Raw genomic sequence first — 56,390 nt, 5'->3', positions numbered from 1 at the left:
CGCCCCAAGGCCCTGCGTGATCTTCAGGCCCAGCTGGATGCGGTTTTCCGCAGCCGACAGCGCCAGCGCCTGCGCATCGGTGTTGGCCACCACGAAATCGACGCCCTGCAGGCCGTCGTTGATCATGTTGTGCACGGCGTTGCCGCCCGCGCCACCCACGCCGATAACGGAGATGCGCGGCTTCAGCTCCACAAGGCTGGGCTGGACGAAATCAAAGGACATGGAAGGCTCCCTCATCAGATCTGGCGTTTCAACTGGTCGAGCAGGCGGAAAAAGGCATTCTTCGGTTGCGGCCGCCCACCCCGGCCGCCGCGCGAAACCGGCATGCGGGCAAGATCGAGGCGCGGCTGGCTGCCGTGCAGGATCATCCCCGCCAAAGTGGCAAAGGCAGCGGTCGACTGCGCCTCGGGCAGGCCGGCCAGCCCACGCGGGCGGCCGATGCGCACGTTCCGCGACAGCGCCCCCTGCGCAAAATCGGCAATGCCGCGCAGCTCCGCGCCGCCGCCCGTCAGCACCACCTGCCGCCCGGCGGCCCCGGTAAAGCCGATTTCCTTCAGCGCGCTGTCCACTTCGCCAAACAGCAGGTCCAGCCGGGCGCGGATCACCGCGATCAGCTCCGAGCGCGGAATGCGCCGGCTTTCCTGCCCGTCGTCGGGGTCCAGCGGCGGCACTTCCACCATATCGTGATTATCGCGCGGCGAAGAGGTCGCTGCCCCCGACAGCGTCTTCAGCCGCTCGGCCGCAGCCCGTCGCGTGGCAAAGCTCGACGCGATATCGGCGGTGATGTCGCCTGCCCCCATCGGAATGGAAACCAGCCCCGCCAGCATGCCGCCGCCATGCACCGCAACGGTCGTAACCCCGGCGCCGATCTCGACCACGGCAACGCCCAGCTCCCGCTCTTCGCTGTTCAGCACGCTCGCCGATGACGCCACGCCAGAGGCAACGATCGCCTCCACATCCAGATGCGCGTTGCGCACAGCCAGATCGAGGTTGCGGCAAGGCGGCGTCGCCGCCGTCAGCACATGAATATCCACCGCCAGCCGGTCCGCATGAAAGCCGCGCGGATTGGTCACCCCGTCCAGCCCGTCGATCGTGTACAGCGTCGGCTCGGCGTGCAGCGTAGAGCGCCCGGCCCGCGAAATCGTCTCGTCGATACGCGCCCGCCCGGCCTTCAGCAGCGCATCCATGTCCACTTCGGAAATCTTGTGCCCGGCGATGTCGATCTCCACAGAGGTCACATCGCTGTCCAGCCCGCCGGCCGACAGGTTCACCAGCACGCTCTCGATCTCGACTCCGGCCGCCTTTTCCGCCTGCATCATCGCCGCCCGGATCGCCGCCTCGGTCTTCGCCATGTCGGCCACCAGCCCGCGCTTCAGCCCGTTCGAAGCACGCACCCCGGCCCCGATCACCCGCGGCATATTCTCGCCGTCGGCCATCGCCACCAGCGCCGCCACCTTCGAAGACCCCACGTCGATCGCCGCAATCACCCGCTCGGCGCGCGGCTTCAACAGCTGGGTGGGATTGAGAACCGCGACCGCCATCAGATCACCACCTCCGTCGACTCAGGATTGAACCGCGCCGTCTGCTGCGCCGCGGGCGCAGGCGCCGGCTGCACCGCTTCCGGGGTTGGCTGCACCTGCGGCTGCACAGGCTGCGGCCTGGTGCGCGGCTTCACCGGCTGCCCCGGCTCCCCGCCCACGCGCACCACCATCTTGTCCGGCAGGCGCAAGTCGAACCGCACGAATCCGCGCCCCAGCAAGGGCGTCTCCCGGTGGATCTCCGCAAAGCGCATCAGCGCGGCGTTCGCCGCCACCCCTTCGGGCAGGGCAATCGTCTCGCCCGATTTCATCCGCAGATCCCAGCGCCGCCCGCCGATCCACTGCGCCGCCTCGATATCGCCCGCCAGCTGCGGCTGCGTCGCCACCAGCTTCAGCAGCATCGCCGCCTCGTGCTGCGCGCCGGCACCCACCAGCAGCGGCAGGCCGGAAAACTGCCCCAGATCGCCCGCCGGCAGCACCACGCCCTCGTCATCGATCAGCCGCATGCGGCCATGCACCTGCCACAGCGCGGCGGGCTTGCGCTCCAGCACCCGCACTTCCAGCCGGTCCGGCCAGCGCCGCTGCACATCGGCATCCTTCACCCAGGGCAGTTCCTTCAGCCGCGCACGCACCGCGGGCAGGTCGGCCAGCAGCATCGAATCCGAGCCGCCCTCCAGCACCTCGCGATAGATCGACAGCCGCGGCTGGTTGCGCGCACCCTGGATATCCACCTGCCGCACCACGAAGCCCGCCTGCGAACTGGCAGTGGCAGCCGCCATCGACACGTCGCGCGGAACCCCCGCCGCAATCGCCCAAATCGCCGCCCCCGTAGCGCCAACGATGGCAAAACCGCCAACGATCAGCTTCCAAACCGTGCGCGGCGCCAACGGCAACGCCACAGGCGCAGCCTGCGGCGCAGCGCGCTTCCTGGGCTGGGGCTTCCGGCTCATGCCAAAGCCCTTTCGATCAAGCGCCCGACTAGCGCCTCATAGCTCATGCCGCGCGCCTTCGCCTGCTCGGGCACCAGGCTCAGCGGCGTCATCCCCGGCTGCGTATTCACTTCCAGCAGGAACAGCCCGTTCTTCCCCTGCGCCGGATCATAGCGGAAATCCGCCCGCGAAACCCCCCGGCAGCCCAGCACCTTGTGCGCCAGCGCCGCCTGGCTCAATGCCGCCTCGGCCACTTCGGCGGGGATCTCCGCCGGGCAGACATGCACCGTCTTCCCGTCGGTATATTTCGCCTCGTAATCATAGAAACCGGTCAAAGGCTTCAGCTCGGTCACTGCCAGCGGCTCGGCGGTCCCGGTCTCGCTCTCCAGCACGGCCACCGTCAGCTCCAGCCCGGCGATGAACGGCTCGGCCAGCAGCTCGGCGAAATCCTGCCACGGCCCCGGCACATTGCGCGCAATCGGCGATCCGTAATTGCTCTCGGCGGTCACGATGGCGACGCCCACCGAAGACCCCTCGTTCACCGGCTTCAGCACATAGGGCCGCTCCAGCGGGTCGCCGTCATACAGGCTCTCGCTCGAAACAATCCGCCCGCCCGGCATGCGCACACCAGCCGGCACCAGCATCTTCTTCGTCAGTTCCTTGTCGATGGCGACCGCCGAAGCCGTCACCCCCGAATGGGTATAGCGCAGCCCCAGCAGGTCCATCATCCCCTGCACGGTGCCGTCTTCACCCGGCGTGCCATGCAGCCCGTTGAACACCACATCCGGCTTCGTCGCCAACAACCGGGCCGCGAGCGTGGCGCCGTCTGCCGGCGTCGCGCCCATATCCAGCTCGGTAACGCTATGCCCCAAAGACCGCGCCGCCTGTGCAATCCCCGCACCGGACACCAGCGAAACCTCGCGCTCGGCAGACCAGCCGCCCATCAGGACAGTCACCCTCATGCGTCAACCTCGCGCCGATGGGCGGCTGGAGTTTTCCGCTGGTCGGCATCCGCCTCCGGGCCACCCATGAGGACAGTCACTCTCATGCCGCGTCACCTACCCGCTGAATTTCCCACTCCAGCGTCACCCCCGAATGCGCCTTCACCCGTCGGCGCACTTCCTCGCCCAGCGCCTCGATATCCGCCGAAGTGGCGTCGCCGGTATTGATCAGGAAGTTCGTGTGCTTTTCCGAAACCTGCGCCCCGCCCAGCTTCAGCCCGCGGCAGCCGGCGGCATCGATAAGCGCCCAGGCCTTGTGCCCATCCGGGTTCTTGAATGTCGAACCCCCCGTCTTCGTCCGCAACGGCTGCGATTCCTCGCGCGCAGCCGCAATCCGGTCCATCTCCGCCTGAATCGCCAGCTTCTCGCCCGGCACACCCCGGAAGGTCGCCCCCACCACAACGCAGCCCTCGGGCAATTCGCTATGCCGATAGGTATAGCCCAGCGCCTGCACCGGCAGCGTCACCAGCTCACCCGAGCGCAGCACCACGTCCGCCTCGACCAATATGTCAGCCACTTCCCGCCCATAGGCGCCGCCATTCATCCGCACGAAGCCGCCAACCGTCCCGGGAATCCCGCGCAGAAACTCAAGGCCCGAAATGCCCGCATCCCGCGCCGCAGACGAAACCGCAATCCCCGAAGCCCCGCCGCCGCAACGCACGGTCACCGCGTCCAGCTGCGCCACCTTGCCGAACGCCTTGCCCAGCCGCACCACCACGCCGGGCACCCCGCCATCGCGCACGATCAGGTTCGATCCCAGCCCCAGCGCCATCACCGGCATCGCCGGCGACAGCCCGCCAAGGAAGGCCGCCAGATCAGCGGCATCCTTCGGCTCGAACAGAAACTCCGCCGGCCCACCGGACTTGAACCACAGCAAAGGCGCCAGCGGCGCGTCGGCCGTCAGCTTGCCCACGGGCTCCGGCATCTGCACGGGGCGTTCCTGCAGCGCCATCATGCGACACCCGCATTCGCAAGGTCAGCCGCCAGATGCGAAGCCCATTTGGTGATGTCGCCCGCCCCAAGGCAGATCACCATGTCACCCGCACCCAGCAGCGGCGCGATGGTCGAGGCCAGCTCACCTTCGCCCGAAATCGTCAGCACCTGCCTGTGCCCACTGCGCTTCAGCGCCTCGGCCAAACTCTCATGGCTGATCCCGTCAATCGGCTGCTCGCCCGCCGCATAGACCGGCGCCACCACAACCGCATCGGCATCGTTGAACGCGCTCCGCCAATCCTCGAACAGATCGCGCAGCCGCGTATAGCGATGCGGCTGCACCACCGCGATCACCTTCGCCCGCGCACCCTCGCGCGCCGCCGCCAGCACCGCCTTCACTTCCACCGGGTGATGGCCGTAATCGTCGATCACCGTCACCGGCTCGCCGCCGGCAACCGCCACTTCGCCCACCTTGGTGAAGCGCCGCTTCACGCCGGAGAAGCGCGAGAAGCCCTCGCGGATCTGCGCTTCGCTCAGCCCCAGCTGGTCCGCCACGCCAATCGCCGCCAGCGCGTTCAGCACATTGTGCCGCCCCGGCATCGGCAGCACGAGGCCTTCATACTGGCGCTCCTCCGTGCCAAAGGTGCGCAAGGTCACGTCAAAGCGATTGCCACCCGGCACCGGCTCCACCCGGTCGCCGCGAATATCCGCCTGGCCCGCAAAGCCATAGGTGATGATCCGCCGGTCAGAAACGCTCGGCAGCATCGCCTGCACTTCCGGATGGTCCAGGCACAGCACGGCGGCGCCATAGAAAGGCACCTTCTGGATGAACGTCCGGAACGCCGCCTTCGCCACCTCGAAGTCGCCGTAATGATCCAGGTGCTCGGGATCGATATTCGTCACGATGGCATAGGTGGGCGGCAGGCGCAGGAAGCTGCCGTCGCTCTCGTCGGCCTCCACCACCATCCACTCGCCGTCGCCCAGCCGGGCGTTGGAACCATAGCTGTTGATGATGCCGCCGTTGATAACGGTCGGGTCCAGCCCGCCCGCATCCAGCAGCGCCGCCACCATCGAGGTCGTCGTCGTCTTGCCGTGCGTCCCCGCGACACACACGGTCGATTTCAGCCGCATCAGCTCGGCCAGCATCTCCGCCCGCCGCACCACCGGAATCCGCCGCTCCAGCGCCAGGTCGACTTCCGGGTTGCCACGCTTGATCGCGGTAGACACCACCACCACCGCCGCATCGCCCAGATTCTCGGCCTTGTGGCCGATCATCACCTGGATGCCCTTGTCGCGCAGCCCCTGCACCACATAGCCCTCGGCAATGTCGCTGCCCTGCACGGCAAAGCCCAGATTGGCCATCACCTCGGCAATGCCGGACATGCCGATGCCGCCGATGCCGATGAAGTGGATCGGCCCCACATCGGTGGTGAAACCAGCCCGGCTCATGCCGCCACCCTTGCCGCGCCATCGCGCGCCAGCGCCCGCACTTCATGCTCCACCAGATCCGCCAGCCGCGCCGCCGCATCCGGAATCCCCAGCGACCGCGCCGCAGCCGCCGCCCCCTGCAATGCCTCGGGCGAACCCATGAAACCCCGCAGATGCCCGGCCAGCTTCGCCGCATTCGCCTCGGCCTCCGGCAGCAGCATCCCCGCCCCTGCCGAAACGAACCCGGCCGCATTCACCGTCTGGTGATCGTCGGTGGCCGCCGCAAAGGGGATCAGTATGGCCGGCCGCCCGGCCGCCATCAGCTCCGCCATCGTCGAGGCGCCCGAACGGCTGATCACCAGATGCGACTTCGCCAGCCGCTCCGGCAGGTCCGCCCAATAGGTCTGGCAATCCGCCTCCACGCCCGCCGCTTCATAGGCCGCCAGCACCGGCGACAGATCCTCCGCCCGGCACTGCTGCTCCACCCGCAACCGCGCCCGCAATTCGGCCGGCAAGGTCGCCACAGCCTCCGGCACCAGCCGCCCCAGGATCCGCGCCCCCTGGCTGCCGCCCACCACCAGCAGCCGGAAGGGCTTGTCGGCCGTCGGCGCATCAAAGGCGACGTCGCGCGCCGCCAGGATCGCCGGCCGCACCGGATTGCCGGTATGCACCGCCTTGCCCTCGTTCGCCGTGTCCAGCCGCAGCGTCGTCGCATAGGAAAGCCCGATCGCCGAAACCCGCCCCTGCAGCTGGCGGTTCACCCGCCCCAGCACCGCATTCTGCTCATGGATCACAATCGGCAAACCCAGCGCCACGCCAGCCAGCAGCCCCGGCAGCGAAGGATAGCCGCCAAAGCCCACCACCGCATTCGCCCGCGCATCCACGGCAATCCGCCGCCCGGCCCGCCGGCCCCTCAGAATCGAAACCGCCGCCTTCGCCCAGGCCACAGGGTTCATCCCCGAAGCCGTGGCGCTCTCCAGCACATGCTTGTCCGCCGCCTCAAACAGGCCCGGGAACCGCAGCCCGCGCGCATCCGTCAGCAGCGTCACCTTGTGGCCACGCCGCATCAGCTCTTCGGAAAGCGCATGCGCCGGGATCATGTGACCACCGGTTCCGCCCGCCGCTATAAGGACGGAAAGGCTCATGCAGCCGCTCCCCCCTTCGAAAGCGAAGACGACTGCAGATAGGGCGAGGATTTCAGATGCCGGTTGCGCCGCGTGATCGACAACAGAAGGCCCATCGCGACCGCGGTGGCGAGAAAGCTCGATCCCCCGTGGCTCACGAATGGCAAGGTCATCCCCTTGGATGGCGCCAACGCCAAATTCACACTCATGTTGATGAGCGCCTGACCCCCGAATTGTGCCACAAGCCCGGTCGCCGCGATCAGCGTGAACGGGTCATCTTCATCCAGAAGTTGTAGCAGAACCCGAAGCACAATCGCAAGATATAGTAGGGCGAGCGCGAAACAAACAATCGCCCCGAATTCCTCTCCGATCACCGAAAAGATATAGTCGGTATGCGCCTCCGGCAGGCGGAATTTCGCCACCCCTTCGCCCGGCCCGGTGCCATACAGCCCCCCCGAACGAAAGCAATCCAGCGCCCGATCCACCTGATAGGTATCGCCCTCGCCGTGCAGATACCCGTCGATCCGGTTCCTGACGTGCGGCTCGAACTGATAGGCCAGCACCAGCCCGCCCACCGCCGCCAGCAGCGCCAGCCCCAGTATCAGCAGCGGCAACCCCGCCAGCACCGCCTGCACCAGCCAGATGGCGATCACCAGCGCCGCCTGCCCGAAATCGGGCTGCATCACCAGAAACGAGACGATAATCGCCAGCAGCATTCCCCCCGCCGGAATCACCGGCAGCGACCGGTCCTCGAAACGCATCGCAAACAGCCAGGCCGTCGTGACCACAAAGAAAGGCTTCAGAAACTCGATCGGCTGCATCTGGAAGCCGGGCAGCTGGATCCACCGCTGGGCGCCGTTGTTCTCCGCGCCGATCACCGGCACCAGCGCCAGCAGCAGCAGGAACATCGCAAAGCCACCCAGCGCAAAGCGCCGCGCGGCATCCTTCGTCAGCATCGAAATGCCCAGCATCAGCGGCAGGCCCATCAGCACCCACAGGATCTGCCGCTGCAGGAAGAACAGCGGCTCGAACCGCACCTGCCCGCCCGACAGACGCAGCGCCCCGGCCGGAGAAGCCGCCGCCACAGCGATCAGCCCCACCCCGATCAGCACCATCAGCATCACCAGCAGCGGCCGATCGATGGTCCAGAACCAGCGCGCCATCGGAGACTTGTCGGCCCGGCCGAACGAAAAGGTAACGGGGCCGATCTTCATGACCGCAAGCCTTCGACAAGAGAAACAAACGCCCGCCCGCGCGCCTCATAGTCGCGGAACTGGTCGAACGACGCGCAGGCCGGAGACAGCAGCACGGTATCGCCGGGCGCGGCATCCGCCGCCGCCCGCGCCACCGCCACCTCCAGCGTCCCCGCCTCCACCACCGGCACCAGCGGCTTCAGGATTTCGGCAAACACCGGCGCCGCCTCGCCGATCACATAGGCGGCCTTCACCTGCCCCAGATGCGGCAGGCAGGCATCCAGCTCGGCCGTCTTCGCCTGCCCGCCCAGAATCCAGTGCAGCCGCTCGAACGCCTGCAGTGCCGGCGCCACGCTGGTCGGGTTGGTCGCCTTGCTGTCGTTCACATAGCGAACGCCGCCCACCGTCCCCACAATCTCCATCCGGTGCGGCAGGCCGGGGAAGCTCGCCAGCCCCGCCTCCATCGCTGCGCCGCCGATGCCCAGGATACGGGCTGCCGTCGCGGCGCAGGCGATGTTCTGCGCGTTGTGCGGCCCCTGCAAGGCGGGCCAGCGCGCCTGATCGTGGACGGAGACATCCGCAGCCGAAACCCGCGTCACCCGAACCCCCGCCGGCACCGCATCGGCCGCCGCCCGCGTCCATTCATCGTCCACCGCGATCACCGCCTGCGCCCCCGGCTGCTGCAGCTGAAACAGCCGCAGCTTCGAAGCCGCATAGCCCGCCATCCCGTCATAGCGGTCCAGATGATCGGGCGTCAGGTTGGTATAGACGGCCACATCCACCGCCAGCGTCTGCACCAGATCGATCTGAAAGCTCGACAGCTCCAGCACATAGACCCCGCCCGCAGGCAGCGCCGGCTGGTCCAGTATGGGCAGGCCGATATTGCCCCCCAGCCGCGCCGGTATCCCGGCAGACGCCAGCAGATGGTGCAGCAAGGCCGTCGTCGTCGACTTGCCGTTGGTCCCGGTAACGGCCGCCACCTTATGCGCCGGCAAGGTCGGCCGCACCCGCTGGAACAGCTCGATGTCGGAGAGGATCGGCACCCCCGCCTGCCGCGCCCGGCCGGCAAGCGGATGCCGGTTCAGCGGCACACCGGGCGAAACGATCAGCCCGTTCAGCCCCGCCAGCTCCAGCTCAGCGAAATCCGTCATCGGCAGGTTCGGAAACTCGCCCCGCGCCTTCTCCCGCGCCGCCTCGGATTCGTCCCACGCCACCGCCGTCGCACCAGAGCGCGCCAGAAACCGCAGCACGGAAAGCCCGGTCCGCGCCAGGCCGTATACCGCGAATTGCTGTCCGGAAAGGGCGGGCGCTGCCAGCATCAGCGCAGCTTCAGCGTCGCAAGGCCAGACAGCGCCAGCACGAAGGAAATGATCCAGAAACGGATCACCACGGTCGATTCCGGCCAGCCCAGCTGCTCGAAATGGTGGTGGATCGGCGCCATCTTGAACACGCGCTTGCCGGTCATCTTGAAGCTGGCAACCTGCACGATCACCGACACCGCCTCCAGCACGAACAGGCCGCCCACCACCAGCAGCACCAGCTCATGGTTGGTGATGACGGCGATGGTGCCGATCGCCCCGCCCAGGGCAAGGCTGCCGGTATCGCCCATGAACACGGCTGCCGGCGGCGCATTGAACCACAGGAAGGCAAGGCCCGCCCCGATCAGCGCCCCCACAAAGACGATCAGCTCGCCCGCGCCCGCCACATAATGCACGCCCAGATAACCGGCGAAAACGGCGTTCCCCACCAGATAGGCGATGATCCCATAGGTCATGGCGGCGATGATCACCGGCATCGTCGCCAGCCCGTCCAGCCCGTCGGTCAGGTTCACGGCATTGCCCGCGCCAACGATCACCAGCGCGCCAAAGGCCATATAGAACCAGCCCAGATCCAGGCCGACGTCCTTCAGGAACGGCAGATACAGCGTCGTCCCCGAGAAGGTGGAGACATAATAGACCGCGCAGCCGGCGATCAGGAATTCCGCCAGCAGCCGCACCCGGCCGGAAACCCCCGCGGTCGAGCGCTTCATCACCTTGTTATAGTCGTCCAGGAACCCGATCAGGCCAAAGCCCAGCGTCACGAACAGCGCGGTCCACACGAACGGCTTGTTCCATTCCATCCACAGCAGGGTCGAAACCGTCAGGCAGATCAGGATCATCAGCCCGCCCATTGTCGGCGTGCCCTTTTTGGTGATCAGGTGGCTTGCCGGCCCGTCCTCGCGGATCGGCTGGCCCTTGCCCTGGTTCGCCCGCAGCCAGTGGATGAACCGCGGCCCGATGATCAGCCCCAGAAACAGCGCCGTCATCAGCGCCGCGCCAGAGCGGAAGGTCAGATAGCGAATGACGTTCAGGATCCCCGGAAAGCCCAGCCATTCCGCCAGATGGAAAATCATGCCGACCTCCTGAGCTCTGCAACCAGGCCACCAAGGCCGACCGAATTGGAACCCTTCACCAGCAGCACATCGCCTTCCTGCAGGATCGCCCGCGTCCAGGCGGTGGCCGCCGCCGCATCGGGCAGATGCACCGCGCCATCCAGTTTCAGCGCCAGCATTTCCGGCCCCACCAGCGCCAGTTCGGAAATCCCCGCCTCGGCGATCGGCGCCCCCAGCGCCTCGTGCATCGCCTGCGTTTCGCGGCCCAGCTCGCGCATCGCCCCCAGCACCGCGATCCGCCGTTTCGCCGGCACATCGCGCAGCACCGCCAGCGCCGCCGCCATCGAAACCGGATTGGCGTTGTAACTCTCGTCGATCAGCACCGCCTCGCCGCCGGCAACCGGCAGGCTGTGCCGCGCACCACGCCCCGGCAACCCGGTCAGCCCGGCCAGCGCAAGGCCGGCCTCCGCCAGATCGCCGCCAGCCGCCTTCACCGCCGCCAGCACCGCCAGCGCATTGCTCACCCAGTGCCGCCCGGCCATGCCGATCCGGCAATGCACTTCCTCGCCGGCCACGTCGGCAACCAGCTCGGTGCCGGCAGCGCCGATATCGGCGCGCAGCACATGCACGTCAGCGTCGGCGCTCCAGCCAAAGCTCAGCGATTGCAGACCGGCCTTCTCGATGGCGGCCTTCAGAATGGCGGCATGTGCATTGTCGTACGGCCAGACAGCCCAGCCGCCCGGCTCCACGCCCTCGAAAATCTCCGCCTTGGCCCGCGCAATTCCCACTTCGCCATCGGCAAAATGCTCGACATGCGAACCGCCAACCCAGGTCACCACCGCCACATGCGGCCGCACCATCCGCGTCAGCGCGGCGATCTCGCCGGCATGGTTCATGCCCATTTCAAACACGCCAAAGCGCGTCGCCGCAGGCATGCGCGACAGGCTCAGCGGCACGCCGGTATGGTTGTTATAGCTCTTCACCGAGGCATGGGTGGCGTCCGGCGCAATCCGCTCGAAGGCCAGCCGCAGCGCCTCCTTCGTGCCGGTCTTGCCGACGCTGCCGGTCACGCCGATCACCGTCGCATCCGTGCGCGCCCGGGCCGCAACGCCGAGCTTCTCCAGCGCCACGAAGCTGTCCCCCACCAGCACATGCGGCTGCGCAACAGCTTGTTCCACGATGAAACCAGCGGCCCCGCGTTCAGCCGCCGAAGCCACAAAACGATGCCCATCGGCCTCCGCCCCGCGCATCGCCACAAACAGCTCGCCGCCGACAATTTCGCGGCTGTCAAAGGCAACACCATCCACCTCGAACGGCGCAGACAAAGCACCGCCAGTCGCTGCGGCAACAGCCTCACCGGTCCACAGCGGCGTCACCGGGGCAGTCCCTGCTTCGCCGCGAATTCCGAGCGCGGCAACCCCTGCTTCGCCGCGAATTCCGAGCGCGGCAGCCCCGCCGCCGCCGCCTGCGCCACTTCCACATCGTCAAACGGCAGCACATCGGTGCCGACAATCTGCCCCTGCTCATGCCCTTTGCCGGCCAGCAGCACCACATCGCCCTGCTTCGCCATCGCCAGCGCCTCGCGAATGGCTTCCGCCCGCCCGCCAATCTCACGCGCACCCTTGGCCGCCGCCATGATCTCGGCGCGGATCTCAGCCGCCACCTCGGTGCGGGGATTGTCGTCGGTCACGATCACCGCATCGGCCTCGCGCACGGCAATCGCCCCCATCTGCGGCCGCTTGCCGCGATCCCGGTCGCCGCCGCAGCCGAACATCAGGATCAGCCGGTTGGCCGTATGCGGCCGAAGCGCCGCCACCGCCGCCTCCAGGGCATCCGGCGTATGCGCATAATCGACATAGACAGGCGCGCCAGAAGGCGTGATCACCGCCCGCTCCAGCCGCCCGCGCACGCCGGAAATCCGCCCCAGCGCCGCCAGCGTCTTCGCCACATCGCCGCCGGTCGCAATCACCAGCCCCGCCGCCACCAGCGCATTCGCCGCCTGATAGCCGCCGATCAGCGGCAGGTTCACGGTATGGGTCGTGCCGCCCGCCTCGATCGTCAGCGTCTGCCCCAGCAAGGTCGGCACCCGCTTCACCAGCTTCAGCGCCTCGCCGTCCGGCCCCACGGTCAGCAGCTTCACACCCCGCGTCCGGCAGGCATCGATCACCCGCGCATTATACGCAGCACCGGTCGCCCCGGTATCCAGCCACACCACGGCGGCCCCATCGGCATCCAGCACCTCGGTAAACAGCCGCAGCTTGGCCTCGAAATAGGCCTCCATCGTCTCGTGATAATCCAGATGGTCGCGCGTCAGATTCGTAAACGCAGCAGCCCGCACCGGCAGCCCCTCGGTACGATACTGCGCCAGCCCATGCGAACTGGCCTCAAACGCCAGATGCGAAATCCCCTCCAGCGCCAGCCCATGCACGTTGGAAAGGAACGTCACGATATCCGGCGTCGTCAGCCCGCCAGACCCCGCCCGATCCTGACTTACACCCCCCTGATTGCCGGCGGTAATCACCCCCAGCGTCCCGATGCTCGCCGACCGCTCGCCCGCCAGATGCCACAGCTGCCGCGTAATCTCGGCGCTGCTCGTCTTCCCATTGGTCCCGGTAATCGCCACCGTCACCTTCGGATAGGGCGCATACCAGCCAGCCGCCAACCGCGCGAAGGCCCGGCGCGGCTCCGCATCGGCAATATGCAGCGCGCCCTCAACCTTCGCCTCCGGCCGCGCCACCACGGCCACGGCGCCGGCCGCAACCGCCTGCGCAATCACACGCTCGCCATCGAAAGAGGCGCCCCGAAAGGCGCCAAACACACTCCCCTTCGCCACCTTGCGATGGTCGATGGCAAAGCCGGTGATCCGGTCGCGCACAGTTTCCAGCGGGTCAGTCATCTCGTCACCACCGGAGTTACGGGCTTCGGCTTGTTGCGCGGCGTATAAAGCCCCTCCATCGCGCTCACATCCGGCTCCGCCGTCATGTCCGGCGCCACGTTCAGCACCGGCGCAATCCGGTTCACCACCCGCTTGAACACCGGCCCCGCCACCGAACCGGCCATGCGCGAACCCACCGTCGGGTCGTCCACCATCGCAATCACGACATAGCGTGGATCATCCATCGGAAAGGCCCCGGCAAAGGTCGTGATGTTGCGCCGCTTGTCATAGCCGCGCCCGTTGCTCAGCACCTTCTCGGCAGTCCCGGTCTTGCCGCCCACGCGATAGCCTTCGGCATCGGCCTGCCGCCCGGTGCCGTCGATCACCGCCAGCCGCAGCATCCCGTTCAGCAGGTGCGAGGTGCGCTCGGCAAACACCCGCGTGCCCCCCGTCTCCGCCCCCTCGGGCCGCTTCAGGAAGGTCACCGGATGGCGGATTCCACCATTCACCAGCGTCGCATAGGCGCTCGCCAGATGCAGCGGCGTCACCGCGATCCCATGGCCGAAACCAACGGTCATCACGCTCGAAAGCCCCCAGTTGTTCGCCGGAGGCGCCAGCGGCCGCCCGGCCTCCAGAATCTCGCCCGGCGCCCGGTCCATCAGCCCCAGCTTGCGCAGGAACGCCTCCTGCGTCGGCCGCCCCATCCGCTCGGCCATCCGCGCCGTGCCGACGTTCGACGAATAGATCAGCACTTCCGGCACCGACAGCGGATAGCCCTTGGGGTGGCTGTCCGAAATCCGGAACCGCCCGACGGCAATCGGCGTCGTCGGAAACCGCTCGGCAAGGCTGGGCAGATTGCCCGAATCCATCGCCATCGCGATGGTAAAGGCCTTGAACGTGGACCCAAGCTCGTAAACGCCCAGCGTCGCCCGGTTCATGTGGCTCGGCATCCCCGTCAGCCCGCCCGGCCGGTTCGAATTGAACGCCGGCAGCGACGCCATCGCAATCACCTCGCCGGTGTGCACGTCCAGCACCACGCCGGCCGCACCGCTCGCCTGCTGCAGGTCCATCTGCGCCTGCAGCTCGCTCTCCAGCGCCTGCTGCACCCGCACGTCCATCGCCAGCACCAGCGGCTGGTCCCGCGTCGCCGGCGCCGTCAGCCGCTCTTCGAACGCCCGCTCGATGCCGCCCTCGCCGCGCCCGTCGATGCCGGTATAGCCCACCAGATGCGCACCCAGGCCCACATGCGGATACAGCCGCTCCGCCTCGCGCTCCAGCGTCAGCCCCGGATCGCCCAGCCGGCGGATCGCCTCCGCCTGCTCGGGCAGGATGCGCCGCGTCACATAGCGGAACTTGCCGTCATGATAGAGCGCCGCGCGAATCTGCGCCGGGTCCCGCTCGGGCAGGATTTCCGAAAGCCGCGCCACCAGCGCTTCCTTGTTGCCCACGATGTCGCGCGGCCGCGCCGCCAGCGCATAGGCCTCAAAGCTCGAGGCCAGCGTCACCCCGTTCCGGTCGACGATATCGGCCCGCAGATGCGGCGAAGCCGCCGCCACGCCAGTGTGCCGCGGCGCCCCGTCAAACAGCGACAGCTCCACCAGCCGCAGCCCCACCAGCCCGGTAATCGCAAGGAACAGCAGGATGCCGATCGCCAGGCGCTGCCTCGCCAGCCCCAATGCCATCTGGCGATGACCGGGGAGACGTATCTGGGAGCGGGCGAGGGCGGCGGGACTCATCGACTAGTGGTTGGCGCCATCGGCGGAACCGAAGGTCATTTCAACCTGTTTCATCAGGTCATCCGGCGCCGCTGCGACGGGCCGTGCAATCCCCGCCGGAGCCGCCTGCACCGGCGCTGCCGCCACCGGCATGCTAACCCTCTGAACGGCAACGGCCGCGCGCTCGGGCACGGGCGCCGGCGACAGCTCCGCCTTCACCAGCAGCGGCGCAACCGCGCGCGGCGCGGCCGGCGCCATATCGCGCACCGCCAGCTGCACGCTCGGCTGCTGCGCCATCTCCGGCGGCTTGCCATAGTCGGCCAGCTGCACCGAATTGCTCAGATACTGCGTGGCCGAAATCGGCACCATGCCCAGCACCGTATCGTTCCAGCGCTGCAGCTGCGGCATCCGCATCCGCACGCGCAGCTCGGCGTCCATCGCCTTCAGGTCAGAGGCCAGGCTCACATTCACCCGCGCCATCCGCTCGGCCTCGCGCCGCTCGTTCGCCACCTTCAGGGAAAGGCTATAGCTCGTCACCGCCACCACCAGCGTCCCCGCCAGCAGCCAGGCCGTCGCCGCCCAGGTCCGCCGCCCGGCATCGCGGCTGGATGCATTGCCCCAGCCATAATCCGCGCCCCCATCGGAAGCCCGCATCAGCCTTGCCATTGCCCGCTCTCCCCCTGTCTGCCGCTGCTGTCTGTCGACCCGTTGTTCCTGTTGCCCCACGCGGCAGCCCGGCTGCGCCGCGCCACCCGCAATGTCGCCGATCGCGCCCGCGGATTGGCCCGCACTTCCGCCTCGCCCGGCCGCTCCGCCTTCGCCGGCCGCTCAAAGCTCGGCTCGACGCCCGCCTCCACCTGCGGCAGATGCCGCGAGCCGGAGGGCAGGCTGCCCGAACGCTCCGCCAGGAAGCGCTTCACGATCCGGTCCTCCAGGCTGTGAAAGCTGACGACAGCCAGCCGGCCGCCCGGCTTCAGCACGGCTTCCGCCGCCACCAGCCCGCGCTCCAGCTCGCCCAGCTCGTCGTTCACGCGAATGCGGATCGCCTGAAAGCTGCGGGTCGCCGGATCGCGCTTCTGGTCCCCCCGGCCACTCTTGTCGCCCGCCTTCACCACCCGGCGGATCATCGCCGCCAGCTCGGTCGTCGTCGCAAACGGCCGGTCGGCCACGATGGCGCGCGCGATCCGGCGGGCCGCCGGCTCCTCGCCATAGTGAAACAGCACATCGGCAATCTCGCCTTCGGATGCCGTGTTCAGGAAATCCGCCGCCGTCTCGCCGCTGCCCGAAAGCCGCATGTCCAGCGGCCCCTCGGCCTGAAAGCTCAGCCCATAGGCCGGGTCGTCCATCTGCAGCGAGGAAAAGCCCAGATCCAGCGCCACCGCATCGGCAGACGCCTCGCCCAGTTCGGCCGCCATTTCGGAAAAGCGCCGGTTCACCAGCGTCAGCCGCCCGTCCGCCGCCTGCACCATCGGCCCGGCGCGGGCAATCGCGCGCGGATCCTGATCGAACCCCGTCACCCGCGCACCCGTCGCCAGCGCCGCCGCGGCATAGCCGCCGCCGCCAAAGGTGCCGTCGACATACTGCTCGCCCGGCTGCAGCGCGAGCGCGGCGATCACCTCGTCCAGCATCACCGGGATGTGCGACAGCGCGGTCATTGCGGCCGCGCCGCCAGCAGGGACTTCACCGTCCGCACCATGCGCGGATCGAGGCCGTCCTGCGTCAGGAACAGCTCCGGCTGCCAGATCTCGAAATAGTCGCCGGCGCCCATCAGCAGCGCCGTTCCGCCCAGCTCTCCCATGTCGCGCATCGTCGGCGACAGCACGATACGCCCGGTATCGTCATAGCGAAGCTGCTCGGTCATCGCATACAGCGCGCGCGACTTCTGCCCGCGCCCCGGCCCGAAGTCGCCGGAAAATTCCGTCTCGATGCGGGCGTCGATGCGGTCGAAATAGCTGACGTCATAGCCGACGAGGCAGGGGGAATGCTCGGCGGGACTCAGCACCAGCGCCTTCTGCTGGCTGCGCGTTTCGATGGTCTCGCGCAGGGGCGCAGGAACGGACAGCCGATTTTTGGCATCGACCCCGTTCACATAGATCCCTGAAAAATAAGCGCGAATTGTACCATCCCCTCATCAGGGACTGGTGTCTGCGGGGGCGGTTCCGGGGAGGCTGAGGGGGCTTCCAGAAGAACGGCTGGCCGCACACCAACCCTGTGGAAAAGGGATAGCATGGGCTTTCATGGGTATTCAATGGGATTTTATGGTCTGTTTCGGTTCGTTCGTCGCAAATTATTGAAAATGAAAGATTTTCTGAAACCCGAATTCTGACAGAAAAAATGCAAACAACTGTGGATAAGTTTGGGGGAAAAATGCGGGGCAACAGCTACAGCAACGGGCGGCCGGATGGAATCCTCCTTCCCTGCAATTGCCCGAGGAACCGGGGCAGCCCGCACGGTCCGGCCGCAGCTCGGCCTAAGGCAGCGGTTCCACCACCCGGAAGGCAAAGCGGCGCACGGCGCGCACATCGGCGCGATCCTCGGAGGCCAGGCGAAGATAATATCGCCCGTCCCCGTCCGGCACCTGCTGCAGATCCAGTGCAGAGCCGTCCACGAAGGTCACGCGGAGCAGTTTCGCCCCGCCCCAGTCGACGCCCGAGCCAGCGACAAAGCCGGTGGCGGACAGATCGTTGAGGATCTTCGCCACGACCACCGCCGCATCGGCGCCCAGCGGCTGCACCCCTTCCGCCGTCAGGCGCGCCACCGAAGCGACACCGGCTGGATCGATGCGCGGCGGCGCCAGATCCGACCAGGCCGACGGCCACAACGGCAGCGCCGGCGTCTGGGCCAGCGCCAGCCGCTCGCCATCGGGCAGCAGCCGCCCTTCGCCCGGCCAGAAGGCGGCCGCCTTCTCCCCGTCGCCCGTCTGCAGCCGGATTTCCAGCGGCATGCGGGCTTGCACCGGGGTGCCGCCGATCGGCTTTCCGCGCAGCGATTGAAGGCGATGCAGCGCGGCGGCGATCTTGCGCGCGTCGCCCGGCGCATCGGCGGCAGAGGCGACGACCCACGCGTCACCGCGCCGCACCAGAACCAGCTTCTCGTCCCCGCGCGACAGCTCGATACGGCGCACCGCATCGGCATCCAGGCCGGGCAGAACCGCCCGCGACTGCAATCGGTCGACCCCAAGCCAGACGCCGAACGCCAGCATCGGCGCCAGCAGCAGCGCCAGCACAAGGTGCCTGCTGTTCACGTTATGAGATCTCGCCGGGTCAGATGTCGCAGCGCCGGATGTCGCAGATTCAGATTTCGACCGGCTGGCTGCTTCCGGCGAACTGTCCCGATTGCGCACCGGTTCCATTCACAGGGCTTTCGGAGGCAGGCGGCTGCTCGGGTTGCACGGGCACGGCGGCTGGCGGAGCCGGCGCCTGCGCCGATTCCTTCTCGCTGTTGGGGGCTACGCCCAATTGTGAAAGCGGCTCACCGGGTTCCTTCACCTGCGCCACCGCCGCCTTGTCTGCAGGCGAGGGGGCAAACAGCAGCGAGGCTGCTGCCGTGATGAGGAACACGACGCCGAGACCTGTCAGGCCTGCTCGGATACGATCCATTGCGACAATTTAGGCACACTCAAACAAAATGTCGAGGGAAAAATTGGCAGTTCTTATGCCATTACCGTCGCTACCCCTGATTATTCCCGCCAGGCCGGAACCGGCAGCCCCTTCTGCTGCAGCCACTCCGGATTCCAGATCGTCGACAGATAGCGGCTGCCGCTGTCGCACAAAATGGTAACGATTCGCTTGCCCGGGCCCATTTCCGCTGCAAGCCGTTCTGCACCCGCCACATTGATCGCGCTCGAAAGCCCCAGGTGCAGCCCGTCGCGCTGCATCAGCTCGAACAGGATCGGCATCGCCTCGGCGTCGCTGATGCGAAAGGCGCGGTCAATTGGCGCACCCTCCAGATTCGCGGTCACCCGGCTCTGGCCAATGCCCTCGGCCACGCTGTTTCCCTCGGCCTTCAGCTCGCCATGGGTAAACCAGCTATAGAGCGAAGCCCCGTCCGGGTCGGCCAGCGCAATGGTGATATCCGGATTATATTCCTTCAGCCCCAGCCCCACTCCGGCCACGGTTCCGCCGGTGCCGGCTGCACAGATGAAGCCGTCCACCTTGCCTTCCAGCCCCTCCCAGATTTCCGGCGCGGTGGATTTGATATGCGCCAGCCGGTTGGCGATATTGTCGAACTGGTTCGCCCACACCGCCCCCAGCGTCTCCTCGGCAAGCCGCCGCGAGGTGTGCACATAATGGCCCGGATTCGCATAGGAAGTCGCCGGCACCAGCACCAGCTCGGCCCCCAGCGCCCGCAGCGCATCCTTCTTCTCCCGGCTCTGCGTCTCCGGCATCACGATGATGGTCCGATACCCCAGCGCCCCGCCGATCACCGCAAGCCCGATGCCGGTATTGCCCGCCGTCCCCTCCACGATCGTCCCGCCCGGCTTCAGCGCCCCCGATTCCTCCGCATCGCGGATGATCCACAGCGCCGCGCGATCCTTCACCGATCCGCCCGGGTTCATGAACTCGCATTTGCCGAAGATGTCACAGCCCGTCCGCTCGGAGGGCCCCTTCAACCGGACCAGCGGCGTACCGCCCACCAAACCGGAGATGTCGTTGGAAACTCGCGTCATGCCGCATCCATACCAGCCCCTTTGGAGCTTGCCAGCAAGCTTTGTTTGGGCAAACGAAACCCCATGCGCTTCGCCCGCCCCCTGCCATACGGCCTGCCCTACGGCGTACTTGTGGCAGCCGCCCTGCTGGCCGGCTGCAGGCCCGGCACCGCCGAAGAGCCGCCGCTCGCGGTCGATGCCGTGGGAGAAACCGCCGGCCGCGCCCTCGTCGCAGAGGCAGTCTCCGCCGGCCTCACCGCCCGCGACAGCGACGGCCAGCTCGTCCCCGGCCTCGCCCAGAGCTGGCGCGTCTCCGACGATGGCCTCTCCATCGTCTTCCGCCTCCGCCCCGCGCATTTCGTCGGCGGCCGCGACGTCACCGCCGCAGACGCCGTCTCCTCCATCCAGCGCGCCCGCAGCGGCCAGGCCGGCCCCGCCGCGCGCGACCTCCTCGCCGGCGTAACCGAGGTCAACGCCCCCCTCGAAAACGTCATCGAGATCCGCCTCTCCACCCCGCAGCCCGAAATCCTCGAGCTCCTCGCCCTGCCCCAGCTCTCCATCCGCCGCCGCGGCACCCGCGAAACCGCCGGCGCCTTCCTCGCCGGCCCCGAACCCGTGCCCCAAAGCGGCGAGCGCGCGCAGGTCCTCCCCGAAACCGACAAGGCCGCCATCCGCCTGCGCCGCAACCCGGAATATTTCGCCGCCGATCTCGTCGCCCTCAACGCCGCCACCGTCCGCCCCCTCTCCGCCGAAGCCGCCATCCAGCGCTTCAACCGCGGCGAAAGCGACCTCGTGCTCGGCGGCGGCATCGAAGGCCTCGGCACCGCCCGCGTCACCGCCCGCCGCGACGAGCTGCTCCTCGAACAACCCCGCGCCGCCCTCCTCCTCCTCGTCAACCACAAGCGCCCCCCGCTCGACAACAGGCAGGTCCGCCTCGCCCTGCAACTCGCGCTGAACCGCCAGGCCCTCGGCCAGAGCTTCTTCGGCACCCAGGCCGCCGCCCCCATCCGCGCCCTCTCCCCCGCCAACATCGCCGGCTACCAGCCACCCCAACCCGAATGGAGCGCGCTCCCCTTCGTCGCCCGCCAGGAACAGGCCCGCCGCCTGCTGATGGAGGCCGAGGCCGACACCCTCGCCCAGCGCCTCTCGCTCACCGTCGCCGTCACCGACAGCCCGGCCGACACCCGCCTTCTCGAACCCGTCGCCGCCGATTTCGCCGCCATCGGCATAGATCTGAAACTCGCCCGCCGCGATCCCGCCAGCCACCGCAAGGCCGTCGCCGCCGGCGATTTCGATCTCGCCCTCATCCGCCGCGACACCCCGATAGACAGCCCCCTCCCCTTCCTCCTCCCCAACCTCTGCAACCGCAACCGCCACGGCGTCTGCCTGCCAGAGGCCGACAAGCTCGTCGCCGACAGCTGGAAGGCCCCCACCCGCAGCGCCCGCCTCTCCGCCCTTGCAGCCGCCGAGAAACTCTGGGCAGAGGATGGCGCCGCCATCGGGCTCGTCCAGCCCATCGGCTGGTCACTGGTTTCCCGCCGCGTGGAGGGCTTCAAGCCCAACCCCACCGGCTCCCACGCCCTTCGCCACCTCTCTCTCAATCCAGCACGAAAGCTCCTGAAATGACCTCTCCTGCCGATATCGTCATCGTCTCCGCCCGCCGCACCGCCATGGGCGGCTTCCAGGGCGACCTGAAAGACGTCGCCGCCACCGATCTCGGCGCCGCCGCCCTCAAGGCCGCCGTAGCCGACGCCAACCTCGCCCCCACCGACGTCGAGCAGGTCGTCATGGGCTGCGTCCTCCCCGCCGGTCTCGGCCAGGCTCCCGCCCGTCAGGCAGCCCTCAAGGCCGGCCTCGATCTCGGCACCGCCGCCGTCACCCTCAACAAGATGTGCGGCTCCGGCATGAAGGCCGTGATGGACGCCCACGACGCCCTGAAGGCGGGCAGCGCCGACATCATCGCCGCCGGCGGCATGGAGAGCATGACCAACGCCCCCTACCTCCTGCCAAAGGCCCGCAGCGGCTACCGCATGGGCCACGGCCGCGTCATGGACCATATGTTCCTCGACGGCCTCGAAGACGCCTACGAACCCGGCCGCGCCATGGGCACCTTCGCCGACGAGACCGCCCGCGCCTACCAGTTCACCCGCGAGGCACAGGACGCCTACGCCCTCGAAAGCCTCTCCCGCGCCCAGTCCGCCATCGCCAACGGCAGCTTCGCCACCGAAATCACCCCCGTTGCCATCAAGGGTGCAAAAGGCGGCGTCGAAGTCACGATCGACGAACAACCCGGCAAGGCCCGCCCGGAAAAGATCCCCGGCCTGAAACCCGCCTTCTCGCCAGACGGCACCGTCACCGCCGCCAACGCCAGCTCCATCTCGGATGGCGCCGCAGCCCTGATCCTGATGCGCCGCGAAACCGCCGAAGCCCGCGGCCTAACCCCCATGGCAACAATCCTCGGCCACAGCGTCCACGCGCAAAAACCCGCCCTCTTCACCACCGCCCCCGTCCCCGCCATCCAGAAACTGCTCACCCGCCTCAACTGGACCACCGACAGCGTCGACCTCTTCGAGATCAACGAAGCCTTCGCCGTAGTCACGATGGTAGCCATGCAGGAACTCGGCATCGCCCACGCGAAAGTAAACGTAAACGGCGGCGCAACAGCGCTCGGCCACCCAATCGGAGCCTCCGGCGCCCGCATCCTCGTCACCCTGATCCACGCCCTCCAGAAACGCGGCGGCGGCAAAGGCATAGCCAGCCTCTGCATAGGCGGCGGCGAAGCCACAGCAGTGGCCCTACAGCTAGGCTAACCCACAAAAACCTCCCCTCCCCTCCCGGGCAGGGAGGGGCCGGGGCTGGGTCGAACCTCAACGCCAAACCGAACCCGCATCGATAACGCCAACCCAGCAGGGGGCGCCCCCCCTGCACCCCCGGCAGGGAAATGATTTCCCTGCACCCTCATGGATTGAGTGTGACCACCACCGCGTTGCCCGGTTCAAACTAAATGCATCGAGGTCTACAGTTTGTTGAAGCTCGGTCTGGGTAGATCGAAACTAGGCGATCATTTATTACCGGAGCCAAATTCTTAGACCTTTAATTTGTGCTCTCGCCAAGATCATTGAGGAGAGGTTCCATTTCACCTTCTGTAAGAGGCCAAGCGTCTAAGGCCCGGCGGGCGGAGCGGCTGGCCGCAAAGTATACCAAAAGCACCGAAGGCTGCGAGAAGATGGGGTTCTGCTCCGCGATGCGGGCCTTAATTCTCTCTGCGATGAACGTCTTTTCTTCGAGGAAGGCATCTAAATCAGCAACATAATTATCAGTAACGAAGTTCTCGTACGCACCGAGAAGCAATCCCTCCAGAATCGTAGGCTGCGGTTCAAGACCGATTTTATCTCGATATATGTCCGAAAGCGCGGAAGTCATACTTCGAACAGAAGTGAGTGCCGATTTGACCTCGGCTGAAACCTTCTCAAAGTAATCATTTGTAGCCTCCAACAGCGCCATCGCCTTAGCAGCGTTGCGATGCATGTGGTGCGTGGCTTCAATTTGCGGTTTGTAGATAGTGTCGTGAGTCAGTTCGCTATAGGCGTGCTGCAAAAGCGTCTTAATTTGGACTTCGCATGGCGTATTCGAGGGAATTTTGACACCATTCCACTCGACATCTTCTTTAGATCGAACCACAAAATGTACAGCAGCATAGTCAAATTTTAGAGGGTTCTGTTTTTGTTCCGCCTCATAATCACGATCCTTTGATAAAGTCCAGCCTTCGATTGAAGTGAGAGCCTGCTCCACCTTGCGGATGTCGCTGCCCAGCAGCACGACGAAACGAGTGCCAACCTTATCGGTGATGTCGCCGTATGGGTCTGCATAGCCCTTTCTGCGGTAGAAGGCTTTCTCAATAAGTTTTTGATTTTCCTTCACCCTAGGTGAAACAGCTGTCCGAAGAAAATAGCTTAACTCCATAGGCGCAATGATCGGTGCAAGGCGATGCTGTATCTCAGACGAGATGCAATTCCCCCACGCAAGGTGAAACGCCCTCTCGGCCGACCAGCGGTCAAGGAAGTCCGATTCCTTACTCATTCCTGACTCTGCAGCTCACCTCGGATAGTAATCTGAGTCCATTTTGCTCCCCTTTCACCATCAACGGTATCGACGGTGACCAGATCGCGGACGGCATCAGGGGGACCGACCAAAGTGATCGCTCTTGGAAACCGCAGCTTACGCCATTTGAGGACCCCGGTGAGTTCTCCTATATCCTTGGCAATAGCCTCCGTTGGAAACCGGAGCTGGCGCATGTGCTGCAAATAATCGTCGGACAGGTCACCCTGCATATATGTTTGTGCGAACACCGAAGTCTGAATCGTATTGCCACGATCTAGTTTCAGGTAGGAATACAATCCATTGTAGAGGTCGACCTTCTCATTTGGTGGAAGGTTAGCCCCCTTGATAAATGACTTCGTCTCTTCAAAAAACTTCTTTACTTGCTGAGCAGCGTTCCGCGGGATGTCGAGTCCCAAAAAGTTGCTGTAGAAGTATGTGGCCGCGTTGTCGCGCTGCGAAGCCGTCATAGCACTGTCGTAAACCACAGCGCGCCACCCGCCGGGCAGTGCTGGGCGAGGATTAACGCCGTCGCTTACAAAAAGTCCGATTTTATAAAGCTTGGTTTTTGGACTTAGAAACAAGTCATTGACAAATTGGGCCTGAAGATCATTCGTTTTGATGAAGCCCTCGTGAAGTTCTGCCTTCATTAAGCCGAAGAATGTCGTGGCCGGATTTCCAAGAGTGCCATCGAATACAACCATTAGGCCGCCCGGTATCTGCCGTGACGTCTGGGCATTTGCTAACGCATCGGCAAAGACCTGTGAGCGTTGCGCAAAGTCATGCCCGGGAACGCCGACGATGGCGGCGCCCAGTTCAATAGCGCTACCAGCACCATGCTCACGGATGGACATGTCCATGCATTGGGCATTGGTCTTGAAGGCGGCAACGACGCGACTCCTGAAGGCCGCCATTGCGTTGTCGTTGAGTTCTAGGAGGCCGCGACCATAGCTAGGCCTAATTTGCGGCCCCGCGTCGGGTCGACGGTGAACTTCGTGAAGGCACACTCGCCCAATAGTCACATTCTCCAAAGGCATACCATTTCCCCCCTGCTGCCTTTCATAGCGTTAACGGGTAATGATCTGTGATCAGTCGACTTGGCAAGAGAAATGGCAGGCAATCCGACTATATTCGGAGGCGGATCATCATATATGCACCCTCCAAGTCGAACACAGGCATGAATGTGTGCATTCGTTAATGCACATGCCTGTGTCTTGGACGGTTCCTCGGAATTCTCGAATTGTGGAAGGGCGAGTTCTTGATTGGGTTTTGACCCTAGGTCGGCGGAGTCAGATATCCCAAGCAACTGAGTACAACCCCTGTCCTACACGCCCACCCCATGCCAAAACCCGCAACATGCACCGCCAACCCCACGCCAAAAATTCCCTGTCCTACACACAGCTTCCCCACTACGCGCGCGCACCCGTACGCACGACACGGTGGGAAGTTTGGGAACTTTGCCCCGGCAACTCTCCAACCGGCCACCCTTCCCCGCCGAACGCAGCTTCCGCCCCGCGCCCGCAAAACCGCGCCACAGCTTCGAAAAGGGTGAAAACGCGCCCGGCAAATCCCCCGCGCGCTCCAATTCCAGCTCAGCCGAAGGAAATCTCCAACACGGATTTCGCCCAACTCGCTGAAACAAAACGAAATAGGATTGTTCCACGTGGAACAATCCGCGCATGTCCGCGAAAATCCCGCCTCCGCCTTCGCCCCAAGAATCCCCGCTTCCCGTCCCCCCGCGCTCCTGTATAGAGATACCGCAAACAACTCTCGTCCGAGGAATCTGGTACGCATGAAATTGGTCGTCGAACGCGCCACACTGCTGAAGGCGCTTGGCCATGTGCAATCCGTGGTAGAGCGGCGGAACACCATTCCGATCCTCTCCAACGTGCTGATTTCGGCAGACGGCCAGTCGATGAAGCTGATGGCGACCGATCTGGATCTCCAGATCGTGGAGGAGGCCCCCGCCACCGTCGAAATGGCCGGCGCCACCACGGTTTCCGCCCACACCCTGTTCGATATCGTCCGCAAGATCCCGGATGGCGCACAGGTCACCCTCGATGCCACCGGCGCCAAGATGGCCGTCACCGCCGGCCGCGCCCGCTTCCAGCTGCAGACCCTCCCGCGTGAGGATTTCCCGGTCATCGGCGAAAGCGACCTCCCCGTCCGCTTCAGCCTCCCCGCCGAAACGCTGGTGACCTTGATCGATAAAACCCGCTTCGCCATCTCCACCGAAGAAACCCGTTACTATCTGAACGGCATCTTCTTCCACGCCCCCGCCCAGGGCGCGCAAGGCGCCCCCGGCGGCACGCTCCGCGCCGTCGCGACAGACGGCCACCGCCTCGCCCGCGTCGAAATCCCGCTGCCCGAAGGCGCAGACGGCATGCCCGACATCATCGTCCCCCGGAAATGCGTGGCCGAAGTCCGCAAGCTCCTCGACGAGCGCGGCGGCGACGTCGAAATCCGCCTCAGCCAGTCGAAGATCCGCTTCGCCGTCGGCCAGGCCGTCCTCACCTCCAAGCTGATCGACGGCACCTTCCCCGATTACAGCCGCGTGATCCCCACCGCCAACGACAAGCTGCTGAAGATCGATCCGGCAACGCTCGCAGAGGGCGTCGACCGCGTGACGGCCATCGCCAGCGAAAAGACCCGCGCCGTCAAGCTCAGCCTCGATCGCGATCGGGTCACGCTCTCCGTCACCAGCCCGGAAAACGGCACCGCCAGCGAGGATGTCCCCGCTGACTATGCCGCCGCCGGCTTCGACGTCGGCTTCAACAGCCGCTACCTGCTCGATATCCTCGGCCAGGTTGAAGGCGACCTGGTCGAAGTCCATATGGCAGATGCAGCCGCCCCCACCCTCATCCGCGAGAGCGAGGATTCAGAAGCGCTCTACGTGCTGATGCCGATGCGGGTCTGACGCACCCGCCGGAGTCACGCATGCCCATCAAGAAGCCCAAGCAGGTCAACCTCCCCAGCCCCTTCGCCAAACAGGAGCTCAGCGAAGACGACGACGCCCGCCGCCGCGCCATCCTGATGAAGCGCGAGCTGGAAATGGCCGACGGCTTCAGCTGGAACGAACCGCAACCCAACCTCTACCGACGCTTCCGCGCCCAGCCGCTGTACAAGAAACTCTTCGCCCTGGGCTCCATCGGCATGGGCGCGGCCATCGTCAGCGCCTTCCTGATCGCCATGGACAGCGGCATCAGCATCCCCGAACGCATCATCTACATGGAAAGCTGGAAGGGCACCCGCACCTCCGCCGACGCGATCGCCGACCGCGAGGAACGAATGGACGAATTGCGCGCCCGGGTCGAGGCCAACAACCGCGCCTATGAAGCGCAACAGGCCCGCCAGCGCGCCCTGGAGGCCGAACGCAAAGCAGCCCAGCAGGCCTCAAGCTGACGGACGATGCCCGCTGGATGGCGGCAGCGCTTGCGCTAGCCCGCCGGGGCCGGGGCCGAACCGGCGCCAACCCCAATGTCGGCTGCCTGCTGGTAAAGGATGGCCGGGTAATCGGCCGGGGCTGGACCCAGGACGGCGGCCGCCCCCACGCCGAAGCCACGGCACTCGCAGCAATCGATGCGACCGGCGCCACAGCCTATGTAACGCTGGAACCCTGCGCCCACGAAAGCCCCCGCGGCCCGGCCTGCGCCGACACCCTGATAGCCGCAGGAATCGCCCGCTGCGTGGTGGCGATGGAAGACCCGGATCCCCGCACCACCGGTAAGGGAATCGCCCGCCTCAACGCCGCCGGCATCGAAGTCACCGAAAACGTCCTGACCGCTGAAGCAAAACGCGAACTCGCAGGCTTCACCGCCCGCCTCGCCAAAGGCCGCCCCGAACTCACCCTGAAACTGGCCCTGTCGCTCGACGGTCGCCTCGCCATGGCGGACGGCCGCAGCCAGTGGATCACCGGCGAACCCGCCCGCTTCTACGCCCACCAGCTCCGCGCCGAATCCGATCTTGTGATAGTCGGCGGCGGCACGCTGCGCGGCGACGCCCCGGCACTCACCAACCGCCTCCCCGGCAGCACCTCCCCGCAACCGCTCCGCGCCATCCTCACCAGCGGCCAAGTACCGGCGGGCTTCCATGCCATCCCAACCCTCGAAGCCCTCGACAGCTTCGCCACCGAACGAGGCGTAAACCGCATCCTCTGCGAAGGCGGCGGCGCCCTGGCCTCCAGCCTCCTCGCCGCCAACCGCGTCGACCGGCTCGTCATCCTCCGTGCGCCCATCCTGATCGGCCACGGGATAGGCCTGGAAGGTCTGAACCCGGCAACGCTCGCCGACACCCACGGATGGTGGGAAACCGAAGAGCGGCGCGCCCTCGGAATCGACCAGCTTGAGGTCTATCGGTTCACAGGCTAGGCCCTCCCCCATGTTCACCGGAATCATCACCGACATCGGCGAAATCGCGGAAATCCAGCAACGTCCCGGCGAAGATCTGCGGGCAGTCATCCGCACCGGCTATGATCTTTCCGGCGTGGCGCTGGGGGCTTCGATTGCCTGCTCGGGCGTTTGCCTGACGGTCACATCAAAATCCGCCGACAGCTTTTCGGTCGATATTTCCGGCGAAACTGTCAGCCGCACGGCCTCCGCCCATTGGGCTGCGGGCGCGCGCCTGAACCTGGAACGCTCGCTGAAGGTTGGCGACGAGCTTGGCGGGCATATCGTTACCGGCCACGTCGACGGCGTGGGGCGGATCGAGGCGATGGATGCTGTCGATGGTTCCACCCATATCGCCATCCGCGCACCGGCGGCGCTGGCGCCGATGATCGCGCCCAAGGGCTCGATTTCCGTCGACGGCATTTCGCTCACGGTGAACGGGGTGGAAGACCAGCCCGGCGGCGATGCCATTTTCCATCTGAACATCATCCCGCATACCGCCCAGAACACCACGCTGGGATCGTCGAAGGCAGGCGATGAGGTGAACCTCGAAATCGATGTGCTGGCGCGCTATCTGGATCGGATGCAGCAGGCGCGCACAGCCTGATGTGATTCACAGCTTGTTTCTCACATTGTGATGTGAGAAACCGCCGAAATGGCACAGCAACTCCTTGACCGCATCCGCGACCATCTGGCCGACACCGGGCTCTCCCGCTCGGGCCTTGCCAAGGCCGCCGGCCTTCATGCCAACACGCTTCGCGATCTGGACCAGCCCGGCTGGAACCCGACGGCGGATACGCTCTCCAAGCTGGAGTCGCTGCTCAACGGCTCCGGCCCCAGCCCGCTGGTGCCGATCGAGGAGATCATCGCCGAGGCGCGCAACGGCCGCATGTATATCCTCGTCGACGACGAGGACCGGGAGAATGAGGGCGACCTCATCATTCCCGGCCAGATGGCAACGCCAGACGCGATCAACTTCATGGCCACCCATGGCCGCGGCCTGATCTGCCTGTCGCTCACCCGCTCCCGCGTCGAGCAGCTGGGCCTGCCGCTGATGTCGCAATCCAACCGCACCCGGCATGAAACCGCCTTCACCGTCTCCATCGAGGCGAAGGAGGGCGTCACCACCGGCATTTCCGCGGCTGACCGCGCCCGCACCGTCGCCGTCGCCATCGACGCCTCGAAAGGGGCCGAGCAGATCGTTACACCCGGCCATGTCTTTCCGCTGGTTGCCCGCGATGGCGGAGTGCTGGTGCGCGCCGGCCACACCGAGGCCGCCGTCGATGTCTCGCGCCTTGCCGGGCTCAATCCCTCCGGCGTGATCTGCGAGATCATGAACGAGGATGGCACCATGGCCCGCCTCGAAGACCTGATCCCGTTTGCGAAGCAGCACGGAATGAAGATCGGCACCATCCGCGACCTCATCGCCTATCGGATGCGCCACGATCATCTGGTGCAGAAGATCGCCGAGGTGGAGGTGGAAAGCGAGATCGGCGGCCGCTGGACGGCGATGACCTATGCCAACACCGCCGACTATGCCGAGCATATCGTGCTGCAAAAGGGGCGCATCACCGCCGACAAGCCGGTGCTGGTGCGCGTGCATGTGCAATCGATGTTCACCGATCTCTTCGCCGAAGCGGGCGGTCGTTCCGGGCTGATCCAGCGGGCGATGGAGGCGATTTCCGGCGAAGGCGCCGGCATCCTGATCGTGATCCGCGACGCCCGGCCCGATGCCATTTCGCAGCAGATGAAGGCGAAGGGCCAGGGCGAGCCCTTCACCGTGCGCGACTATGGCGTGGGGGCGCAGATCCTTGTCGATCTCGGAGTCACCGAGATGGAGCTTCTCACCACCTCGCATCGTTCCTATGTCGGGCTGGAGGGCTATGGCCTGAAAGTCATCGGCGAGCGGCCGCTGCAGAGCTGAAATCCCAACTGAAAGCTGAACATGGCCAAAGTCCTGATCGTCGGCGCCGGTTTCTATCGCCATATCTATGACCTGCAGCTCGCCGGCGCCCGTGCCGCGATCGAGGCCGCCGGCCATCATCATGATCTGGTGGAGGTGCCCGGCGCGCTGGAAATCCCGGCTGCCGTCGCGCTGGCCGCCGAATCCGGGCGCTATGACGCCTATGTGGCGCTGGGCTGTGTGATCCGCGGCGAGACCTACCATTTCGAAGTTGTCTCCAACGAAAGCGCACGCGCCATCATGGCGTTGACCCTGGATGGATTGCCCATCGGCAACGGCATCCTCACGGTGGAGAATGAGGAGCAGGCGCTGGTTCGGGCCGATCCGGCGCGCAAGAACAAGGCAGGCGAAGCGGTTGCTGCGGCGCTGGCGATGCTGGACCTGAAGCAGAAGTTCGGCTGAGGCTTGCGCAAAGGTCAGCCCCGGTTCATTCCGGTTAGGGTTTTTGTGCGGCTATACCGATGGTGAGGAGTTGGGCGATGCAGTGGGCGGCAGCAGGGCTGATGGCGATGGCGCCGCTGGCCTTCATGGCGATGGAGGTTCCGGCCTTCGCGCAGGATAGCTATCGTTCGCGGACGGTGGTGGTGTTCGGCAACGACGCCTGTCCCGTCGCCTCCAACCCGGATGAAATCATCGTCTGCGCCCGGCGCCCCGAGGAAGAGCGCTATCGCATTCCGAAGGAACTGCGCGAGCAGGAGCGGGCGGCGACGATTGCCCGGCAGGATCAGGTTGGCGAGAACCGCACGGCTTTGGCGAGCGGCCGGGCGGTGGCGACCGGGACCGGCAGCTGCTCGGCGGTCGGTGCTGGTGGAGCCAGCGGATGTACGCGCGGGCTGGATATTGTGGGCGGGGCCAGGACTGTTGTGCAGGGGGTGCAGACAGCGACGGACCCGGTGGATGACTGACGCAGGCGGCTGAAATTAGCGCGCAGCGCTAACTTTCAGACTCGCCGAAGTCACGGCCCCCTGCCTTCGCAGGGGCAGGCGGCAGGGCTGGGGCCAACAGGCCCCAGAACCTGTCCGACGAGCGGGCTTTGCCCGCAACTTTCCCTCTCTTTCCTGAAATCTGCCGGACTCGGCGGCTTTGCCGCCGGCCGGCCGTATTTGCGGCGAGTCCGCGAGTTAGCGCTTCGCGCTAATCGCGGCCGCCTTCAATATTCCCTCTGATACCTCAAGTTCACACTTGAATCCCCAACCGAACTCACCTCGATCAGCACGCTCCAGATCCGGCTCAGCGTCAGCTGCATCGTCGTCAGTGTGTTGCCCTGGCTGTCGGTCAGCACCTCCACATAGACATTGCGCGTCAGCCGCTTGCCGATGGCGATGCCGGTGCCCATGCCGGTTTGGGCATTGTCGCCCTCCAGCCGCAGCCGGTCGACGCCGACCGAGCGCCTGACCTTGCCCATCGTGTCGACGCCGGATTGCAGGCCGGCAATCGCCGTCGCCAGCTGCACGGCTTCCGTTACCGACAGGTCGGCGACCGACGATCCGAACAGCAGCCGCGCCAGAATTTCGTCCTGCGGCAGGGTGGGGCTGGAGCTGAACTGGATGTCGGGTTTCGCTGCCGTGCCGCTGATGGTGACGAACGCCGTCACATCCTGTGCCTGGGTCTGCGCGACGATGTTGATCGAGCTGTCGAGCGGGCTGCCGTTGAAGCCTACCCGCCCGGAGGTCAGCGTGAAGTCGCTGCCGGCGAAGCTGAAGTCGCCACGCGCCATGGTGGCGGTGCCCAGGAAGACCGGAGCGCCGGCTGTGCCACGGATGCGGATGTCGCCGCGCCAGATGCTGTCCAGGCCCATGCCCTCGATCCGCACCCGATCGTCTGCGCGCACCCGCACGTCGAGCTTGACGTTGGAGGCAGACAGGCTTGGCTCGGCATCGGGCAGCCGCACTTCGCCGACGCGGCGCACCTGCAGCTGCGGCACTTCGCTGGTTTCCATCTGCACCAGCTGGACGCGGGCGGAATCGACCCGGAGGTCGCCGGTGAGCGCGGCCTCGGCGCCCGAGCCCTGCAGCCGGAGCGGACCGGACAGCGTGAATTCCATGGTGTCGCTGTTGGCGAGCCGGGCGTTGCTGAGCTCCAGCGACATGTCGAACGACTGCTCCAGCCCCAGCCTGACGACGCCGCTGCCCTTCAGCGTGCCGGCATGTGCACGCCCGGTGAGGCTGTTCACGCGCAGCTCGCCGCCGGAGAATTGGCCGTCGAAGGCGAGATCGGTGAGCTGGGTGCCGAAGGTGGCGTTCTGGTAGATCAGTCCCTTGCCGCGGGCGATCCCGTTCAGGTCCGGATTGGCGGGCGTGCCCAGGAAGTCGGCGCCGATCACCACCGCGCCCTTCAGTTCCTGCCCTTCGAGCCCGGCAAGTGCCCATAGCGGTTCGACCGGGCCGTTATAGCGGATGCCGCCGGACAGCTGCCCGTTCTGGAAGCGCTCGTAGGGCGTTTCGCCGGCGCCCGGTTCTACCCGCACAACCAGTCGGCCGAGCTGGTTCTTCCGCCAGCTCAGCTGCGCGCCCAGCAGCAGCCCGGCGCCGTCGGATCGGCCCGACACGCGCACATCGACCGGGATGGAAATGCCGGTCACGCCGGCGCGCTGCAACCCGACGATGGTGAGGTTGGCCTCGCCCGTGGGCAGCGGGGTTCCATGCGCCTGCTTGAACAGGATCTGGCCATTGGCCTTGCCGCCAAGTCCCCATTTGCTGGAAACCAGATCGAGCATGGAAAGATCGACGTCGGTCAGTTGCAGCTGAAGCTCGCGCGCATCGCCCAGCTTGCCGGCCATCACGACTTGCCCGCGCGGCAGGATCAGCCTTGCCGGGACCAGCTCCCAGCCGGATGCGGTACGGATGATCCGCGCCGGCCGCTCCAGCTTCAGCGGGAAATTGCCTACCTGCCCGTCGAGCCCGACTGCATACCCGTCGGCCACCGATTGCACGGTTGCCGTGCCGTTGAAGGCCTGCCCGTCTCCGGCGCGGCCGTTGGCGGTGACCTTGGCGATGCCGCTGGTGCCGGCGAGGTTGGCGCTGCCGGAGATGTCGGAGAGCAGGATCGTGCCGCGCCGCACGCCCGAGAAGCGGAAGCTGCCGTTCACATGCGGCTTGCCGGGCACCATCAGCACCATGAAGCGGGCATTGCCCTTGGCGATGCCGATCGGCGTCTCCAGCGGCAGCCGGGCGTTGAGTGCCCGGGCATTGACATCGACACGCTGCAGTTCGCCTTGCGAGGTGAAGGCGAGGTTCGCATCGAGCCCGCGGCCGTCGACCACCAGTGCGCCGACGAACGGGCCGGACGGCGCCTGCACCAGCCGGCCGGTGGCGCTGACGCCGGCCAGCGATGCCTCGTGGATATCGAGCGTGAGCGGCCGGTTGTCGCCAAAGCCGACGCCGATGCGGCCGGTGAGCGGACCTTGCGGGCTGTCGCCGCTGGCGACCAGCAGGATGCCGCCCGCTTGCGGGGTTATGTCGGCGACAAGGTTGGTGACGCCGAAGCCGAAGCCGGGCGACGGCATGCGGATGGTGGCGCGCGGCGCGGTGGAGGTGCCGCTGGCAACGACGGTGAACGGGCCGTAGGCGCGGCTGCGGCCGGCGGCATCCAGCGTGAAACGGCCGCTGGCGGGATCGTAGCTGGCCCTGGCGCCGGCAACGTTCAGGTTGGGGCTTTTCAGAGCGGCGTTGCTGACGGCGATGCTGCCGTTAGGCGCCAGCACGAAATTGGCGTTGAAAGTGGGAAGGCCGCCCAGGAAATCGCGCACGCCGCTGTTGGTGAGGCCCAGCGCACGCCCCTCGATCCGGCCGTTGACCGCGGGCGAACGGCCGGGGCGGCTGTCCATGTTGGCGACCGCGCGCACGGAAACGGGGCCAAGCCCGTTCACATCGAAGCGCGCCACCCGCGCATCCAGCTGCGCCGTCGCCCGGCCATCGGGGAACAGCATGGCGTTGCCGCTGGCGTTGAGGCGGGTGGTGGTGAGGGTGAGCCCGTTGCCGCGCAGGGTGCCATTGGCGAAGCTGAGCGTGCCCCCCAGCCGGGGCCGATCGAGCAGCGCTGCGGTTTCCGGCGGCAGACCCACCGTGCGGACGGCGGTGGCGGTGAACGGAACTGTCAGTGGCCGGGCGCCCTGCGCCAGTTTCACCTCGCCCGACGCTACCAGCCCGTCGGCGCCCATTGGGCCGCTGTCGCCCTTGAAGCGGACGGTCTGGGCATTGGCGGTCCAGCGGATGGTGGGGTCGGCAACCGGGCCGTCGGCGCCGACGGTGGCGCGGATGCCGCTGCCCGAAAGCGCCGGGTTCACCAGCTGCGGCTGCTTCAGCTCCAGCTCAGCGCGCACCGCCTCCAGCAGATTGTCGGTCGTGTCGATGCGGCCGGCGCCCGTCACCGAGATGGCAGGGGAGCTGGCCGACAGGTTGAGATCGAACCAGTCGCCGTCCCGGCTGACCGTTGCCTCTACGGCCAGTTCCGGCGACACCAGATTTGCCGCGGTTCCCTGCAGCAGCCCGGCGTGGCGCAGCACGCCGGAGATGCGGAAACGCCCGTCGTCGGCCTGGATGCGGAGGTCTGCGGCGCGATCCGCCGCTTCTCCCTCGCCCAGATCGGCGGTCAGCGCGCCGCGCCAGCGGCTCCAGCTGCCGGCGCCGTTTGCCGTCACCGTCAGGGCCCGGTCGATCTTGGCAGCGGTCGCCACCATCCCGCCCTTCGGCCCGCGGAAATCCGCATCCAGCTTGAAGCGGTCGCGATCCGGTTCGGCATCCAGCAACAGCAGCAGCCGATCGCCCGCCGTCGCGGAGGCCCGGGCATCCAACAGCACCCGCCCCGACCGGATATCGGCACGACCTACGGCGGCCAGCACTTCCTCCCGCCCCAGCAGCGGCTTTTCCAGCACCACGCGCGGAAACTCGAAACGGCCGATGCGGATGTCGATGTCGGGAAGCAGCGGCTCGTCCGGGTCCGACGGATTGATGTGCCACATGCGCAGCATCCGCACTTCGGGCACATCGAGCCGGTTGATGCTCACCAGCCGACCGAACAGCGTGATCGGTTCCCAGTCGACATGGGCGACGGGGATCACGGCCAACGTGCCGTCGAGATCCTTCACCACCACGTCGACCATATCGAACCGCGACAGCAGCGAGCCGTCGATGCGGCCCACCTGGAAGCGGACGCCCGATTTTGGCTGCAGACCAGAGATCTGCTCTGCCACGAAGGCCCGTCCGCGCGGCGTTTCCGCCAGCCACCACAGCCCCAGCGGAACCGCGGCGGCTGCCAGCACCGCCAGCGTCAGCAGGATGCCGATCAGCCAGCGCCACCAGCTGCGGCGCGAAGGCGGCGATGCCTCGGCTTCGTCCAGCTGGCCGGTTTCGTCGGCCATCAGAAGGACTGCCCGATGGAGATGTAGAGCGCCACCTTGGGGTCGCGCGAGGTGCGGTTGATCGCCCGCGCCACGTCAATCCGGATCGGACCGAACGAGGTGAAGTAGCGCCCGCCCACGCCCACGCCGAAGCGGGTGCCGTCGAGGCTGGGCATGGGGCCGGGGTTGACCGAGCCGGCATCGACAAAGCCGACGACGCCGAAGTCGCCAAAGCGATAGCGGCCCTCGATGCTGGATTCGAACAGGCTGAGGCCTCCGATCGGCCGGCCGTTGGCGCCGAGGTCGCCGACGCTTTGATATTCATAGCCGCGTACCGAGCCGCCGCCGCCGGCATAGAGCCTGCGCGTGGGGGCGATGTTCAGCAGGTCGGCGCCGACAATGGTGCCCAGCCGCAGCCGCCCGGCCAGCACGAAGCTGTCGCCGATGCCCTGATAGGCCGTGCCCTCGGCGAACATCCGGGCATAGGTCTCGATACTGCTGCCTTCGCGGGAGACTTCGGGGTTCAGGTCCACCCGCAGCCGATAGCCCCTGGTTGGATTCAGCAGGTCGTTCGAACGGTCGTAGCCCACCCAGAAGGGCGCCGACACGAACAGGAAGTTGCGGGTGTAGCGCGGCAGCAGATCGTTTTCATCGTCCTCCGGCAGGATCGACGCCCGCGACCTTTCGCGCGAGGCACCGACGCCGATGCCGCCCATCCAGGTCCAGCGCTTCTGCCAGATCGGCGTTGAGGCGACCCCCAGGGTAGTCGCGAATACCAGCGTCTGGGCGATGTAGGCAGGCGGCGTCAGGTTCGAAAGCTCGGCACCGAAGTCCAGCGTGCGGTCCCGCTGGCGCCAGTTGCTCATCGTCAGCTGAGTCGACAGCCGCTGCTCCTCGGTGCCGAGCACGGCCTTGGTGGTCAACATTCCCTCCGGCTGAACGAAGCTCCGGTGCCGCCAGGAACCCTCGGCGCGGAAGCCGTCCTGGCTGGAATAGCCGAGCTGCCCGGTGAGCAGCCGCTGCGGCCCGCGGTTGCCCTGCACCCGCATTTCCGTGACCGCGCGGCCATCCGGCTCGCGCATGCCGGTATCCACCGGGGTCACGGTGACGCCGCCGAAACTCTGGGTGGCGATCAGCGCACGGCGGAAATCGTCGACCAGCCGGGCGTCATAGGGCTGGCCCGGCTCGAAGCGGGCGATAACCTGCGCATGCCCCTCGTTGAAGGGCTGGAAGCCGGCCATGCGGATCGGGCCGAACACGCTGAGCGGGCCGGTGTCGCCCGTCAGCAGGTAGGTGCCGGTGGGGGCATCGTTATCCAGCACCACGTCGCGGGCGCCGATCTCGGCAAAGGCATAGCCCGATTCCATCAGCTTGCGCAGCAGGGCGCCCTCGGCCTCCTCCACCTTCAGCGCGATGATCGGGTCGCCGAGCTTCAGGCCGAAATCCGCACCCAGCCCGGCCTTGTCCTGGGGGATGAGATCCAGCGTGATCTGCCGCCAGCGATACTGATCGCCGGGGGTTGCGATCAGCCGGACTTCGGCGCGACTGTCGTCGACGACCTTGATGTCCGTATCGACGAGGCCGGAATACCAGCCCTCCGAGAACATCAGCCGCTGCATCAGCGTTTCGTCGGAGTTGGCACGCGAGGCGATCTGCGCCGGTGTGGCCGGGCGTTTTTCGCCGCGCTTCAGCGCGGAAAGCCGGCGGAAGCTGGACCCCAGCCCGGTCGGCTCCAGCCCTTCCACGGTGACGCTGTAGCGTATGCCTTCCTGCGCCACGTCGGCGAACTTGAAATCGGCGCTGGGGGTCGGGTCGAAGCCGGCAAGTGGCGGGAGTGGGGCAAGCAGGTCGGCGTCGGGCGGCTCCACCGGCGGCATGGCGATCGGATCGCCGAAGTCGACCGGCGGCAGCTCGGTCAGCTCGGGAATTGCAGGCAAAGGGGCGAAAAGATCGTCATCGGGCGCGATCACAGGCGGCGCTACCGCGGCTTCCTGGGCAAGGGCCGGCGCCGCGACGCACGCCGCGCAGGACAGGAACAGGGGCAACCAGGCTGTCTTGCGGGCGATCGGCACGGCAGAACAAAGCCCTGCCCTGCGCGCAAAGGCAAGGCCGAGGAACTTGAAATACGGGGGAAATGCGCCATTTCGCGCCATGACCTGCGATGTGCCGGGCGATTCTGCTGTTTTCACGACACACGAACTTGCTCTAGGCGCCCATGGTTCCAACGAAAGGAAGCCTGCATGCCCGATACCCTGAAGCTCACCCTCGAATCCGGTGATGTCACCATCAAGCTGCGCCCTGATCTGGCGCCGGGCCATGTGGCGCGCATCGTCGAGCTGGCCGACAGCGGCTTTTATGACGGCGTCGTCTTCCACCGCGTGATCCCCGGCTTCATGGCGCAGGGCGGCTGCCCCAACGGCACCGGCACCGGCGGCTCCAAGCTGCCCGACCTGAAGCAGGAATTTTCGGCCGAGCCGCATGTGCGCGGCGTCTGCTCGATGGCGCGCACCTCCAACCCGGACAGCGCCAACAGCCAGTTCTTCATCTGCTTCGACGACGCCCGTTTTCTGGACAAGCAATATACGGTGTGGGGCGAAGTGATCGAAGGCATGGACCTGATCGACGCGCTGCCCAAGGGCGAGCCGCCGCGGGCTCCGGGCAAGATTGTCAAAGCGCACAGCGCCTGAAACTCGGCAGACCAGCAGGAAAGTGGCGCAGGCAAAGCCCGCGCTGACGTCGGCGGGGCGGCGGGCTGATGCCCGCCGCCCCGCCGGCCGCGAGTCCGCGAGTTAGCGCTTCGCGCTGATCGCGGCCGCCTACCGCCTGGCTTTGACGGTCTGCCCGCCAGCCGTGGTCAAGGTCAGCACATTGCCCGCCACCGAATATCCGGTGACGTCGCCCAGCGTCTTCAGGAACGCGCCCTCCTGCTGCATCAGCGGGTCTGGGCAGGCCATCATCGTCGAGGCCATTTGCGACATCTGCAGCTTCACGCCATCGGGGGAAACCGTATAGCCGCCCATGAAGCGGTTGCAGCTGCCGGCGCCGAAGACCCGGCCATCCTTGAACTCGATGGTCGGCTTGGAATCGGCGACGATCGGCGCGCCGTTGATTTCGAACACCGCCCATTCACCACCGGCGAGTGCGGCGCCCGTCGGCGCCGGTTTGGTAGCCGGCGCTGCGGTATCGGAGGAACCGGCGCAGCCGCTCAAGGCTGCGAGTGCCACAGCCGAGGCGGCGATTGCAAATATGCGCATGAAACTCTCCTGGTCATGATTGAGGAATGGAACGCGCCTTCACTTGTGCCTGTACATCCAGCAGCGCGGCCTGCGGCGTGATGATAGAGCCGGATCTGGGCCGGTTGAGGTCTGCGATGAGCAGGAGCACCAGAGTCAGCAGCAGCACCAGCTCGGTGGAGGCGACCAGATGCATGCCAAGCGAATCGCCTCCGGCGTAGCCAATGAGAATCAGGCTGGCGATGGGGAAGAAGATCAGCAGCAGCACCAGCGTGGGCGGCAGTCGGTTTGCCAGCGCCGCATCGCGCACGGTGGCCATGTCGAACATGCCGTTCGCCGATTCCACCAGCAGGATCTTCACCGATTCCTCCGGCACATGCTGGCGCACCTGCATCACCTCGCGCCACATTTCCGCCTGCGCCTGCGTGGTGATCCTGCCGGCGTCGCGGACCTCGGAAATGCCCTCGCCCATCCGCCCGACCTTCACCCGCGCCGCCACATAGCGATCGAGCGCCGCCAGCGTCGGCGCCCGGACCGCCTCCGGCATCAGGTCTGTGCGCAGCATGAAGGTGCCGATGGCGTTCGCTTCCTGCACCACGGCGGCGCGGCGATTGTCATAGCGGCTGACCGCCATCGAAACGGTGAAGCCCAGAAGCAGCGCCAGAAGGCCCAGCGACGCCGAGACGATGAGCCCCGGCTCCTTGTCCTTGTCGGTCCGGTCCACCCGCTTGCCCAGCCAGCGCCCCAGATAGGCAGCGCCATAGAAGATGAGGAAGAAGAGCGGCCCCAGGACCAGCAAAGGCATGCTGTCGACCCATTGCGCGAGCGTCTCCACGGGCTATTTTTTCAGATTGTCGCGGATTTCCCGCAGCAGCAGCACTTCCTCTGTCGGCGGCGGAGGCGGCGGCGCCAGGGTTGCGAAGAAGCGGTTGGCGTATTTGACGATCAGGAAGACCGCGAAGGCAAGGATCAGGAAGTTCAGCAGCGCAGTCGCGAAGGCGCCATATCCCAGCATGGCGACGCCGGCCTCCTTCAGGGCGGCATAGTTTGTGGGATCGACGCCGGCGGGAACCGGCCCCAGCCGGATGAAGTTGGAGGTGAAATCCGGAGAGCCCGTCACTGCCGAAACGAGCGGCATGATGAGGTCTTCGGTGAGAGATTTCACGATGGTTCCGAACGCGCCGCCGATGATCACACCGACCGCCAGATCCAGCACATTCCCGCGTGAGATGAAGGCCTTGAATTCCTGCAACATCGACATGTACGATCCCCGATTGCCTGTCCATCGACCTTTCCCGCTCAGGTTGGATTTGGCAAGCCGAAATACGAACGCGCCCGCTTGTCCTCTTGACGCGAAGACAAATCGGAGGCTTCTTCCCGCTCGCACTCATTTCCCGGGGGTTCCAAGAATGCGCGCACTCCGTATCGTCCTTCCGCTGGCCGTCGCCCTTTCGTTGAGCGCCTGCGGCGTCAATTCCATCCCGACCAAGGAGGAGGGCGTGAATGCCGCCTGGGGCGAGGTGGAAAACCAGTACCAGCGCCGGGCGGACCTGATCCCCAACCTTGTCGCCACCGTGCAGGGCTATGCCGCACAGGAAAAGGACGTGCTGGTGGGCGTGACCGAGGCCCGCGCCAAGGCGACGCAGACGACGCTGAACCCCGGCGATCTTTCCGACCCGGCCAAGGTCGCCGCCTTTCAGCAGGCGCAGGATGGGCTTTCCTCTGCGCTGTCGCGGCTGATGGTGGTGGTGGAAAAATACCCGGACCTGAAGTCGAACCAGAATTTCCTGGCGCTGCAAACGCAGCTGGAGGGCACGGAAAACCGCATCTCCATCGCCCGGCGCGACTATAACAGCAGCGTTCAGGCCTATAATACCGAGATCCGCACCTTCCCGTCGATCATTGCCGCCAAGACCATTTATGGCGCCAAGCCGAAGGAGCCGTTCAAAGCGACGACGGCGAACGCCGAAGTTGCGCCGACGGTGAAATTCTAACCGGGAAGGGGCCTGCCGATGCGCCTGCTGGCGCTGCTGCTCCTGCTGCTTGCGTCGCCGCTGGCGGCGCAACAGTTTCCCGCCCTGACGGGCCGGGTGGTGGATGCCGCCAACATCCTGCCGCCCGACGTCGTGGCGCAGATCACCGCGCGTTCGGAAGCGATCGAGAAGCAGACCACGGCGCAGGTGGTCGTCGCCACCGTGCCCGATCTGCAGGGCTATGAAATCGAGGAATATGGCTATCGGCTGGGCCGGGCGTGGGGCATCGGCCAGAAACGCGAGGCCGGCGGCAAGGGCGACAATGGGGTGATCCTGCTGGTCGCGCCGAACGAAAGGCGCGTCCGAATCGAAGTTGGCTATGGGCTGGAACCGGTGCTGACCGACGCGCTTTCCTCTGTCATCATCAGCCAGGCGATCCTGCCCAAGTTCCGCGCCGGCGACATGGCGGGCGGGGTGCTGGACGGCTTTGACCAGATCGCGAAACAGGTGGAGCTGCCGCCGGAACAGGCAGCCGCCAATGTGAAGGCAGCCGAGGCCCGCGCGGCGCAGCAGGGTCCGCCGGGCGGCGGCATCAGCCTGGGAACGATCCTCTTCTTCCTGTTCCTGGCCTTCTGGATCTTCAGCGTGATCCGCCGTGCGAAAGGCGGGAAACGCGCCAGCCGGGGTGGCCCGATCGTGATCTGGGGCCCGGGCATGGGCGGCGGCTGGGGTGGCGGCGGAGGCGGCGGCTGGGGCGGCGGCGGCGGCTTCGGAGGAGGCGGCGGCGGTTTCGGCGGCGGAGGGGCGAGCGGCGGATGGTGATGCAGCTTCCTCCCGAAGACCTGGGCCGCGTGGAGACCGCCATCGTCGAGGCAGAGGCGATGACCTCCGGCGAAATCGTCTGCACGATGGCGACCGAAAAGCATCGCTATGTCGAATGGGTGCTGGCTCTGGCTGCCGCTGCCGCCTTCCTCATTCCGGTGTTGCTGACCGCCATTGGCTTTGGCCCCAGCTTCTGGGCGGCGGCCTTTGGCATGTGGCAGGAAGATCCGCTTTCGGACTGGCAGACGGTAGAGATTTTCGTGCTGATGCAGGTTGTCGTGCTGCTGCTGGCCACACTTGCGCTCTGGTGGTCGCCGCTGGCGCAGCGCTTTGCGCCGCTGTCGCTCAGGCAGGAACGGGTGCACGAAATTGCGCTGAAGCAGTTCCTGATTCGCGGCATCCACCTGACGGAGGCGCGGACCGGCGTCCTCATCCATGTTTCTGTCGAGGATCATGTGGTGGAGATCATCGCCGACGAAGGCATTTACCGGCAGGTACCGCCCGATCACTGGGCGGAAACTGCCGCCGCCCTGCTGAGCGGCGTGAAAGGCGGAGACATCGCCCAGGGCTTTGTGAACGCCATCGCGCTGGCGGGCGGCGTGCTGGCCACGCATTTCCCGCCCACTGCGGAAAACCCCGACGAGCTGCCGAACCGGCTGCTGATCGTGTGATCCGTCCCCGCTGGCACGCCGGAGCAGCTCATCGCCACGCAGAAACTGCTGATCCAGACCCGGCTGGCCGAGCTGGGGGCGAAGACTGCGACGCTCAGGGAGCAGGCCTCCGAGGCGAAGGTCGTTGAAGGTGGCGCCCAAGCAGAAGTGTCGCGGCTGTCGGATACCCTGCCATATCTCACCGAACGGGTGGAGAAGCGCCGTCAGCTGGCGGAGAAGGGGTTCTCGTCGAAGCTTGGTCAGCTGGAGCTGGAACAGCAGAAGATCGACCATGAGCGGCAGATCGCGATCCAGCAGCAGAACATGGCCCGCGCCCGCGCCAACATGGCCGGCGTGAACCAGCAGATCGCCATGGCGCGCGCGGAAGCAGTGCGCGAAGTGCTGGCGGATCTGGCGAAGGCGGAGGCGGACGCGCGGCTCGCGCGCGAAGAACTGACCAAGGCGACGCAGCGTCAGAGCCAGCAGGTTGTGCGCAGTCCAATCGACGGCGTGGTGCAGCAGCTGGCAATCTACAGCGAAGGCGCTGTGCTGAAGGCAGCAGACCCGATCCTTGTGGTGGTGCCTGACAGCGGTGAGCTGATTGTAGAAGCGCAGGTTCTGAACCGGGACGCCGGGTTCGTGGACGTTGGCCAGCCAGTGACGGTGAAGCTCGAGGCGTTCCCGTTCACGCGCTACGGCACGCTGGAGGGGAAGCTGGCGTGGATCAGCCGGGATGCGATCCAGGACGAGAAGCTGGGGCCGGTGTACGCCGCGCGGGTGACGGTGCAACCGCCGCCGAGAGGCAGCGCGATCGAGGTGACGCCGGGGCTGGCCGCCAGCGCGGAGATCCGGACAGATACACGGCGAGTTATCGATTATCTGCTTAGTCCGCTTGAGCGGGCGGTTACGGAAGCGGGGAGAGAACGGTGAGCCTTGTCGCGCAGAGAACGCGGCAGGCCGACGGCTGCGGTGGCTGGAATTCGGCTTCTGTCCAGCGTTCAGATTACGTCAAATCGACTGCCAGTGCGGGCATGAACAGCATAACAAGATGCGTACAAAGGAGTTTAGCGTGAGCAGCGATCATGTCTGGATGACGAATTTTCTGAGCGATGGTCGAACGACTGTCGGCTTCCAAGATGATCTCCGAGAGCGGGATATGACCCGCGGGATCGAGTTTGGAACCACAGCAGGGCGTGGACAGGCGTGGCCCGCGGACGATTTTCCAAAGACGATGTGGGCCCGGGTTGACGACGGTTGGAGCGATAAGAGGCTTGCAAAAGAGCGCGATGTTATCACTGGCCCGTCTGTGCCACTGGTGTCTGCGGCAGTTGCGGAGGCGCTGAGCGGGATCGACATCGGTCCATCCAAGTTCGTGCCGACGGACGTCTTCTTTTCGGATCGTAAACGCCGGACGGAGAAGCGTTACTTCCAGTTTCATATCACGCCCCAGCTGAGGACAGTCGCACCTGAAGCTTCTCGGAAGATCGTGCATGACAAGATGCACGATTCCTACCGCGTGAGTGATCAAAAAGCGGACGATCTCGCTGTCTCACGCGCTGCCGCAGGTGGCCTTAAAATGTGGACAGCCGGGGATATGGTGATGAATCATTTCTTCTGCGACGAGGTGGTTCGGGCGTTGAAGAAGGCGAAGCTGGATCGCCCATTTCAGCTCACCCGCTGTCGGCTGGTCTAACAAAATTTTTTGAGAGAAGGGGCGAACACATGGCCAACGGCAACATGTTCGGGTTTGAATTCCGGGGACAGTATACTAATTAGACAAAGCATCTCCCCTGCACCATACACGCCATATTGCCATACTCGCCCGTGTCGTCCTCCCCGGCGTTCCGCATCATATCACCCAGCGCGGCAACCGTCGGCTCCCCGTGTTCTTCTCGGATGCGGATCGCGCCCTCTACCTTGAACTGCTCACGCAATCCTGTGCAGAGGCTGAGGTTGCCTGCCTCGCCTGGTGCCTGATGGACAATCATGTCCATCTGATCCTGCTGCCCGAAACGCGCATGGGCTGCGCGCCGCACTTGCGGAACCGCACAGGCGCTACACGCGCCACATCAACTTCCCCGAAGGGTGGCGCGGGCACCTGTTCCAATCCCGCTTTGCCAGCTATCCGATAAGCGGCGCCTACCTGCAGGCCGCCATCCGCTATGTGGAGAATAATCCCGTCGCGGCCGGCATGGTGGAGCGCGCCGAGGACTGGCGCTGGTCCAGCGCCAGAAGCCATGTGCAAGGCGCGCGTGTGAAGGATGATCCGCTCACCGACATCGACGTCCTGCCTCTCCTGCTGCGCAACTGGCGTTCGATGCTGAAGCATGGCTGGGAGGCCACCGACCTGAAGGAGAGCGGCGAAGCGGTTGCAGATGCCATCGAATCCCGCCTCCGCACCGGCCGTCCGCTGGGCCCGGAACACTGGATATCCGAAATGGAGCAGCAGGCAGGCCGCCCGCTGGCTGCGCAGCGGCGCGGGCCAAAGCCCAGGGTTGCCATCCAGCCCGTTTGAACCCCGCCCACCGATGCGCTAAGGGCCTCGGCGACTTCCCCTGTCCAGCCCTTCCAACCCAATCTTGAGGACCACCGTGGCCCAGCAATTTTCCTATGTGATGAAGGGTCTCACCAAGACCTTCCCCGGCGCGTCGAAGCCGATCCTGAACAACATCAACCTGCAGTTCTACCCGGATGCCAAGATCGCCATCATCGGCATCAACGGCTCGGGCAAGTCCACGCTGATGAAGATCATGGGCGGCATGGACAAGGACTATGTCGGCGAGGCCTGGGCCGGCGAGGGCGTTTCCGTCGGCTATCTGCCGCAGGAGCCGCAGCTGGATCCCACCAAGACGGTGCTGGAGAATGTGAAGGACGGGGTGCGCCCCATCGCCGACATGATCGACCGCTTCAACGCCATCGCGGCGGAAATGGGCGACCCCAAGGACGACACCGATTTCGATGCGCTGATGGCGGAAATGGGCACGCTTCAGGAGAAGATCGACGCCGTCGACGGCTGGACGCTGGACAACCAGCTGGAAATCGCCATGGACGCGCTGCGCTGCCCGCCCGGCGACTGGTCGGTGGAAAATCTCTCGGGCGGGGAAAAGCGCCGCATCGCGCTGTGCCGGCTGCTGCTGGAAAAGCCCGGCATCCTGCTGTTGGATGAACCGACCAACCACCTGGATGCCGAGTCCGTCAGCTGGCTGGAAAACCATCTGAAGGAATATCAGGGCAATGTGATCCTCGTCACCCACGACCGTTACTTCCTGGACAATGTCGTCGGCTGGGTGCTGGAGCTCTACTACGGGCAAGGCATTCCGTTCGAAGGCAATTACTCCGCCTGGCTGGAACAGAAGGCCAAGCGGATGGAGCAGGAAAAGCGTGAGGACGAAGGCCGCTCCAAGGCGATATCGCAGGAGCTGGACTGGATCCGATCCAGCCCGAAGGCGCGGCAGACCAAATCCAAGGCGCGGATCAAGGCCTTCGACGAGCTGGTGGCGAAGCAGGATTCGCGCCGCAGCTCCGACCGGGAAATCCTGATCCGCAACCCGGAACGTCTGGGCAGCACGGTGATCGAGGCGACCGGGCTGACCAAGGCCTATGGCGACAAGCTGCTGTTCGAGGACCTGAGCTTCATCCTGCCGCCGGGCGGCATCGTCGGCGTGATCGGGCCGAACGGCGCCGGCAAGACCACGCTGTTCCGCATGATCACCGGGCAGGAACAGCCGGATTCGGGCAGCATCAAGATCGGTGAAACCGTGCATCTGGGCTATGTCGACCAGTCGCGCGATGCGCTCGATCCCAACAAGAATGTCTGGCAGGAAGTCTCCGGCGGCAACGAGCGCTTCCAGTTCGGCAAGCAGGAGGTTTCATCGCGCGCCTATGTGGGCGCCTTTGGCTTCAAGGGCACCGACCAGCAGAAGAAGGTGGGCCAGCTTTCGGGCGGTGAGCGCAACCGCGTGCACATGGCGAAGATGCTGAAGGAGGGCGGCAATGTGCTGCTGCTCGACGAACCGACCAACGATCTGGATGTCGAGACGCTGCGCGCGCTGGAAGAAGCGCTGGAGAATTTCGCCGGCTGCGCCGTGGTCATCAGCCACGACCGCTTCTTCCTGGATCGCCTTGCCACCCATATCCTGGCCTTTGAAGGCGACAGCCATGTGGAGTGGTTCGAAGGTAATTTCGAGATGTATGAGGAAGACAAGCGGCGGCGCCTGGGGGATGCGGCGGATAGGCCGCACCGGTTGAGCTACAAGCGGCTGACGCGGTAGCGTCGAGCCGGCGAGCGGCGTCCAGATCCGTAGCGACGCCCCCCACCCAACCGTCAGTCGTTGAATTCGGCTGTCAGGCGGGCCATGCCGCTTGCCGATGCTTGACGATTCCCTCCTTGCCGATTTGAAATCCCGCGATCGCGAGCGGTGGCTCGCCACGCTGTGGGCGCCGGCCGATGCCCGCCCTGCCCTGCTCGCGCTCCACGCCTATGATCTGGAGCAACAGAAGATTGTCGCCGAGGCGCGCGAGCCGATGCTGGCGGAAATCCGCCTTGCCTGGTGGCGGGAGCAGCTGGAGCTTCTGGGGGCCGGCAAGCTTGCGCCGCCGCAGCCGTTGCTGCGGGCGCTGCGCCACGATGCGCGTGCCCGGGCGGTCGATCTGGTGGCGCTGAGCGCGATCGAGGAAGGCTTCTTGCCGCTTCTTACCGAAGGCCGGCTGGATGCGCTTTCGATGGCCGCGGCGCGGGGCGCGCCCTTGTTTCGGGCGATGTTCACCGCGATCCTCGGCCGCCCGATCACCAATGCGGAGGCGGCGGCTGCCAATGCCGCCGGCACGCGCTGGGCGCTGGTGAAGCTGCGGCGCGGCGGCTGGGGCAGTGCGGAGGTGCGGTTGCAGCCGCTCAATCCGCCGCCATTTCCTTCGGCGCCGCAGGGTTCGCTTCCGCCCGCGCTGCGCGCGCTGGACCGCGTGGCGGCCGACGATTGGGCGCGGCTGGAGCAGGGCGAGCCGCTGGCAGCACCCGCCTCGCCCGGCCGGCAGTGGAAAATGGCGCTCGCTGCGCTGAAAGGCTGATTGCCTGCCGAGCAGGCTGCATGTTAGGCCTGAAACCAGGGTCGCAACACGGGCGCAACAGGGTGCGCGCCCCGGCGGTATGGGTTGCGCTGAATGGACCGGAAACTGTTTGGCCGCCTGGCTGCCCTTTCCAGCGCAGGACTGCTTGCCGCCGGCGGTGTCGCGCTCTGGTTCAGCGCCGATGTGCAGCGGGCAGAGGCTGGCCGCATCCCGGTCGCAGAAGCGGCCGCGCCGGCGGAGGAGAGCGAGCCTGAGCTGGTGGCGCCCGAGCCGACCCGCCCCAAAACCCGTGAGGAACAGCGCTTCGCCCGTGCGGACCGCGACGACGACGGCCGCATCACCCAGGCGGAATATCTCACCCAGCGGCGGCGCAACTTCGACAAGCTGGACCTGAACGGCGACGGCAAGCTGAGCTTTGAGGAATATGCTGCCAGTGGAATCGAGAAGTTCCGGAAGGCAGATGCGAACGGCGATGGTCTCCTGCTGGCGGCCGAATTTGCCACCACGGCACCAAAAGTGAAAAAGATTCAGACGGCATCCGCGGAAAAATGCGCCTGCAGCCCAACGCAGACGGCGGCGGCATCGGACGACTAGATTTGGCCAAAGTCGCCGCAAACCGGGAATAGCTTCCAATTCGGTTAGATTGTGTGGCCGGAGAGCCACAGACAATCGCCAAAATCGGCGCCGTGCAAACGGCAGCACATGGCAGCCATGCCTTTGAATCAGCGCAACTCTTCCTACATTAACGTCAGGCAACAGGAAGTTCAGCCAGCCTTAAATGCGCTGGGTCTCTTTAGCCGCTGTTCCGGCATCCCTCTCGGCCGGACTATGAAAAGAAGACAAACAGGAAAGGTTTCTCATGGCGTTCAACATGAATATTGCCCGCGCGGCGTTCGCCGCTGCGGCACTGGCCGCTGGCTCGCAAGCCTTCGCCGCCGAGCCGTTCAGTGGCCCCTATGTGGGCGTGCAGGGCGGCTGGCAGCAGGACAAGGTGCGCGCCACTGTTCGCGATTCCGAAAGCACGACCACTGGCCGCGAAACCTCTTCGGGCTTCGCCTATGGCGCGCAGCTCGGATATGACTTCAAGGTCGGCGAAAGTTTCGTCGTGGGTGCCGAAGCGTTCCTGACGGGCGACACCGACAAGCTGCGCTGGGCCGTCGGCCCGGGTCAATCGGTTTCGTTCGATGGCGGCCGTTCGTTCGGCCTGCTGGCCCGCGCCGGCGTTCTCGCCACCCCGAAGACGTTGATCTACGCCAAGGGCGGCTGGGAAAACGGCCGCTTCACGCTGGCCTCGACCGATGCCGGCGTCACCGAGCGCGCCAGCACCAACCGGGACGGCTGGTCGCTGGGAGCCGGTGTCGAGCAGATGCTGACCGACAATGTGTCGGCCCGCGTCGAGTATCGCTACACCAAGTTCAACAGCTTCGGTAACGACGACCTCAGCGATGGCGCCTCGGCCCGCGTGAACCGCAACCGCATCATGGCGGGCGTGAACTACCGGTTCTGAGGTGGCTGTGAGTTTGCGCGAAGCGCAAACTCACAGACTCGCCGTGAACCACGGCCGGCTGAGCCGGGGATATCTATCCCCGGCCAGTCCGACGGAGGGCGGGCTTTGCCCGCCCTTTTTCGTTCCGCCTTCCTGAAAACCGTTCGGAGAGGGCGGGTTCATCCCGCCCCCGCACCAATTCGCAAATCCGCCCCCTACTCCGCCGCAGCCACGTCAGGCACCCGCTGTCCCGGCGCGGACGCCACCTCCAGCAGCCGCTTTTCCAGCGCCTTCAGCCGCGAGGGGCTGTCGATCTTCTCGCCTGTCAGATCGGTAAGATAGAAAGTATCCACCGCCCGCTCGCCATAGGTCGCGACATGGGCGGAATGGATCGTCACCTTGGCGCCATAGAGCGCATAGGTGAGCGCATAGAGCAGCGCCGGACGATCCAGCGCGTTCACCTCGACGACGGTGAAGCGGTTTGACGCCGCATTGTCGATGAACACCTGCGGCACAACCTTGAAATGCTCCTGTCGGCGGCGCGGTAACGGCTTTGCCACCAACCGGTCGGCCAGCTTGACGCGGCCCGCCAGCGCATCCTCGATCGAGCGCTCCATCCGTTCCAGCCGGCTCGTCTCGTCGAACGGCCCGCCCAGTGGATCCTGGATGGTGAGATTGTCGAGCGCCATGCCGTCCCTGGTAGTGTGGATGCGGGCGTCGACGATGGTGGCACCGCCCAGCGCGATGCCCCCGGCGATGCGGTAGAACAGCCCCGGATGGTCTGCCGCATAGACAGAAACCAGCGTGGCCCCCGCCGCATCCGGATGCGAGCGCACGGTGAATTGCCGACCGGCGAGATCGGCGTCGACCACCAGCGCCATGTTGGAGGCGAGCACATCGGCAGGTTCGGCCAGCCAGTAGCTGTCGGCAAAGCGGCTGGCATAGGCTTCGAAGCCCGGCGCGCTCCAGCCCATCACCTCTTTCAGGCGCTGCTGCCGCGTCTCGATACGTTCCTGCCGCCCGCTCTGCTTGTGGCCCAGCCGAAGCACTTCCTCGGCATTGTCGTACAGAGTGGTCAGCAGCTGCGCTTTCCAGCCGTTCCAGATGCCCGGCCCAACGGCTCGGATGTCCACCACCGTCAGCACCAGCAGCAGCCGCAGCCGTTCTACCGAGGCGACAACTTCCACGAAGTCGAGGATGGTCTTGAAGTCGGACAGGTCGCGCTTGAAGGCGGTGGCCGACATCAGCAGGTGCTGACGTACCAGCCAGGCGACCGTATCGGTTTCTGCCGGGGAAAGGCCGAAGCGCGGGCAGAGCTTCTGCGCCACCTCGGCGCCCAGGATGCTGTGGTCGCCGCCGCGACCCTTGGCGATATCGTGCAGCAGCACCGCGACATAGAGCACCCGGCGCGAGACGATCTGCCGGATCACCGCGGTGGAAAGCGGGTGATCCTCCTTAAGCTCGCCCTTTTCGATCCGCGACAGCAGGCCGATGGCGCGAATGCTGTGCTCGTCCACCGTATAATGGTGATACATGTCGAACTGCATCTTTGCCACGACGCGGCCGAAGTCCGGCACGAAACGGCCGAACACGCCGGCCTCGTTCATCCAGCGCAACACCGTTTCCGGATCGCGGCGGCTGGTGAGGACATCCAGGAACAGCGCGTTGGCGCGCGGATCCTGCCGCACCTTCTCGGTTATCAGCGCCTCGTCGCGCGAGGCCTGCCGCATGGTCATCGGGTGGATTTCCAGGCCCTGCGTATCGGCGATCTGGAACAGCTCGATCAGCCGCACCGGATCCTCGGCAAAGAAGGTGTCACTTGGCGCCTCGATCTTGCCGCGCACCAGCCGGAAGCCGTTCAGCCGCTGCGGCCGGCGGGTGATGCGCGGCACCCAGGCGCTGCGGGAGTGTTTCTCCTCCAGATGCGCCAGGAACAGCGCCGTCAGGCTGCCAACCGTGCGGGCCGTCAGGAAATAGTGGCGCATGAAGCGCTCCACCGCCGACATGCCGGGGCGATCAGCATAGTTCATCCGGGCGGCAAGGTCGCGCTGCATGTCGAAGGTCAGCCGCTCCTCGGCGCGGCCGGCGAGGTCGTGCAAATTGATGCGGACGGCCCAGAGATGGTTCTGCGCGCGCTGGAACTGGCGATATTCCTCCGCGGAGAACAGCCCCTTGTCGACCAGCTCGGCCGCCGTCTGCACCTGCATGCTGAACTTGCCGATCCAGAACAGCGTCTGCAGATCGCGCAGGCCCCCCTTGCCGTCCTTGATGTTGGGCTCGACCATATAGCGGCTGTCGCCCATGCGGCGGTGGCGGTCGTCGCGCTCGGCCAGCTTGGCGATCACATATTCGCGCGCCTGCCCGGCCACGATCTCGCGCTGGAAGCGGCGCGACGCCTCGTCGTACAGTTCCTGATCGCCCCACAGGTAGCGCGCTTCCAGCAGCGCCGTCTTCACGCTGAGGTCGCTTTTCGCCATGCGGATCATGTCGTCGATGGTGCGGGTGCTGTGCCCCACCTTCAGCCCCAGATCCCACAGGATATAGAGGATCGCTTCCACCACCTGCTCCACCCAGGCCGTGTTGCGGAGCGGCGAGAGGAACATCAGGTCGACGTCGGAATAGGGCGCCATTTCCGCCCGCCCATAGCCGCCGACCGCCACCATGCAGATGCGCTGGGCCGTGGAGGGGTTCACCATGCCATAGAGGTGCGTCGTGGTCGCATCATAGGCGAGGCGCAGGATCTGGTCGGTCAGGAAGCTTTGCGCGCTTGCCAGCTCCAGTCCGCGCCCGGGGGTGACAAGGATGCGCCGGTGGATTTCGGCGCGGCCTGCGTCCAGCGCTTCCTTCAGCACCGAAGCGACCACCTGCCGGCGCCCCTCGGCGGGTGCAGCCGTCACGGCCTTGTCCAGCACGTCGGCCAGCTGCCTGCGGTCAATGATTGCCCGCCGGTTGGGCACATGGTCGTAAAGCGCGGTCATGCAGCCGACATAGCGCGGCGGCGGGCGTTGCAACAGCGGTCAGGCCGTCATTGTTTCCGCCTTGGGGCAATCGGCCTGCCCGCGCGTCGCATAGACCTTCAGCGCATGCTGCCCGGCGGGATGCGCGCGGAACGATTCCACCCGTGTCCGGAACGCCCTGGGCAGGGAGTCCATCGCCGGCAGCGTCGCCGGATGTCCGGGTGGCAGGATCACCGGGCTTGCGAGCACGGCGAACAGCAGGTCGCGGAAACAGGCGCGTTTCCCGCAGAGCCAGTTCTTGCCGCCCAATTCGCTCGCCACCCGATCGAACTGGTGCCGGATCACCGCTTCGGCAAGTTCGGGGCGGAAGGTTTCCAGCTTCAGCCCGCGCCGCAACGCTGCCCGCCACAGCGGAAAGCCCAGCGTCACCGCCAGCCGATCGCCCAACGGCACCCCGGCCAAAGAAGGCGGGATGATCGCCAGCGGGCTCTTCAGCATATAGGCGTAGAAAAGCTGGACAGCGGCCGGGAACAGCTCGGTTGTCAGCGCTTCGGCCCATTCCCGCTCGGCCTCTCCGGTATAGAGGCTGGCTCCCGCCTGCTTCAGCTGCCCCTCCACCCAGCCGATGGCCGGGCGCAGGCCGCCTATCGGCCCCTCCGGCGTCAACAGCAGCGGAAGTTCGATCGGCAGCCCCAGCTTCTTCTGCAGCGGTGCATGCAGGCCGGCGGCGCGCGGCTCGAACCGATGCGGCAGGCAGTGCACCTGCATCAGCCAGCGCAGCAGCTCCACCGGCGGCGCCATCGGCGGGCCGATCAAGGTGACGCCTTCGTCTTTGCCGCCCCCGGTCAATGGCATGGAGATACCTCCGGTCCCAAGCATATCAGGCCTTTGCCATGCCGCAAAGCGAGGCGCCGCGATGCCACACCCTCTTCAAATATGGCGGGAGAAAGCCGTTTCGCTCGGGCCACATGCCTGCTAGGCCCGGCCCGGGAGATCTAAAGGCGGGAGCGGGGATGGACAGATCGGATTTGGGCGCAGCTGAGGCGAGCCCAGGCGCTGAAACGGCGCCGGGCGCTGCGGCCCAACAGGAGGTCGACGGCAAGTATAAATGGTATGTGCTGGGCGTTCTCGTCCTCGTCTATGTGATGAATTTCGTCGACCGGAACATCATGTCGATCCTCGCCGAGGACATAAAGGCCGACCTCGGCATTACCGATTCCGAAATCGGCTTCCTCTATGGCACCGTGTTCGGTGTCTTCTACGCGCTGTTCGGCATCCCGCTGGGGCGGCTGGCCGACATGTGGCACCGGATGCGCCTGCTCACCGTCGGGCTGACGCTCTGGTCGGCGATGACGGCACTTTCCGGCCTTGCTTCCAGTTTCTCACAGCTGGCGCTTGCCCGCATCGGTGTCGGCGTTGGGGAGGCCTCGGCCTCGCCCGTCGCCTACTCCGTCCTCTCCGACTATTTTCCCAAGGAAAAGCGCGCGACGGCGCTCTCCATCTATTCTTCCGGCCTGTATCTGGGCGGCGGCCTGTCGCTGTTCATCGGCGGCCTGATCGTCGATCGCTGGAACCTTGCCTTCCCCGACGGCGGGCCGATGGGTCTGGTCGGCTGGCAGGCGGCGTTCATGGCGGTGGGCCTGCCGGGCCTGCTGCTGGCGGCCTGGGTTTCCACCCTGCGCGAGCCGATCCGCGGCCTTTCGGAAGGCATTGTCATGCCGGCCGAGCCGACGCCCTTCCGCAAGTTCGCGCAGGAGCTTTTCAGCGTGCTGCCACCCTTCACGCTGATCCATGCTGCCCAGCACGGCAAGGTGGCGCTGGCGGTTAATCTTGCCGGTCTGGCGGTGGCAGCCCTGTTCTTCGCCGGCATGTCGCACTTCACCGGCAACTGGCCGCAGTGGCTGGCGCTGGGCCTCGCCGGCTATGCGGTCTTCTCCTGGTCGCGCTCGCTGGGCCACCGCGACCGGCCCACCTATGAGCTGATCTGGGGCACTCCCACCTTCCTGTTCATGGTGCTTGGCTTTGGCCTGGTCTCGATGTCGGGCTATGCGCACGGCTTCTGGGCGACGCCCTATGCGATCCGCACCTTCGGCGCCGACAAGGCAATGATCGGCCTGTTCCTCGGCGGGCCGGCCGCCGTTGCCGGTTTCCTTTCGATCATCCTCGGCGGCCACCTGGGCGACCGCTGGCGCAAGGTGAATCCCAGCGGACGCATCCTCGTCGGCTTCCTCACCATCCTGCTGCCGATCCCCTTCATCATCCTGCAATACACCACCAGTTCGCTCACCCTGTTCTTCGTCTGGGCGTTCATGGCGTCGCTGGCTGGCGCGCTGTGGGTTGGCATCGCCGGCGCCACCGCGCAGGATCTGGTGCTGCCACGGATGCGCGGCGCCTCCACTGCGGCCTTCTTCCTGGGCACCACGGTGATCGGGCTCGGTCTCGGGCCGTTCCTTGTGGGACGGGTTTCCGAGCTGCTGGGCGATCTGGGCCATGCCCTCATCGCCACGGTGCTGCTGGCGCCCATCCCGCTGCTTTGCATGTTCTATGTCTATCGCAACCTGCCCAAGGCGGAGGCTACGCGCATCCAGCGTGCCCGAGCTGCCGGGGAGCCAATCTGAGAGGCCTTATGTCCGTCAAGATCACCGACCTTTTCTCCGTCGCCCGCAAGACCGTCGTCATCACCGGCGGCAGCCGCGGCATCGGCGAAATGATCGCCCGCGCCTATGTCGAGAACGGCGCGCAGGTGATCCTCACCAGCCGCAAGGCCTCCGATGTCGAGGGCCTGGCCGCCAAGCTGGGCAGCGCTGCCACGGCCATCCCGGCAGACCTCAGCCAGATGAGCGAAATCGACCGCTTTGCAGCCGAAGTCGCAAGGATCGCGCCCAAGGTGCATATCCTCTTCAACAACGCCGGCGCTTCGTGGGGGGCCAGCATCGACGATTTCCCCGAGATCGGCTGGGACAAGGTGATGGACATCAATGTGAAGTCCGTCTTCTTCCTGACGCAGCGCCTGCTGCCGCAGCTGGAAGCCGCCGCAACGGCCGAGGACAATGCCCGCGTCATCAACATCGGCTCGATCGACGGTCAGCATGTCTCGCCGATCGAGACCTACAGCTATGCGGCTTCGAAGGCCGGCGTGCTGCACATGACGCGGATGATGGCGAAGAACCTTGCCAGGCGGAACATCGCCGTGAACGCCATCGCGCCGGGCTATTTCCCCTCGAAGATGACCGCCGGCATCGCCGACCAGATCAACAACGAAAGCCTCTCCGTCACGCCGATGGCCCGCTGGGGCACGGCGGAGGACATGGCAGGCGTTGCCCTGTTCCTCGGCTCGAAGGCGTCCGGCTATCTCTGCGGCGCCACCATCACCGCAGACGGCGGCTACGCCACCACCGCCTGAATTCGTTTCACTCCCCTTTCAGGGCGCCTTTCCGGTTTCCACGAACCGCGAAAGGCGCTGGAAGCCTGCCGACATCACCGCGTCCACCGGCGCCGCCAGCTTGTCCAGCCCGGACTGCGGCGGGCCGCCGACGCGGTAGCGCATGGTCAGGCGCGTGCCCTGCCCCTCAGGCTGCAGGCTGAAATCCAGGATCGCGTCCATCGGCAGCGCCTGCAGTGGGCCAAAGCCGCCGCTCATCCGGAGCATGGTGCCCGGCATTGCCGCCACGACAACCGCATGGCGCACGCTGCCGCCATCCCATGTTTCGATCAGCAGGCCGCCGGCGCGCGGGTCCAGCGACAGGCTTGCTGCATTTCCCGAATAGCTGTGCGCGGGATCCCACCAGCGCGGCCACTCCACCAGCCGCGCCCAGACTTCGGCCGGCGGCTTCGACAGCAGCGCCGAACTCTGCGAGGTAAATCCCTGGGGGCCCGATTCCACGACTTCCGCCTGTGCAGGCCCTGCCAGCAGCGCGGCTACGATCAGAGTCCCCCGGAATTTCATGCAGCAACCTCCACCGGCCTGAAGTCGCCCGCCTTTCCCAGCATCGCCGGCAGCGGTCGCCCGAGCACGCCCTCGAACCAGTGATTGGTCGCTATCAGCGTCTCCAGGTCAAGGCCCGTCGCCACGCCCGACCGGTTCAGCATATAGACCAGATCCTCGGTGGCGATGTTGCCGGTTGCCTTGGGCGCAAACGGGCAGCCGCCCAGCCCGCCCAGGCTGGAATCCAGCACATCCGCGCCGGCCCGATAGGCCACCCAGGCATTGGCGATGCCGGTGCCACGCGTGTTGTGGAAATGCGCCCGCAGCCTGACGCCGGGGATCGCCTCGCGCACGCGGCCGGCCAGTTCCTCCACCTGCTGCGGCACGCCGACGCCGATCGTGTCGGCAAGCGCGATTTCCACGGCCCCCGCCTCGGCCAGTTCTTTGGCCAGCGCCACGATCCGCTCGGGCGGCACTTCGCCCTCGAACGGGCAGCCGAACGCCGCCGAGATCGTCACCTGCGGCAGCAGACCGCCTTCCCGCGCCAGCCGCAGCATCTCGCGGTTCTCGCGCAGGCCTTCCTCAATGGTCTGCCCCTGGTTGCGCTGCCCGAAGGTATCGGAGGCGACCAGCACGCAGCCCGCCTCGTCGACCCCGCGCTTGCCGCCCTCGCGCGTTGCCAGCGCCCGCAGCACGCCGCGCTTGTTGAGGCACAGGCCGATGTAGGAGACATCCTTGCGG

54 protein-coding genes (2 of these 54 running past the window's edge) are annotated in these 56,390 nt (G+C 66.1%); 23 read left to right on the top strand and 31 right to left on the bottom strand.

The genetic code is table 11. The features are described 5' to 3' along the window. The 19 genes from ftsZ to IM784_RS06745 all read right to left on the bottom strand — a co-directional run. Positions 1-222 carry the start of a cell division protein FtsZ gene (ftsZ, locus tag IM784_RS06835; protein WP_199554537.1) on the bottom strand. Its footprint begins 1,374 nt before the window's first position, so only the first 222 of its 1,596 coding nucleotides appear in the window; the start codon lies at positions 220-222; its stop codon lies off the left edge, out of view. Between the two features lie 14 nt (positions 223-236). Further along, positions 237-1,541 (bottom strand): cell division protein FtsA, encoded by a 1,305-nt coding sequence (ftsA, locus tag IM784_RS06830; protein ID WP_199554536.1) that lies wholly within the window; start codon positions 1,539-1,541, stop codon positions 237-239. Beyond that, positions 1,541-2,488 carry a cell division protein FtsQ/DivIB gene (locus IM784_RS06825; protein ID WP_199554535.1) on the bottom strand — a complete coding sequence of 316 codons (948 nt, stop codon included), beginning with the start codon at positions 2,486-2,488 and terminating at the stop codon, positions 1,541-1,543. The genes ftsA and IM784_RS06825 overlap by 1 nt, the downstream gene beginning before the upstream one ends. Beyond that, positions 2,485-3,429, bottom strand: a complete 945-nt coding sequence (locus IM784_RS06820; protein ID WP_199554534.1) for a D-alanine--D-alanine ligase — start codon at positions 3,427-3,429, stop codon at positions 2,485-2,487. The genes IM784_RS06825 and IM784_RS06820 overlap by 4 nt, the downstream gene beginning before the upstream one ends. Before the next feature lie 82 nt (positions 3,430-3,511). Further along, positions 3,512-4,420 carry a UDP-N-acetylmuramate dehydrogenase gene (murB, locus tag IM784_RS06815; RefSeq protein ID WP_235976659.1) on the bottom strand — a complete coding sequence of 303 codons (909 nt, stop codon included), beginning with the start codon at positions 4,418-4,420 and terminating at the stop codon, positions 3,512-3,514. Then, positions 4,420-5,850 carry a UDP-N-acetylmuramate--L-alanine ligase gene (gene murC / locus IM784_RS06810; protein WP_199554533.1) on the bottom strand — a complete coding sequence of 477 codons (1,431 nt, stop codon included), beginning with the start codon at positions 5,848-5,850 and terminating at the stop codon, positions 4,420-4,422. The genes murB and murC overlap by 1 nt, the downstream gene beginning before the upstream one ends. Continuing rightward, positions 5,847-6,974, bottom strand: a complete 1,128-nt coding sequence (murG, locus tag IM784_RS06805) for an undecaprenyldiphospho-muramoylpentapeptide beta-N-acetylglucosaminyltransferase (RefSeq protein ID WP_199554532.1) — start codon at positions 6,972-6,974, stop codon at positions 5,847-5,849. The genes murC and murG overlap by 4 nt, the downstream gene beginning before the upstream one ends. Then, positions 6,971-8,167 (bottom strand): FtsW/RodA/SpoVE family cell cycle protein, encoded by a 1,197-nt coding sequence (locus IM784_RS06800; RefSeq protein WP_199554531.1) that lies wholly within the window; start codon positions 8,165-8,167, stop codon positions 6,971-6,973. The genes murG and IM784_RS06800 overlap by 4 nt, the downstream gene beginning before the upstream one ends. Next, positions 8,164-9,465, bottom strand: a complete 1,302-nt coding sequence (gene murD / locus IM784_RS06795; protein WP_199554530.1) for a UDP-N-acetylmuramoyl-L-alanine--D-glutamate ligase — start codon at positions 9,463-9,465, stop codon at positions 8,164-8,166. The genes IM784_RS06800 and murD overlap by 4 nt, the downstream gene beginning before the upstream one ends. Continuing rightward, on the bottom strand, positions 9,465-10,538 hold the full coding sequence (gene mraY / locus IM784_RS06790) for a phospho-N-acetylmuramoyl-pentapeptide-transferase (RefSeq protein WP_199554529.1): 1,074 nt from the start codon (positions 10,536-10,538) through the stop codon (positions 9,465-9,467). The genes murD and mraY overlap by 1 nt, the downstream gene beginning before the upstream one ends. Continuing rightward, positions 10,535-11,893 carry a UDP-N-acetylmuramoyl-tripeptide--D-alanyl-D-alanine ligase gene (locus IM784_RS06785; RefSeq protein ID WP_199554528.1) on the bottom strand — a complete coding sequence of 453 codons (1,359 nt, stop codon included), beginning with the start codon at positions 11,891-11,893 and terminating at the stop codon, positions 10,535-10,537. Before IM784_RS06785 ends, mraY begins: the two co-directional genes overlap by 4 nt. Continuing rightward, positions 11,890-13,413, bottom strand: a complete 1,524-nt coding sequence (locus IM784_RS06780) for a UDP-N-acetylmuramoyl-L-alanyl-D-glutamate--2,6-diaminopimelate ligase (protein ID WP_199554527.1) — start codon at positions 13,411-13,413, stop codon at positions 11,890-11,892. Before IM784_RS06780 ends, IM784_RS06785 begins: the two co-directional genes overlap by 4 nt. Then, entirely contained in the window at positions 13,410-15,128 is a 1,719-nt protein-coding gene (locus IM784_RS06775) for a peptidoglycan D,D-transpeptidase FtsI family protein (protein WP_199554526.1), read from the bottom strand. The genes IM784_RS06780 and IM784_RS06775 overlap by 4 nt, the downstream gene beginning before the upstream one ends. Positions 15,129-15,131: 3 nt before the next feature. Then, positions 15,132-15,773, bottom strand: a complete 642-nt coding sequence (locus IM784_RS06770) for a hypothetical protein (RefSeq protein WP_199554525.1) — start codon at positions 15,771-15,773, stop codon at positions 15,132-15,134. After that, positions 15,761-16,762, bottom strand: a complete 1,002-nt coding sequence (gene rsmH, locus IM784_RS06765; protein ID WP_199554524.1) for a 16S rRNA (cytosine(1402)-N(4))-methyltransferase RsmH — start codon at positions 16,760-16,762, stop codon at positions 15,761-15,763. The genes IM784_RS06770 and rsmH overlap by 13 nt, the downstream gene beginning before the upstream one ends. Continuing rightward, positions 16,759-17,196: a division/cell wall cluster transcriptional repressor MraZ gene (locus tag IM784_RS17600; RefSeq protein WP_199554523.1), complete on the bottom strand. Its 438-nt coding sequence runs from the start codon at positions 17,194-17,196 to the stop codon at positions 16,759-16,761. Before IM784_RS17600 ends, rsmH begins: the two co-directional genes overlap by 4 nt. Before the next feature lie 381 nt (positions 17,197-17,577). Beyond that, positions 17,578-18,351, bottom strand: coding sequence for a hypothetical protein (locus tag IM784_RS06755; RefSeq protein ID WP_199554522.1), 774 nt, complete (start codon positions 18,349-18,351; stop codon positions 17,578-17,580). Between the two features lie 49 nt (positions 18,352-18,400). Beyond that, positions 18,401-18,706, bottom strand: a complete 306-nt coding sequence (locus IM784_RS06750) for a hypothetical protein (protein WP_199554521.1) — start codon at positions 18,704-18,706, stop codon at positions 18,401-18,403. Between the two features lie 80 nt (positions 18,707-18,786). Further along, positions 18,787-19,776 carry a cysteine synthase A gene (locus IM784_RS06745; protein WP_199554520.1) on the bottom strand — a complete coding sequence of 330 codons (990 nt, stop codon included), beginning with the start codon at positions 19,774-19,776 and terminating at the stop codon, positions 18,787-18,789. Positions 19,777-19,839: 63 nt separating this feature from the next. On the opposite strand from IM784_RS06745, the gene IM784_RS06740 reads away from it, so the two are divergent. Both IM784_RS06740 and IM784_RS06735 read left to right on the top strand, forming a co-directional pair. Next, a complete protein-coding gene (locus IM784_RS06740) occupies positions 19,840-21,381 on the top strand; it encodes an ABC transporter substrate-binding protein (protein ID WP_199554519.1) in 1,542 nt (513 codons plus the stop codon). Next, positions 21,378-22,565 (top strand): acetyl-CoA C-acyltransferase, encoded by a 1,188-nt coding sequence (locus tag IM784_RS06735; protein ID WP_199554518.1) that lies wholly within the window; start codon positions 21,378-21,380, stop codon positions 22,563-22,565. The genes IM784_RS06740 and IM784_RS06735 overlap by 4 nt, the downstream gene beginning before the upstream one ends. Before the next feature lie 283 nt (positions 22,566-22,848). Here the strand turns inward: IM784_RS06735 and IM784_RS06730 are convergent, their stop codons facing one another. After that, positions 22,849-23,718, bottom strand: a complete 870-nt coding sequence (locus IM784_RS06730; RefSeq protein ID WP_199554517.1) for a GTP pyrophosphokinase — start codon at positions 23,716-23,718, stop codon at positions 22,849-22,851. 113 nt (positions 23,719-23,831) lie between these two features. Beyond that, entirely contained in the window at positions 23,832-24,707 is an 876-nt protein-coding gene (locus IM784_RS06725; RefSeq protein WP_199554516.1) for a nucleoid-associated protein, read from the bottom strand. Between the two features lie 938 nt (positions 24,708-25,645). Here IM784_RS06725 and dnaN point away from each other — a divergent pair. From dnaN to IM784_RS06690, 7 genes are all read left to right on the top strand, one after another. Continuing rightward, positions 25,646-26,770, top strand: a complete 1,125-nt coding sequence (gene dnaN, locus IM784_RS06720) for a DNA polymerase III subunit beta (RefSeq protein ID WP_199554515.1) — start codon at positions 25,646-25,648, stop codon at positions 26,768-26,770. Positions 26,771-26,790: 20 nt separating this feature from the next. Continuing rightward, the gene (locus IM784_RS06715) at positions 26,791-27,255 is read left to right on the top strand and encodes a hypothetical protein (RefSeq protein ID WP_199554514.1); all 465 of its coding nucleotides are present in this window, start codon (positions 26,791-26,793) and stop codon (positions 27,253-27,255) included. Continuing rightward, on the top strand, positions 27,252-28,220 hold the full coding sequence (ribD, locus tag IM784_RS06710; protein ID WP_268920824.1) for a bifunctional diaminohydroxyphosphoribosylaminopyrimidine deaminase/5-amino-6-(5-phosphoribosylamino)uracil reductase RibD: 969 nt from the start codon (positions 27,252-27,254) through the stop codon (positions 28,218-28,220). The genes IM784_RS06715 and ribD overlap by 4 nt, the downstream gene beginning before the upstream one ends. 10 nt (positions 28,221-28,230) lie before the next feature. Further along, positions 28,231-28,845, top strand: coding sequence for a riboflavin synthase (locus tag IM784_RS06705; protein ID WP_199554512.1), 615 nt, complete (start codon positions 28,231-28,233; stop codon positions 28,843-28,845). A gap of 48 nt (positions 28,846-28,893) precedes the next feature. Further along, the gene (ribB, locus tag IM784_RS06700) at positions 28,894-30,162 is read left to right on the top strand and encodes a 3,4-dihydroxy-2-butanone-4-phosphate synthase (protein WP_199554511.1); all 1,269 of its coding nucleotides are present in this window, start codon (positions 28,894-28,896) and stop codon (positions 30,160-30,162) included. Between the two features lie 21 nt (positions 30,163-30,183). Beyond that, positions 30,184-30,603 carry a 6,7-dimethyl-8-ribityllumazine synthase gene (locus IM784_RS06695; protein WP_199554510.1) on the top strand — a complete coding sequence of 140 codons (420 nt, stop codon included), beginning with the start codon at positions 30,184-30,186 and terminating at the stop codon, positions 30,601-30,603. 77 nt (positions 30,604-30,680) lie between these two features. Beyond that, complete coding sequence (locus tag IM784_RS06690) at positions 30,681-31,106, top strand: hypothetical protein (RefSeq protein WP_199554509.1); 426 nt, start codon at positions 30,681-30,683, stop codon at positions 31,104-31,106. A gap of 245 nt (positions 31,107-31,351) precedes the next feature. Here the strand turns inward: IM784_RS06690 and IM784_RS06685 are convergent, their stop codons facing one another. Together IM784_RS06685 and IM784_RS17595 are read right to left on the bottom strand one after the other, a co-directional pair. Next, a complete protein-coding gene (locus tag IM784_RS06685; RefSeq protein WP_199554508.1) occupies positions 31,352-35,560 on the bottom strand; it encodes a translocation/assembly module TamB domain-containing protein in 4,209 nt (1,402 codons plus the stop codon). Next, entirely contained in the window at positions 35,560-37,611 is a 2,052-nt protein-coding gene (locus tag IM784_RS17595) for a BamA/TamA family outer membrane protein (protein ID WP_199554507.1), read from the bottom strand. Before IM784_RS17595 ends, IM784_RS06685 begins: the two co-directional genes overlap by 1 nt. A 168-nt stretch (positions 37,612-37,779) precedes the next feature. Between IM784_RS17595 and IM784_RS06675 the strand changes: the two genes are divergently transcribed. After that, the gene (locus tag IM784_RS06675; RefSeq protein ID WP_199554506.1) at positions 37,780-38,226 is read left to right on the top strand and encodes a peptidylprolyl isomerase; all 447 of its coding nucleotides are present in this window, start codon (positions 37,780-37,782) and stop codon (positions 38,224-38,226) included. Between the two features lie 129 nt (positions 38,227-38,355). Here the strand turns inward: IM784_RS06675 and IM784_RS06670 are convergent, their stop codons facing one another. Genes IM784_RS06670 through mscL form a run of 3 tightly spaced genes read right to left on the bottom strand, consistent with a single transcriptional unit; the run spans position 38,356 to position 40,033 of the window. Then, positions 38,356-38,793, bottom strand: coding sequence for an META domain-containing protein (locus IM784_RS06670; protein ID WP_199554505.1), 438 nt, complete (start codon positions 38,791-38,793; stop codon positions 38,356-38,358). Positions 38,794-38,806: 13 nt separating this feature from the next. Continuing rightward, complete coding sequence (locus IM784_RS06665; protein WP_199554504.1) at positions 38,807-39,577, bottom strand: bestrophin-like domain; 771 nt, start codon at positions 39,575-39,577, stop codon at positions 38,807-38,809. Between the two features lie 33 nt (positions 39,578-39,610). Continuing rightward, positions 39,611-40,033: a large conductance mechanosensitive channel protein MscL gene (gene mscL, locus IM784_RS06660; RefSeq protein WP_199554503.1), complete on the bottom strand. Its 423-nt coding sequence runs from the start codon at positions 40,031-40,033 to the stop codon at positions 39,611-39,613. Positions 40,034-40,181: 148 nt separating this feature from the next. Between mscL and IM784_RS06655 the strand changes: the two genes are divergently transcribed. The 5 genes from IM784_RS06655 (at position 40,182) to IM784_RS06635 (ending at position 43,910) form a co-directional block, all read left to right on the top strand. Further along, positions 40,182-40,766, top strand: a complete 585-nt coding sequence (locus IM784_RS06655; RefSeq protein ID WP_199554502.1) for a LemA family protein — start codon at positions 40,182-40,184, stop codon at positions 40,764-40,766. Between the two features lie 18 nt (positions 40,767-40,784). After that, on the top strand, positions 40,785-41,567 hold the full coding sequence (locus tag IM784_RS06650) for a TPM domain-containing protein (protein ID WP_199554501.1): 783 nt from the start codon (positions 40,785-40,787) through the stop codon (positions 41,565-41,567). Beyond that, complete coding sequence (locus tag IM784_RS06645; protein WP_199554500.1) at positions 41,561-42,238, top strand: TPM domain-containing protein; 678 nt, start codon at positions 41,561-41,563, stop codon at positions 42,236-42,238. The genes IM784_RS06650 and IM784_RS06645 overlap by 7 nt, the downstream gene beginning before the upstream one ends. A 30-nt stretch (positions 42,239-42,268) precedes the next feature. Further along, complete coding sequence (locus IM784_RS06640) at positions 42,269-43,147, top strand: HlyD family type I secretion periplasmic adaptor subunit (protein ID WP_199554651.1); 879 nt, start codon at positions 42,269-42,271, stop codon at positions 43,145-43,147. 139 nt (positions 43,148-43,286) lie between these two features. Then, entirely contained in the window at positions 43,287-43,910 is a 624-nt protein-coding gene (locus IM784_RS06635) for an imm11 family protein (protein ID WP_199554499.1), read from the top strand. A 79-nt stretch (positions 43,911-43,989) separates the two neighbouring features. Here the strand turns inward: IM784_RS06635 and IM784_RS17130 are convergent, their stop codons facing one another. After that, positions 43,990-44,211 (bottom strand): hypothetical protein, encoded by a 222-nt coding sequence (locus IM784_RS17130; protein WP_235976611.1) that lies wholly within the window; start codon positions 44,209-44,211, stop codon positions 43,990-43,992. On the opposite strand from IM784_RS17130, the gene IM784_RS17700 reads away from it, so the two are divergent. From IM784_RS17700 to IM784_RS06610, 6 genes are all read left to right on the top strand, one after another. Beyond that, positions 44,101-44,349 carry a hypothetical protein gene (locus tag IM784_RS17700; RefSeq protein ID WP_408015283.1) on the top strand — a complete coding sequence of 83 codons (249 nt, stop codon included), beginning with the start codon at positions 44,101-44,103 and terminating at the stop codon, positions 44,347-44,349. The genes IM784_RS17130 and IM784_RS17700 overlap by 111 nt on opposite strands. Before the next feature lie 32 nt (positions 44,350-44,381). Then, on the top strand, positions 44,382-44,732 hold the full coding sequence (locus IM784_RS17695) for a hypothetical protein (protein WP_408015282.1): 351 nt from the start codon (positions 44,382-44,384) through the stop codon (positions 44,730-44,732). 76 nt (positions 44,733-44,808) lie between these two features. Continuing rightward, positions 44,809-46,488 (top strand): energy-dependent translational throttle protein EttA, encoded by a 1,680-nt coding sequence (gene ettA, locus IM784_RS06625; protein ID WP_199554649.1) that lies wholly within the window; start codon positions 44,809-44,811, stop codon positions 46,486-46,488. A gap of 97 nt (positions 46,489-46,585) precedes the next feature. Beyond that, entirely contained in the window at positions 46,586-47,281 is a 696-nt protein-coding gene (locus tag IM784_RS06620; RefSeq protein WP_199554498.1) for a squalene/phytoene synthase family protein, read from the top strand. Positions 47,282-47,374: 93 nt separating this feature from the next. Further along, positions 47,375-47,875 carry an EF-hand domain-containing protein gene (locus IM784_RS06615; RefSeq protein ID WP_199554497.1) on the top strand — a complete coding sequence of 167 codons (501 nt, stop codon included), beginning with the start codon at positions 47,375-47,377 and terminating at the stop codon, positions 47,873-47,875. 277 nt (positions 47,876-48,152) lie between these two features. Further along, positions 48,153-48,788, top strand: a complete 636-nt coding sequence (locus IM784_RS06610) for an outer membrane protein (RefSeq protein ID WP_199554496.1) — start codon at positions 48,153-48,155, stop codon at positions 48,786-48,788. Positions 48,789-48,982: 194 nt separating this feature from the next. On the opposite strand, the gene IM784_RS06605 is transcribed toward IM784_RS06610, so the two are convergent. Together IM784_RS06605 and IM784_RS06600 are read right to left on the bottom strand one after the other, a co-directional pair. Next, the gene (locus IM784_RS06605) at positions 48,983-51,745 is read right to left on the bottom strand and encodes a [protein-PII] uridylyltransferase (protein ID WP_199554648.1); all 2,763 of its coding nucleotides are present in this window, start codon (positions 51,743-51,745) and stop codon (positions 48,983-48,985) included. A 39-nt stretch (positions 51,746-51,784) separates the two neighbouring features. Next, the gene (locus IM784_RS06600) at positions 51,785-52,579 is read right to left on the bottom strand and encodes a hypothetical protein (protein WP_199554495.1); all 795 of its coding nucleotides are present in this window, start codon (positions 52,577-52,579) and stop codon (positions 51,785-51,787) included. 158 nt (positions 52,580-52,737) lie between these two features. Between IM784_RS06600 and IM784_RS06595 the strand changes: the two genes are divergently transcribed. Beyond that, positions 52,738-54,342, top strand: coding sequence for a spinster family MFS transporter (locus IM784_RS06595; protein WP_199554494.1), 1,605 nt, complete (start codon positions 52,738-52,740; stop codon positions 54,340-54,342). Between the two features lie 8 nt (positions 54,343-54,350). Then, entirely contained in the window at positions 54,351-55,127 is a 777-nt protein-coding gene (locus tag IM784_RS06590; protein WP_199554493.1) for an SDR family oxidoreductase, read from the top strand. 18 nt (positions 55,128-55,145) lie between these two features. Here the strand turns inward: IM784_RS06590 and IM784_RS06585 are convergent, their stop codons facing one another. Beyond that, positions 55,146-55,670 carry an SRPBCC family protein gene (locus IM784_RS06585; protein WP_199554492.1) on the bottom strand — a complete coding sequence of 175 codons (525 nt, stop codon included), beginning with the start codon at positions 55,668-55,670 and terminating at the stop codon, positions 55,146-55,148. Beyond that, on the bottom strand, positions 55,667-56,390 hold the 3' portion of the coding sequence (locus IM784_RS06580; RefSeq protein WP_199554491.1) for a hydroxymethylglutaryl-CoA lyase. The gene runs 230 nt beyond the window's last position; 724 of the gene's 954 nt are visible here — the last part of the coding sequence; the start codon falls outside the window, past its right edge — the gene reads right to left on this strand; the stop codon is at positions 55,667-55,669. The genes IM784_RS06585 and IM784_RS06580 overlap by 4 nt, the downstream gene beginning before the upstream one ends.

Source organism: Sandaracinobacteroides hominis (assembly GCF_016464365.1).
Classification (GTDB): domain Bacteria; phylum Pseudomonadota; class Alphaproteobacteria; order Sphingomonadales; family Sphingomonadaceae; genus Sandaracinobacteroides; species Sandaracinobacteroides hominis.
The sequence above is the reverse complement of the archived record's forward strand: the minus strand, read 5'-3'. Positions and strand labels throughout refer to the sequence as shown.

Excerpts from the sequence above, each read along its gene's own strand:
- IM784_RS06775 (WP_199554526.1), bottom strand. The coding sequence starts at position 15,128 with ATGAGTCCCGCCGCCCTCGCCCGCTCCCAGATACGTCTCCCCGGTCAT.
- ribB (WP_199554511.1), top strand. The coding sequence starts at position 28,894 with ATGGCACAGCAACTCCTTGACCGCATCCGCGACCATCTGGCCGACACC.
- IM784_RS06780 (WP_199554527.1), bottom strand. The coding sequence starts at position 13,413 with ATGACTGACCCGCTGGAAACTGTGCGCGACCGGATCACCGGCTTTGCC.
- IM784_RS06750 (WP_199554521.1), bottom strand. The coding sequence starts at position 18,706 with ATGGATCGTATCCGAGCAGGCCTGACAGGTCTCGGCGTCGTGTTCCTC.
- IM784_RS06730 (WP_199554517.1), bottom strand. The coding sequence starts at position 23,718 with ATGGAGTTAAGCTATTTTCTTCGGACAGCTGTTTCACCTAGGGTGAAG.
- IM784_RS06590 (WP_199554493.1), top strand. The coding sequence starts at position 54,351 with ATGTCCGTCAAGATCACCGACCTTTTCTCCGTCGCCCGCAAGACCGTC.
- IM784_RS06675 (WP_199554506.1), top strand. The coding sequence starts at position 37,780 with ATGCCCGATACCCTGAAGCTCACCCTCGAATCCGGTGATGTCACCATC.
- IM784_RS06800 (WP_199554531.1), bottom strand. The coding sequence starts at position 8,167 with ATGAAGATCGGCCCCGTTACCTTTTCGTTCGGCCGGGCCGACAAGTCT.
- IM784_RS06770 (WP_199554525.1), bottom strand. The coding sequence starts at position 15,773 with ATGGCAAGGCTGATGCGGGCTTCCGATGGGGGCGCGGATTATGGCTGG.
- IM784_RS06585 (WP_199554492.1), bottom strand. The coding sequence starts at position 55,670 with ATGAAATTCCGGGGGACTCTGATCGTAGCCGCGCTGCTGGCAGGGCCT.
- IM784_RS06605 (WP_199554648.1), bottom strand. The coding sequence starts at position 51,745 with ATGACCGCGCTTTACGACCATGTGCCCAACCGGCGGGCAATCATTGAC.
- IM784_RS06745 (WP_199554520.1), bottom strand. The coding sequence starts at position 19,776 with ATGACGCGAGTTTCCAACGACATCTCCGGTTTGGTGGGCGGTACGCCG.
- IM784_RS06620 (WP_199554498.1), top strand. The coding sequence starts at position 46,586 with ATGCTTGACGATTCCCTCCTTGCCGATTTGAAATCCCGCGATCGCGAG.
- IM784_RS06735 (WP_199554518.1), top strand. The coding sequence starts at position 21,378 with ATGACCTCTCCTGCCGATATCGTCATCGTCTCCGCCCGCCGCACCGCC.
- IM784_RS06615 (WP_199554497.1), top strand. The coding sequence starts at position 47,375 with ATGGACCGGAAACTGTTTGGCCGCCTGGCTGCCCTTTCCAGCGCAGGA.
- IM784_RS06665 (WP_199554504.1), bottom strand. The coding sequence starts at position 39,577 with ATGCCTTTGCTGGTCCTGGGGCCGCTCTTCTTCCTCATCTTCTATGGC.
- IM784_RS06600 (WP_199554495.1), bottom strand. The coding sequence starts at position 52,579 with ATGCCATTGACCGGGGGCGGCAAAGACGAAGGCGTCACCTTGATCGGC.
- dnaN (WP_199554515.1), top strand. The coding sequence starts at position 25,646 with ATGAAATTGGTCGTCGAACGCGCCACACTGCTGAAGGCGCTTGGCCAT.
- IM784_RS06725 (WP_199554516.1), bottom strand. The coding sequence starts at position 24,707 with ATGTCCATCCGTGAGCATGGTGCTGGTAGCGCTATTGAACTGGGCGCC.
- murD (WP_199554530.1), bottom strand. The coding sequence starts at position 9,465 with ATGCTGGCAGCGCCCGCCCTTTCCGGACAGCAATTCGCGGTATACGGC.
- mraY (WP_199554529.1), bottom strand. The coding sequence starts at position 10,538 with ATGATTTTCCATCTGGCGGAATGGCTGGGCTTTCCGGGGATCCTGAAC.
- IM784_RS06740 (WP_199554519.1), top strand. The coding sequence starts at position 19,840 with ATGCGCTTCGCCCGCCCCCTGCCATACGGCCTGCCCTACGGCGTACTT.
- IM784_RS06685 (WP_199554508.1), bottom strand. The coding sequence starts at position 35,560 with ATGGCCGACGAAACCGGCCAGCTGGACGAAGCCGAGGCATCGCCGCCT.
- murC (WP_199554533.1), bottom strand. The coding sequence starts at position 5,850 with ATGAGCCGGGCTGGTTTCACCACCGATGTGGGGCCGATCCACTTCATC.
- IM784_RS06690 (WP_199554509.1), top strand. The coding sequence starts at position 30,681 with ATGCAGTGGGCGGCAGCAGGGCTGATGGCGATGGCGCCGCTGGCCTTC.
- murB (WP_235976659.1), bottom strand. The coding sequence starts at position 4,420 with ATGGCGCTGCAGGAACGCCCCGTGCAGATGCCGGAGCCCGTGGGCAAG.
- ftsA (WP_199554536.1), bottom strand. The coding sequence starts at position 1,541 with ATGGCGGTCGCGGTTCTCAATCCCACCCAGCTGTTGAAGCCGCGCGCC.
- IM784_RS06820 (WP_199554534.1), bottom strand. The coding sequence starts at position 3,429 with ATGAGGGTGACTGTCCTGATGGGCGGCTGGTCTGCCGAGCGCGAGGTT.
- IM784_RS06715 (WP_199554514.1), top strand. The coding sequence starts at position 26,791 with ATGCCCATCAAGAAGCCCAAGCAGGTCAACCTCCCCAGCCCCTTCGCC.
- IM784_RS06670 (WP_199554505.1), bottom strand. The coding sequence starts at position 38,793 with ATGCGCATATTTGCAATCGCCGCCTCGGCTGTGGCACTCGCAGCCTTG.
- IM784_RS06645 (WP_199554500.1), top strand. The coding sequence starts at position 41,561 with ATGGTGATGCAGCTTCCTCCCGAAGACCTGGGCCGCGTGGAGACCGCC.
- IM784_RS06695 (WP_199554510.1), top strand. The coding sequence starts at position 30,184 with ATGGCCAAAGTCCTGATCGTCGGCGCCGGTTTCTATCGCCATATCTAT.
- IM784_RS06825 (WP_199554535.1), bottom strand. The coding sequence starts at position 2,488 with ATGAGCCGGAAGCCCCAGCCCAGGAAGCGCGCTGCGCCGCAGGCTGCG.
- IM784_RS06655 (WP_199554502.1), top strand. The coding sequence starts at position 40,182 with ATGCGCGCACTCCGTATCGTCCTTCCGCTGGCCGTCGCCCTTTCGTTG.
- murG (WP_199554532.1), bottom strand. The coding sequence starts at position 6,974 with ATGAGCCTTTCCGTCCTTATAGCGGCGGGCGGAACCGGTGGTCACATG.
- mscL (WP_199554503.1), bottom strand. The coding sequence starts at position 40,033 with ATGTCGATGTTGCAGGAATTCAAGGCCTTCATCTCACGCGGGAATGTG.
- IM784_RS17130 (WP_235976611.1), bottom strand. The coding sequence starts at position 44,211 with ATGGACATGATTGTCCATCAGGCACCAGGCGAGGCAGGCAACCTCAGC.
- rsmH (WP_199554524.1), bottom strand. The coding sequence starts at position 16,762 with ATGACCGCGCTGTCGCACATCCCGGTGATGCTGGACGAGGTGATCGCC.
- IM784_RS06610 (WP_199554496.1), top strand. The coding sequence starts at position 48,153 with ATGAATATTGCCCGCGCGGCGTTCGCCGCTGCGGCACTGGCCGCTGGC.
- IM784_RS06705 (WP_199554512.1), top strand. The coding sequence starts at position 28,231 with ATGTTCACCGGAATCATCACCGACATCGGCGAAATCGCGGAAATCCAG.
- IM784_RS06595 (WP_199554494.1), top strand. The coding sequence starts at position 52,738 with ATGGACAGATCGGATTTGGGCGCAGCTGAGGCGAGCCCAGGCGCTGAA.
- IM784_RS06650 (WP_199554501.1), top strand. The coding sequence starts at position 40,785 with ATGCGCCTGCTGGCGCTGCTGCTCCTGCTGCTTGCGTCGCCGCTGGCG.